This is a genomic window from Bacillus sp. 7884-1, from assembly GCF_002272245.1.
Taxonomy (GTDB): Bacteria; Bacillota; Bacilli; order Bacillales; family Cytobacillaceae; genus Neobacillus.
Window position 1 is genome coordinate 1 of record NZ_NPDD01000056.1, and the last position, 57,671, is coordinate 57,671.

At 38.0% G+C, this 57,671-nt stretch carries 57 protein-coding genes and 1 other annotated feature (1 of these 58 running past the window's edge); of the genes, 3 read left to right on the top strand and 54 right to left on the bottom strand.

Going from position 1 to position 57,671, the window contains the following annotated elements; all coding sequences use genetic code 11:
- Positions 1-65: 65 nt before the first annotated feature.
- From rpoZ to CHI06_RS07005, 5 genes are all read right to left on the bottom strand, one after another.
- A complete protein-coding gene (gene rpoZ / locus CHI06_RS06985) occupies positions 66-311 on the bottom strand; it encodes a DNA-directed RNA polymerase subunit omega (protein WP_090758072.1) in 246 nt (81 codons plus the stop codon).
- On the bottom strand, positions 312-926 hold the full coding sequence (gene gmk, locus CHI06_RS06990) for a guanylate kinase (RefSeq protein ID WP_095247705.1): 615 nt from the start codon (positions 924-926) through the stop codon (positions 312-314).
- Positions 927-937: 11 nt separating this feature from the next.
- Entirely contained in the window at positions 938-1,201 is a 264-nt protein-coding gene (remA, locus tag CHI06_RS06995) for an extracellular matrix/biofilm regulator RemA (protein ID WP_095247706.1), read from the bottom strand.
- Between the two features lie 59 nt (positions 1,202-1,260).
- Positions 1,261-2,136 (bottom strand): YicC/YloC family endoribonuclease, encoded by an 876-nt coding sequence (locus CHI06_RS07000; RefSeq protein WP_095247707.1) that lies wholly within the window; start codon positions 2,134-2,136, stop codon positions 1,261-1,263.
- Between the two features lie 120 nt (positions 2,137-2,256).
- Complete coding sequence (locus tag CHI06_RS07005; protein WP_095247708.1) at positions 2,257-4,935, bottom strand: calcium-translocating P-type ATPase, SERCA-type; 2,679 nt, start codon at positions 4,933-4,935, stop codon at positions 2,257-2,259.
- Between the two features lie 190 nt (positions 4,936-5,125).
- Between CHI06_RS07005 and CHI06_RS07010 the strand changes: the two genes are divergently transcribed.
- A complete protein-coding gene (locus CHI06_RS07010) occupies positions 5,126-6,838 on the top strand; it encodes an Rqc2 family fibronectin-binding protein (RefSeq protein WP_095247709.1) in 1,713 nt (570 codons plus the stop codon).
- A gap of 31 nt (positions 6,839-6,869) precedes the next feature.
- Here CHI06_RS07010 and pyrE read toward each other — a convergent pair whose 3' ends face one another.
- The 45 genes from pyrE to CHI06_RS07235 all read right to left on the bottom strand — a co-directional run bounded on the left by pyrE (position 6,870) and on the right by CHI06_RS07235 (position 53,568).
- The gene (pyrE, locus tag CHI06_RS07015) at positions 6,870-7,502 is read right to left on the bottom strand and encodes an orotate phosphoribosyltransferase (RefSeq protein ID WP_095247710.1); all 633 of its coding nucleotides are present in this window, start codon (positions 7,500-7,502) and stop codon (positions 6,870-6,872) included.
- On the bottom strand, positions 7,499-8,215 hold the full coding sequence (gene pyrF, locus CHI06_RS07020) for an orotidine-5'-phosphate decarboxylase (protein ID WP_095247711.1): 717 nt from the start codon (positions 8,213-8,215) through the stop codon (positions 7,499-7,501). Before pyrF ends, pyrE begins: the two co-directional genes overlap by 4 nt.
- Positions 8,187-9,128, bottom strand: coding sequence for a dihydroorotate dehydrogenase (locus CHI06_RS07025; protein WP_095247712.1), 942 nt, complete (start codon positions 9,126-9,128; stop codon positions 8,187-8,189). Before CHI06_RS07025 ends, pyrF begins: the two co-directional genes overlap by 29 nt.
- Positions 9,125-9,898, bottom strand: a complete 774-nt coding sequence (locus CHI06_RS07030) for a dihydroorotate dehydrogenase electron transfer subunit (protein WP_095247713.1) — start codon at positions 9,896-9,898, stop codon at positions 9,125-9,127. The genes CHI06_RS07025 and CHI06_RS07030 overlap by 4 nt, the downstream gene beginning before the upstream one ends.
- Positions 9,895-13,101 carry a carbamoyl-phosphate synthase large subunit gene (carB, locus tag CHI06_RS07035; protein ID WP_095247714.1) on the bottom strand — a complete coding sequence of 1,069 codons (3,207 nt, stop codon included), beginning with the start codon at positions 13,099-13,101 and terminating at the stop codon, positions 9,895-9,897. Before carB ends, CHI06_RS07030 begins: the two co-directional genes overlap by 4 nt.
- A complete protein-coding gene (locus tag CHI06_RS07040; protein WP_095247715.1) occupies positions 13,080-14,186 on the bottom strand; it encodes a carbamoyl phosphate synthase small subunit in 1,107 nt (368 codons plus the stop codon). The genes carB and CHI06_RS07040 overlap by 22 nt, the downstream gene beginning before the upstream one ends.
- Positions 14,183-15,472 (bottom strand): dihydroorotase, encoded by a 1,290-nt coding sequence (locus tag CHI06_RS07045; protein ID WP_095247716.1) that lies wholly within the window; start codon positions 15,470-15,472, stop codon positions 14,183-14,185. Before CHI06_RS07045 ends, CHI06_RS07040 begins: the two co-directional genes overlap by 4 nt.
- Positions 15,432-16,376 carry an aspartate carbamoyltransferase catalytic subunit gene (locus CHI06_RS07050; protein WP_095247717.1) on the bottom strand — a complete coding sequence of 315 codons (945 nt, stop codon included), beginning with the start codon at positions 16,374-16,376 and terminating at the stop codon, positions 15,432-15,434. The genes CHI06_RS07045 and CHI06_RS07050 overlap by 41 nt, the downstream gene beginning before the upstream one ends.
- A 163-nt stretch (positions 16,377-16,539) precedes the next feature.
- A complete protein-coding gene (locus tag CHI06_RS07055) occupies positions 16,540-17,850 on the bottom strand; it encodes a solute carrier family 23 protein (protein WP_142300933.1) in 1,311 nt (436 codons plus the stop codon).
- Between the two features lie 167 nt (positions 17,851-18,017).
- Positions 18,018-18,560: a bifunctional pyr operon transcriptional regulator/uracil phosphoribosyltransferase PyrR gene (gene pyrR / locus CHI06_RS07060; protein WP_095247719.1), complete on the bottom strand. Its 543-nt coding sequence runs from the start codon at positions 18,558-18,560 to the stop codon at positions 18,018-18,020.
- A 185-nt stretch (positions 18,561-18,745) separates the two neighbouring features.
- Positions 18,746-19,651, bottom strand: a complete 906-nt coding sequence (locus tag CHI06_RS07065; RefSeq protein WP_095247720.1) for an RluA family pseudouridine synthase — start codon at positions 19,649-19,651, stop codon at positions 18,746-18,748.
- Entirely contained in the window at positions 19,623-20,114 is a 492-nt protein-coding gene (gene lspA / locus CHI06_RS07070) for a signal peptidase II (RefSeq protein ID WP_095247721.1), read from the bottom strand. The genes CHI06_RS07065 and lspA overlap by 29 nt, the downstream gene beginning before the upstream one ends.
- Positions 20,115-20,191: 77 nt before the next feature.
- A complete protein-coding gene (locus tag CHI06_RS07075) occupies positions 20,192-20,488 on the bottom strand; it encodes a hypothetical protein (protein ID WP_095247722.1) in 297 nt (98 codons plus the stop codon).
- 145 nt (positions 20,489-20,633) lie between these two features.
- Positions 20,634-23,405 carry an isoleucine--tRNA ligase gene (gene ileS, locus CHI06_RS07080; protein WP_095247723.1) on the bottom strand — a complete coding sequence of 924 codons (2,772 nt, stop codon included), beginning with the start codon at positions 23,403-23,405 and terminating at the stop codon, positions 20,634-20,636.
- Between the two features lie 73 nt (positions 23,406-23,478).
- Positions 23,479-23,715 (bottom strand) — a binding site (T-box leader).
- 50 nt (positions 23,716-23,765) lie between these two features.
- Complete coding sequence (locus CHI06_RS07085) at positions 23,766-24,281, bottom strand: DivIVA domain-containing protein (RefSeq protein ID WP_095247724.1); 516 nt, start codon at positions 24,279-24,281, stop codon at positions 23,766-23,768.
- Between the two features lie 95 nt (positions 24,282-24,376).
- Complete coding sequence (locus tag CHI06_RS07090; protein ID WP_095247725.1) at positions 24,377-25,150, bottom strand: YlmH family RNA-binding protein; 774 nt, start codon at positions 25,148-25,150, stop codon at positions 24,377-24,379.
- 33 nt (positions 25,151-25,183) lie between these two features.
- Positions 25,184-25,447, bottom strand: coding sequence for a YggT family protein (locus tag CHI06_RS07095; protein ID WP_095247726.1), 264 nt, complete (start codon positions 25,445-25,447; stop codon positions 25,184-25,186).
- 5 nt (positions 25,448-25,452) lie between these two features.
- The gene (locus CHI06_RS07100; protein ID WP_095247727.1) at positions 25,453-25,887 is read right to left on the bottom strand and encodes a cell division protein SepF; all 435 of its coding nucleotides are present in this window, start codon (positions 25,885-25,887) and stop codon (positions 25,453-25,455) included.
- On the bottom strand, positions 25,884-26,576 hold the full coding sequence (locus tag CHI06_RS07105; RefSeq protein WP_095247728.1) for a YggS family pyridoxal phosphate-dependent enzyme: 693 nt from the start codon (positions 26,574-26,576) through the stop codon (positions 25,884-25,886). The genes CHI06_RS07100 and CHI06_RS07105 overlap by 4 nt, the downstream gene beginning before the upstream one ends.
- Positions 26,573-27,397, bottom strand: a complete 825-nt coding sequence (gene pgeF, locus CHI06_RS07110; RefSeq protein ID WP_095247729.1) for a peptidoglycan editing factor PgeF — start codon at positions 27,395-27,397, stop codon at positions 26,573-26,575. The genes CHI06_RS07105 and pgeF overlap by 4 nt, the downstream gene beginning before the upstream one ends.
- Before the next feature lie 73 nt (positions 27,398-27,470).
- Positions 27,471-27,740, bottom strand: coding sequence for a YlmC/YmxH family sporulation protein (locus CHI06_RS07115; protein WP_095247730.1), 270 nt, complete (start codon positions 27,738-27,740; stop codon positions 27,471-27,473).
- A gap of 197 nt (positions 27,741-27,937) precedes the next feature.
- Entirely contained in the window at positions 27,938-28,717 is a 780-nt protein-coding gene (sigG, locus tag CHI06_RS07120; protein WP_095247731.1) for an RNA polymerase sporulation sigma factor SigG, read from the bottom strand.
- A 170-nt stretch (positions 28,718-28,887) separates the two neighbouring features.
- Entirely contained in the window at positions 28,888-29,607 is a 720-nt protein-coding gene (sigE, locus tag CHI06_RS07125; RefSeq protein WP_095247732.1) for an RNA polymerase sporulation sigma factor SigE, read from the bottom strand.
- A 44-nt stretch (positions 29,608-29,651) separates the two neighbouring features.
- On the bottom strand, positions 29,652-30,590 hold the full coding sequence (gene spoIIGA / locus CHI06_RS07130) for a sigma-E processing peptidase SpoIIGA (protein WP_095247733.1): 939 nt from the start codon (positions 30,588-30,590) through the stop codon (positions 29,652-29,654).
- Positions 30,591-30,828: 238 nt separating this feature from the next.
- On the bottom strand, positions 30,829-31,962 hold the full coding sequence (ftsZ, locus tag CHI06_RS07135) for a cell division protein FtsZ (RefSeq protein WP_095247734.1): 1,134 nt from the start codon (positions 31,960-31,962) through the stop codon (positions 30,829-30,831).
- Positions 31,963-32,004: 42 nt separating this feature from the next.
- A complete protein-coding gene (gene ftsA / locus CHI06_RS07140; RefSeq protein WP_095247735.1) occupies positions 32,005-33,294 on the bottom strand; it encodes a cell division protein FtsA in 1,290 nt (429 codons plus the stop codon).
- Between the two features lie 138 nt (positions 33,295-33,432).
- Complete coding sequence (locus CHI06_RS07145) at positions 33,433-33,786, bottom strand: small basic family protein (RefSeq protein WP_095247736.1); 354 nt, start codon at positions 33,784-33,786, stop codon at positions 33,433-33,435.
- Positions 33,786-34,523 carry a DUF881 domain-containing protein gene (locus tag CHI06_RS07150; protein WP_095247737.1) on the bottom strand — a complete coding sequence of 246 codons (738 nt, stop codon included), beginning with the start codon at positions 34,521-34,523 and terminating at the stop codon, positions 33,786-33,788. Before CHI06_RS07150 ends, CHI06_RS07145 begins: the two co-directional genes overlap by 1 nt.
- Positions 34,524-34,574: 51 nt before the next feature.
- Entirely contained in the window at positions 34,575-35,282 is a 708-nt protein-coding gene (locus tag CHI06_RS07155) for a DUF881 domain-containing protein (RefSeq protein ID WP_095247794.1), read from the bottom strand.
- The gene (locus CHI06_RS07160) at positions 35,263-36,063 is read right to left on the bottom strand and encodes a cell division protein FtsQ/DivIB (RefSeq protein WP_095247738.1); all 801 of its coding nucleotides are present in this window, start codon (positions 36,061-36,063) and stop codon (positions 35,263-35,265) included. Before CHI06_RS07160 ends, CHI06_RS07155 begins: the two co-directional genes overlap by 20 nt.
- A gap of 192 nt (positions 36,064-36,255) precedes the next feature.
- On the bottom strand, positions 36,256-37,164 hold the full coding sequence (murB, locus tag CHI06_RS07165) for a UDP-N-acetylmuramate dehydrogenase (RefSeq protein ID WP_095247739.1): 909 nt from the start codon (positions 37,162-37,164) through the stop codon (positions 36,256-36,258).
- A 63-nt stretch (positions 37,165-37,227) separates the two neighbouring features.
- A complete protein-coding gene (murG, locus tag CHI06_RS07170) occupies positions 37,228-38,331 on the bottom strand; it encodes an undecaprenyldiphospho-muramoylpentapeptide beta-N-acetylglucosaminyltransferase (protein ID WP_095247740.1) in 1,104 nt (367 codons plus the stop codon).
- A gap of 154 nt (positions 38,332-38,485) precedes the next feature.
- Positions 38,486-39,586, bottom strand: coding sequence for a stage V sporulation protein E (gene spoVE / locus CHI06_RS07175; protein ID WP_095247741.1), 1,101 nt, complete (start codon positions 39,584-39,586; stop codon positions 38,486-38,488).
- A 228-nt stretch (positions 39,587-39,814) separates the two neighbouring features.
- Positions 39,815-41,167 (bottom strand): UDP-N-acetylmuramoyl-L-alanine--D-glutamate ligase, encoded by a 1,353-nt coding sequence (gene murD / locus CHI06_RS07180; RefSeq protein ID WP_095247742.1) that lies wholly within the window; start codon positions 41,165-41,167, stop codon positions 39,815-39,817.
- Positions 41,168-42,142 (bottom strand): phospho-N-acetylmuramoyl-pentapeptide-transferase, encoded by a 975-nt coding sequence (gene mraY / locus CHI06_RS07185; RefSeq protein ID WP_095247743.1) that lies wholly within the window; start codon positions 42,140-42,142, stop codon positions 41,168-41,170.
- A 2-nt stretch (positions 42,143-42,144) separates the two neighbouring features.
- Positions 42,145-42,600 carry a hypothetical protein gene (locus CHI06_RS07190; protein ID WP_095247744.1) on the bottom strand — a complete coding sequence of 152 codons (456 nt, stop codon included), beginning with the start codon at positions 42,598-42,600 and terminating at the stop codon, positions 42,145-42,147.
- A gap of 2 nt (positions 42,601-42,602) precedes the next feature.
- Complete coding sequence (locus tag CHI06_RS07195) at positions 42,603-44,063, bottom strand: UDP-N-acetylmuramoyl-L-alanyl-D-glutamate--2,6-diaminopimelate ligase (RefSeq protein ID WP_095247745.1); 1,461 nt, start codon at positions 44,061-44,063, stop codon at positions 42,603-42,605.
- 184 nt (positions 44,064-44,247) lie between these two features.
- On the bottom strand, positions 44,248-46,167 hold the full coding sequence (locus tag CHI06_RS07200) for a stage V sporulation protein D (protein WP_095247746.1): 1,920 nt from the start codon (positions 46,165-46,167) through the stop codon (positions 44,248-44,250).
- A 92-nt stretch (positions 46,168-46,259) separates the two neighbouring features.
- The gene (locus tag CHI06_RS07205; RefSeq protein ID WP_095247747.1) at positions 46,260-48,497 is read right to left on the bottom strand and encodes a penicillin-binding protein; all 2,238 of its coding nucleotides are present in this window, start codon (positions 48,495-48,497) and stop codon (positions 46,260-46,262) included.
- Complete coding sequence (ftsL, locus tag CHI06_RS07210; RefSeq protein ID WP_095247748.1) at positions 48,494-48,859, bottom strand: cell division protein FtsL; 366 nt, start codon at positions 48,857-48,859, stop codon at positions 48,494-48,496. The genes CHI06_RS07205 and ftsL overlap by 4 nt, the downstream gene beginning before the upstream one ends.
- A gap of 23 nt (positions 48,860-48,882) precedes the next feature.
- A complete protein-coding gene (gene rsmH, locus CHI06_RS07215; protein WP_095247749.1) occupies positions 48,883-49,815 on the bottom strand; it encodes a 16S rRNA (cytosine(1402)-N(4))-methyltransferase RsmH in 933 nt (310 codons plus the stop codon).
- Between the two features lie 60 nt (positions 49,816-49,875).
- A complete protein-coding gene (gene mraZ, locus CHI06_RS07220; protein ID WP_095247750.1) occupies positions 49,876-50,307 on the bottom strand; it encodes a division/cell wall cluster transcriptional repressor MraZ in 432 nt (143 codons plus the stop codon).
- Positions 50,308-50,556: 249 nt separating this feature from the next.
- Positions 50,557-52,191: a bacillithiol biosynthesis cysteine-adding enzyme BshC gene (gene bshC / locus CHI06_RS07225; RefSeq protein WP_095247751.1), complete on the bottom strand. Its 1,635-nt coding sequence runs from the start codon at positions 52,189-52,191 to the stop codon at positions 50,557-50,559.
- A 79-nt stretch (positions 52,192-52,270) separates the two neighbouring features.
- On the bottom strand, positions 52,271-52,663 hold the full coding sequence (locus CHI06_RS07230) for a DUF3397 domain-containing protein (RefSeq protein WP_095247752.1): 393 nt from the start codon (positions 52,661-52,663) through the stop codon (positions 52,271-52,273).
- On the bottom strand, positions 52,660-53,568 hold the full coding sequence (locus CHI06_RS07235) for a 2-dehydropantoate 2-reductase (protein ID WP_095247753.1): 909 nt from the start codon (positions 53,566-53,568) through the stop codon (positions 52,660-52,662). Before CHI06_RS07235 ends, CHI06_RS07230 begins: the two co-directional genes overlap by 4 nt.
- A gap of 350 nt (positions 53,569-53,918) precedes the next feature.
- On the opposite strand from CHI06_RS07235, the gene CHI06_RS07240 reads away from it, so the two are divergent.
- A complete protein-coding gene (locus CHI06_RS07240) occupies positions 53,919-54,395 on the top strand; it encodes an N-acetyltransferase (protein WP_095247754.1) in 477 nt (158 codons plus the stop codon).
- Positions 54,396-54,550: 155 nt separating this feature from the next.
- On the opposite strand, the gene CHI06_RS07245 is transcribed toward CHI06_RS07240, so the two are convergent.
- The 4 genes from CHI06_RS07245 to CHI06_RS07260 form a co-directional block, all read right to left on the bottom strand.
- Positions 54,551-55,174, bottom strand: a complete 624-nt coding sequence (locus tag CHI06_RS07245; RefSeq protein WP_095247755.1) for an RsfA family transcriptional regulator — start codon at positions 55,172-55,174, stop codon at positions 54,551-54,553.
- An 81-nt stretch (positions 55,175-55,255) separates the two neighbouring features.
- The gene (locus CHI06_RS07250; RefSeq protein WP_095247756.1) at positions 55,256-56,020 is read right to left on the bottom strand and encodes an enoyl-CoA hydratase/isomerase family protein; all 765 of its coding nucleotides are present in this window, start codon (positions 56,018-56,020) and stop codon (positions 55,256-55,258) included.
- Positions 56,021-56,120: 100 nt separating this feature from the next.
- Positions 56,121-56,294: a 50S ribosomal protein L32 gene (rpmF, locus tag CHI06_RS07255; protein ID WP_063251584.1), complete on the bottom strand. Its 174-nt coding sequence runs from the start codon at positions 56,292-56,294 to the stop codon at positions 56,121-56,123.
- Between the two features lie 81 nt (positions 56,295-56,375).
- A complete protein-coding gene (locus CHI06_RS07260) occupies positions 56,376-56,903 on the bottom strand; it encodes a YceD family protein (RefSeq protein ID WP_095247757.1) in 528 nt (175 codons plus the stop codon).
- A 259-nt stretch (positions 56,904-57,162) separates the two neighbouring features.
- Here CHI06_RS07260 and CHI06_RS07265 point away from each other — a divergent pair, with 259 nt between their 5' ends.
- On the top strand, positions 57,163-57,671 hold the 5' end (the start) of the coding sequence (locus CHI06_RS07265) for a nucleotidyltransferase (protein WP_095247758.1). 703 nt of this gene lie beyond the right edge of the window; only the first 509 of its 1,212 coding nucleotides appear in the window; its start codon is at positions 57,163-57,165; its stop codon lies off the right edge, out of view.

Here is a 57,671-nt window from a genome sequence, read left to right on the forward strand (position 1 = left end):
AACACAGCCATGCAATAAAAAATAAAAAAGGCTGACATTTTGCTGCTGTCAGACCTTCATGGTTGTTACTTGCCTATATTGCTATCTTTTCCGTAGATGGCACCTGTTTCTGATTTCTTAGGAACACGATAAGTAAGTTCACCGCTATATATTTCCTCGAGCGCTTTCCCTACATGCTTATAGGAAACATATTTAGGTAATCTTTCGTCATGTGTTTGCTGCATGGAACGAGCACGCTTTGCTGCAACAGATACAAGAGAGTATTTTGAATCAATTTTATTAAGTAATGAATCAATCGAAGGATATAACATTTATTCGACCTCCAGTAATTTTTTATATCGGTGTTCAACACGTTCTCTGCGACAATGTTCAGCGACAACAATTGCTTTCACACGTTCGCAAGCCAATTCTACTTGATCATTTTCTACGACATAATCGTATAATTCCATCATTTCAATTTCTTCACGGGCAGATAACATCCGATTGTTAATTAACTCTTCTGTTTCCGTACCTCTTGTTACAATCCTATTCTTTAACTCAGAAAGACTAGGAGGCATTAAGAAGATAAATAAACCTTCTGGGAACTTTTCCCTGACCTGACGTGCACCCTTCACTTCGATTTCTAAAAAGACATCTTTTCCAGTATCTAAGGTTTCACGTACATAATCTACAGGGGTGCCATAATAATTCCCTACGAACTGAGCATACTCTAAAAGTTTCCCTTGTTGAATCAATTCTTCAAATTCATCCCGTGACTTAAAAAAATAATCTACCCCATTTACTTCACCTGGACGGGGAGCGCGTGTTGTTGCAGATATAGAATACTCAAAAGCCGTGTCCGGATGGGAAAATATTTCTTTTCTAACCGTTCCTTTTCCGACACCAGATGGACCAGAAAATACGATAAGCAATCCTTTTTCCTGCATTTTCTATAATCCTACCCTTCATCAATAATTTCATCACGGTCTGCCAGACGATGGGCAACCGTTTCAGGCTGTACTGCTGATAAAATAACATGGTCACTATCCATGACAATTACGGCACGAGTACGTCTTCCATATGTAGCATCAATCAATGAACCCCGATCTCGGGCATCTTGAATAATCCTCTTAATCGGAGCAGATTCAGGGCTTACAATTGAAATTATCCGATTGGCAGATACGATATTTCCAAATCCAATATTAATCAATTTAATCGACATGATTATCATCCAATCATCAATAATATATTTTTGCCGTGTCAAACATATTCTAAACACTATTATTCAATATTTTGTACTTGTTCTTTCAGCTTTTCAAGCAAACTTTTTATCTCTACGACTTTTTTAGTAATCGTTGAATCATTTGCTTTTGATCCAATCGTATTTGCTTCCCTATTCATTTCTTGAACAAGAAAATCTAGTTTTCTCCCAATTGGCTCTATTTCATTTAAGGTTTGAGTAAATTGCTGAATATGACTTTTCAATCTTGTTAATTCTTCATTAATATCAATTTTATCAGCAAATATAGCCACCTCTGTTAATACGCGCGATTCATCAAATTGTCCCTGTACGAACTCTTCAATTCGTTTCATTAATCGTTCTTTATAAGCAGAGACAACTTGAGGCGCATATTCTTTCAGTTCATCTATATTTATATCTAAGAGTCCCAAAGAAGTGAGCAAATCCTTTCTTAGCTCTTCTCCTTCCGTTACACGCATCTGTTTACATAATAATACAGCTTCTTCTGCAGCTCTAAGTACTAAACTTTCCAATTCTTCATTTCCTGCATCATTTTCTTCAATATGTAAAAATTCAGTACGCGTTAATAAATCCTGAAGTAATACGTTTCCTTCAATTTTGAATTTATCTCGTGCTTGTTTAATAAATAGGTAGTATTCTTCAAGGAGCTTCCAATCAACCTGAATTTTTCGTGTTACTGCACCATCCCCTTCTATCATTATATAAACTTCTGCTCTGCCCCGACGTAGATGCTCATTCAATTTTTTCTTAATCTTATCTTCAACATTTAATAAGTGCCTAGGCATCCGAATATTCATTTCACTAAAACGATGGTTGACTGTTTTTACTTCTACATTCACAGAAAAAGAGGCTGAAGCAATCCTGCTTCTTCCAAAGCCCGTCATACTTATAACCATTAAGTACACTCCAATCAATTGAAGATGAGCGCTAACCTACTATGTAAAGTTTATTTATTATCTAGAAACTAACAAAAGGTAATAGAGTAACCTCTACTACCTTTTGGATTATAACACACTTTATTTTGTTTTTCTTAACAAAAATGTTCCGGCTAGTAAAAAAGTTGGAATGGAGGATAGTCCTATAATCAAAAGCCAGTCTTTTGCTAGAATTGGCAAGGTGTGAAATATCGGTTGGAATGGCGGGTAATAGATTACGGCAATCATCAGGGCAAGCGAAGAAATAACGGCCCAGACTAGATATTGATTCCCAAATGGATTTCTTGATAATACTGATTTTTCGCTCCTGCAATCAAATACATGAATGAGCTGTGCCATAACAAGAGTTGCAAAGGCAATTGTTTGTGCATATGGCAGATTTGCAGGATTCTGATTATAGACAATCATAAAGGCTAATAGGGTAACGATCCCAATAAGGAAACCCCTTGAAACAACTTTCCAGCCCAATCCTCGAGCAAACACTCCCTCATTCGGACTCCGTGGTTTGCGCTTCATCACATCTTCTTCTGGCCTGTCAAGTCCAAGCGCCATTGCAGGCAGCCCATCCGTCACTAAATTAACCCAGAGAATTTGAATCGGCACGAGTGGCAGCGGCAGTGCTAGAATCATGGCAAACAACATAACCAAAATTTCACCTACATTTGAAGCAAGTAAGTATCGAACAAATTTTCGAATGTTTTCATAGATGTTTCTGCCCTCTTCAATTGCTGATTTTATGGTTGCAAAGTTATCATCGAGCAATACAAGAGCAGAAGCTTCTTTAGCTACATCTGTACCCGTTATCCCCATTGCCACACCGATATCTGCAGCCTTTATTGCTGGGGCATCGTTCACTCCATCACCGGTCATCGCTACAATATGGCCTCTATTTTGTAAAGCTTTGACTATTTTCAATTTATGCTCTGGTGAAACGCGTGCAAATACGGATACATCATCTACCACATCCTCTAGCTCTTCAACCGACATGTTTGATAATGCATTTCCATCAAGGACCTTACTTTTCTTTGTTAAAATACCGAGCTGTGCAGCAATGGCTTTAGCTGTGATGATATGATCACCTGTTATCATTACAGTTTTTATTCCTGCTTCCTTACATTCTTTAACTGCATCTTTTACTTCTGGTCTTGGCGGATCAATCATGCCCTGCACACCAATAAAGGTTAATTTATTTTCTGCTTCCTGTTCGCTTAAGATAACGGTATTGGCCGAAATAGGTTTAAAGGCAATCGCAATGGTTCTTAGTGCTTTGGAAGCAAGATTATTGATAGCCTCTTGCACTTGACTCTGGACATTCTGGGCAAGATATTGTGTTTTGCCATCCCAGAGAATAGACTCACTTTTACCTATAATTACATCTGGTGCACCTTTGGTTACAATAAAATTCCTGCCCTGCTTATCTTTAACATGCATACTCATCATTTTTCTTACAGAGTCAAATGGAAATTCTTTGATGATTGTAAATTCATCTAATAGATTTGTGCGGTCAAATCCTGCTTTCATAGCACTTACGAGCAATGCACCCTCAGTAGGGTCTCCGTCAAGAATGTAATCTTCATCTTTTATCACTAATTCTGAATGATTGCAGATCATCCCAAAAATTAGCATTTGCTGTAAAGCCTTCTCATCCTTTGGGTGGACCCGCGTATTATCACGATAAAAATCTCCACGAGGCTGGTATCCAACCCCGTCAACTGTCCAAGTGTGACCACCGCTCCATAAATGAGTAACCGTCATTTTGTTTTGCGTCATGGTTCCCGTTTTATCAGAACAAATAACCGATGCACAGCCTAGTGTTTCTACTGCCGGAAGCTTTCTGACTATCGCATTTTTCTTAATCATTTTTTGGACTCCTAGCGACAATGCAACCGTTACAATTGCTGGTAATCCCTCAGGAATAGCCGCAACTGCCAGGGAAACACCTGCTAAGAACATGGTATAAAGTTCATGTCCCTGTAAGACTCCAATTGCAACCACGAGAACGGTTAACACTAAAGCAACGCTTATTAATATTTTCCCCAGCTGCTCTAAACGACGCTGCAGGGGTGTTTCTTGTGTTTCGGCATTTTGGAGTAAATCAGCAATTTGCCCCATGGCTGTTTTCATCCCTGTAGCGATGACAACTCCAACACCACTTCCCCTAGTGATCATCGTACCCATGAAGGCGATGTTTTCCATATCACCAATCCCAGGGTTTATTGTTTTTAAACGATCTATGTGTTTGGACACAGGTACGGACTCCCCTGTTAGGGCGGACTCTTCGATTTCTAAACTTCTGGATTCGATAATCCGTATATCTGCACCAATTCTATCTCCGCTTGAAAATTTAATGATATCTCCAGGGACAATTTCTTTAGAAGGAATTTTCACCCATTGTCCTTCCCGTAATACGGACACTTGAGGTGCGGATAATTCCTTTAGTGCCTGCAAGGATTTCTCAGCTCTTCTTTCTTGATAGAAGCCTAGGATACCGTTAATAATGACGATAGCAATAATCGCTACTGCATCAATATATTCACCAAGTAATCCTGATAAAAGCGTGGCCGCAAGCAGCACTAACACCATAAAATCTTTAAACTGACTAAAAAATAAGAGTAAAGCAGATTGCTTTTCCCCTTCCTCCAATTCATTAAGCCCATGTTGGGCTATTCGTTTCTTTACAGCTTCCGGTGATAACCCAGACGAAAAGTCGGTATCTAAGACCTTTTCTACTTGATTTATCTCCATCTCATGGAATTTCATCCGACCATCTCACTTCCCCCTTAATTATATAGACATACTCTAAAGAAAGCTTATTCAGCCTCGTCCCAAAAAATGCTATGATAATTTAGACAAGTTATCATGACTGAATGAACAAGTTAAAATGAGACATACTCTAACCTTGTAAGCTATACTAAAGAAAAGAAATAGTTTGTAGTAAAGGATGTTTTCCATGTCATTTGATGGTTTATTTACAAAAGCAATGGTCGATGAACTCACGCGCACCTTAAAGGGCGGAAGAATTAATAAAGTACATCAGCCTTATAAAAATGAAGTAATCCTTACAATCCGTGCAAATGGAGTGAACCAAAAATTATTATTTTCAGCACACCCAAGCTATGCACGAGTTCAGCTCACTAATGAAGCATACGAAAATCCCAGCGAACCGCCTATGTTCTGTATGCTGTTAAGAAAGCATATTGAGGGCTATATTTTAGAGGATGTCTATCAGGTTGAAAATGATCGAATGATTATTTTTGAAATTAAAGGACGAAATGAAATCGGAGATGTAAGCTACAAGCAGTTAATTATTGAAATAATGGGCAGGCACAGTAATATTGTACTTGTGGATAAAACCCGAAATATTATTCTGGATAGTGTGAAGCATGTTTCGTTTGCCGTAAACAGTCACAGAGCCATTTTACCTGGACAGCCCTATATTTATCCGCCGGAACAAAATAAACAAAATCCATTCTTGGCAGTTGAAGATGACGTATTGAGAAAGATTGATTTTAATAGCGGCAAGCTTGATCGGCAGCTTGTTGAACATTTTGCTGGAACCTCACCACTTTTCGCAAAAGAAGTTATTTTCCAAAGCGGGATTGCCAATCGTACAACAGTCCCTAAAACATTTATAAAACTGATAGATAAAATTAAGCGTGGGGCAATAGAGCCTTCCATCTTATCAACAGGGAATAAGGAAGTGTTCTACCTCTTTCCACTTGAACATGTACAAGGAGGAGTAAAAAGCTTCTCAACCTTAAGCGAAATGCTTGACCGCTTTTATTTTGGAAAAGCTGAGCGTGACCGTGTAAAACAGCAAGGAAATGATATCGAGCGGTTAATCATCAATGAAAAAGAAAAGAATGAGAAAAAAATTGAGAAATTAGAGAATACATTAAGAGAGGCTGAGAAAGCCGAACAGCTCCAGCGATTTGGTGAACTATTAACAGCCAATCTCTATGCTGCCAAAAAAGGGATGAAAGAAATCGAAGTGATTGATTATTATGATGAAATGGGCGGTACGGTAGCGATTCTCTTGGACCCGCGGAAGACACCTTCCGAAAATGCGCAAAAATATTTTTCTAAATACCAGAAAGCAAAAAATTCTGTTTCCATCGTAATCGAACAAATTGAAAAGGCACGTGAGGAAGTCTTTTATTTTGAAAATTTACTTCAACAGGTGCAGTCAGCATCCCCAAAAGATATTCAAGAAATTCGCGAAGAATTAATTGAAGGCGGTTATATTCGCGACCGTAAAAAACGAAATGCGAAAAAGATATCTAATGCCAAGCCAATTCTTGACCATTATCTTTCTTCTGATGGCACTGAATTGATTGTTGGAAAAAACAATAAGCAAAATGATTATCTGACCAATAAATTAGCAGCTAGAGATGAAATTTGGCTGCACACGAAAGACATTCCTGGCTCGCATGTTGTCATTCGAAGTAAAGATCCCTCTGAAGGAACTATACATGAAGCAGCGAACTTGGCTGCCTATTTTAGTAAAGCCCGAAACTCTAGCTCTGTACCAGTAGATTATACAAAGGTGCGATATGTTAAAAAGCCTAATGGTGCGAAGCCTGGTTTTGTCATTTATGATAATCAACAGACTGTCTATGTTACACCTGAAGAGGAAATGGTCCTCAAACTTAAGAAAAAATAAAATGGCCCCGGATTTTTCCGGGGCTTTTGATTTATTCGAACTTCTTACTCCACTCTGAAGGGGATTTACTCCAAGAAAGTAAACTCTCTTGATCATCTTTACTGATGTAGCCCTTTTCAATGGCTACCTCCACTAGATTAGCAAAATCAGTCAGTGATTCACTTTGAATCTCTTCTTGTGCGAATGCTTCCCTCCCCTTATCCAGACCATATGTAAATATTGAAACCACGCCAAGCACTTCACACCCAGCTTCTCGCAGCGCTTGAACCGCAGTAATGACACTGCCTCCCGTAGAAATTAGATCTTCTACAACCACAACCTTTTGTCCTGCTTCCACTTTGCCTTCTATCTGGTTTCCTTTGCCATGACCTTTAGCTTTTGAACGAACATAACACATTGGCAAGTTTAATAACTCACTAACCCATGCAGCATGTGGTATCCCCGCTGTTGCAGTACCAGCAATTACATCTGCATCTGAAAATTTCTCTAGAATAATAGATTGAAGTCCTTGTGCAATCTCTTTTCTTACTTCCGGATAGGACAGTGTCAGGCGGTTGTCACAATAGATAGGTGAACGTAATCCTGAAGTCCAAGTAAATGGTTCGTTTGGCTTTAATGCCACTGCATTAATCGTTAATAATTTTTCTGCTATTCGTTTTTTCATACTTGAACACTCCTCCATGCTTCCATCCATTTTTCATAGCTTTTCACTGGATCATTTGATCTTGTGATGGAACGTCCCACGACAATCGAGGTAACACCCGCATTTCTTGCGAATTCAGGGGTGGCCACCCGTTTTTGGTCACCAGAACTATCATCGGCCATCCGTATCCCTGGGGTAACTGTATAAAATTTCTCACCTAGCTTTTCCCGAATAGGTAATGCCTCCCAAGCAGAGCAAACGACTCCATCTAAACCAGCTTCTTTTGCTAATGAGGCATAATGAAGAACGGATTGTTCAAGAGAACCAGAAATGAGTTGTTCTTTGTTCATTTGTTCTTCTGATGTACTTGTAAGCTGCGTAACTGCTATACACGCTGGGCGCTTATGTCCTGCAGATGTACCTTCATCTAAGCCTTCTATTGCAGCAGACATCATTTCTTTACCGCCTGTAGCGTGTACATTTACAAGGTCACAGTCCAGCCTTGCAAGGCCCTTCATAGCACTCTTCACTGTATTCGGTATGTCATGAAGCTTTAAATCAAGAAAAATACGATGTCCATTCTCTTTTAAATAATAAATAATACCGGGACCTTCCTGATAAAATAGCTCCATTCCAACTTTTACAAAAAGCTCCTTACCATTAAAGGGCAGTAAAAATTGCTCGACCTCTTTACGATTTGCAAAGTCAAGCGCGATGATGAGCGAGTTGTCCATGTTCCTGCCAGCTCCTTCCCCTGCATTCACTGATGTGTTCATAGCCTAATTTATCTAACAGCAACGGTAATTCTTCAATAATCGTTGGACATACAAACGGATCCACAAAATTTGCTGTACCGACAGCAACAGCACTGGCACCTGCATAAAAGAATTCAATAACATCTTCAGCAGACTCAATACCGCCCATTCCAATAATCGGAATATTTACTGCTTGACTTACTTCATAAATCATTCTAATGGCAACCGGTTTGATCGCAGGTCCTGAAAGTCCGCCAGTGCGGTTGGCTAAAATAGGCCTACCTGTTTTTAAATCCATTCTCATTCCCACAAGCGTGTTAATCATCGTCAATCCATCTGCACCGCCTGCTTCAACTGCTTTTGCCATATCCACAATATTGGTTACATTCGGTGAAAGCTTGACATAAACCGGGACGTCCGAGACTTCCTTTACCTTTCGTGTTAACTGTTTTGCAACCTCGGGAATCGTACCAAAAGCAATTCCCCCTGTTTTAACATTTGGGCAGGAAATATTCAGTTCTAACGCATGTACATTTGAAGCTTTAGAAATGGTTCGAGCAACCTCAACATAATCCTCTTCCAGGGATCCTGCAACATTTGCAATAATCGGGACATCATACTGGGAAAGCCATGGCAATTCTTCCCTTACCACTTTTTCTAAACCGGGATTTTGCAGACCAATTGCATTCAGCATCCCTGCAGATGTTTCTGCAACCCTTGGGGTTGGATTGCCGAATCTAGGCTCCACCGTTGTTGCTTTAATCATAATCGCACCGAGTTTACTTAAATCATAAAACTGGCTATACTCTTTACCAAATCCGAAGCATCCAGATGCAGGCATAATTGGATTTTTTAGTTTCAATCCCGGTAACTCTATGTTTAATCGGCTCATATTAGTACCTCCCCTGCACGGAAAACTGGTCCATCACTGCATACTTTTTTATATGAAATTCCGTCAGGGTCATGGCTGCTTTTACATACACAAGCAAAGCAAGCACCTACGCCACAGCCCATTCGTTCTTCTAATGATAAAAACAGTTTCTTATCTGAATACTCTTCTTCGATTGCTTTCAGCATTGGGGTTGGTCCGCAAGTATATAGGCAATCAAACGCTAAATCTTTAATAATATCCGTCACAAAACCTTTGCTACCGTATGAACCATCTACGGTTGCGATGTAGGTCTCTCCATTTTCAAGAAATTCTCTTTCATAAAATACTGCTGATTGTGTTTGAAAGCCTAGTACATGGATAACCTTTACCCCTTTAGCAATTAACTGATTTGAGAGCTCATATAGAGGAGGGACACCGATCCCTCCGCCAACAAGTAGAGCCGTTTCCCCTGTATTTACTTCATTAACAGGGAACCCATTTCCTAAGGGACCGAGAATATCCAGCAGCATTCCCGGACCTTTTTCAGCAAGTAGTGTAGTCCCTTTCCCTTCTTTTCGATAAATCATCGTAAATTGCGAGTTCAACCTATCAAAAGAAGAAATACTAATAGGTCTACGTAAGAGTGGATCTAGTGCCTTCGCCACTTGAATATGAACGAATTGTCCAGGTTCTTTTATTTCATGAACAAAATTTGCTTCTACTGTAAGTTCAAAAATGTTACTGGCTATTTCTTTTTGGGAGATGATTTTGCATAACTCTTTTTTAATCATGCAAAAACTGCCTCCTTTTCTTCTACAGCCATTGCTTCAGCCGAAAAATTCATCGACTCAATTACTTTAAGAATCGCGTCTGCAGTATCTAATGAGGTTAAGCATGGAACACCATTTTCAACGGCTTCACGGCGAATTCTAAAGCCATCTCGTTCCGGCTGTTTTCCTTTTGTCAGTGTGTTGATAATAAACTGGGCTTCTCCATGATGAATGACATCTAGCAATGTTTTGCCTTCTGATCCAATTTTTCCAATCACTTTTACTGGAAGACCTGCAGACTTAAGGACGGCAGCTGTTCCACTCGTTGCCATAAGACGATAGCCGTTATTTGCAAATCGTTTAGCAAGTTTTAATGATTCTTGTTTATCTTTATCAGCAACTGTAAACAATACTGTGCCAAATTTTTGAATCGTCATTCCTGAAGCAACTAACCCTTTATAAAGTGCCTTTTCAAGTGTAATATCTTTCCCCATTACTTCACCAGTTGATTTCATTTCAGGCCCGAGTGTAATATCAACGTTTCTTAACTTTGCAAAGGAGAAGACAGGAACCTTTACATATACGCCATTTTTTTCAGGTACAATTCCTGGTGTATAGCCTTGTTCGACAATTGATACACCTAAGATTGCTTTTGTAGCAATTTTAGCCATTGGAACATTTGTAATTTTGCTTAGAAATGGAACTGTACGACTTGAGCGCGGATTGACTTCAAGTACATATACTTGGTCCTCAGCTATTACATACTGAATATTTAACAATCCGATGATGTTTAGACCTTTAGCCATTTTTTCTGTGTACTCGACGAGCTTTTGTTTGATTCTATCCGATAGTGTCTGCGGAGGATAAACAGCAATGGAATCGCCTGAGTGTACTCCAGCACGTTCGATATGCTCCATAATTCCAGGTATCAACACATTTTCACCGTCACAAATCGCATCGACTTCGATTTCTTTCCCTGTTAAGTAACGGTCAATCAAGACAGGATGTTCCGGATTGATTTTTACTGCATTTTCCATATAATGAAGCAGTTCCTCTTGACGATAAACGATTTCCATTGCCCGTCCGCCAAGAACGTATGAAGGTCGAACAAGAACCGGATAGCCAATTTCATTCGCAATTACGATTGCTTCTTCCACAGATAAAGCCGTTTTTCCAAGAGGCATTGGAATATCGAGCTGTACAAGGGCTTGTTCAAATTTATCCCGGTTCTCCGCACGGTCTAAATCCTCTAAGCTTGTTCCAAGAATTTTTACCCCATTCTCCTCTAAACCTGCAGCAAGATTAATAGCTGTTTGCCCGCCGAATTGTACTATTACACCCAGTGGTTTTTCTAAATCAATAATACTCATTACATCCTCAATCGTAAGAGGCTCAAAGTAAAGCTTATCCGAGATACTGAAATCAGTCGAAACCGTCTCAGGATTATTATTAATAATAATCGCTTCATAGCCTGCTTCTTTAATCGCTTTAACAGAATGGACTGTTGCATAATCAAACTCAATGCCCTGGCCAATTCGAATTGGACCTGATCCTAGAACAATTACACTTTTTCTATCTGTAACAAGTGATTCATTTTCCTCTTCATACGTTCCATAGTAATAAGGTGTTTCTGACTCGAATTCAGCCGCACATGTATCAACCATTTTATAAACCGGAATCAATTGATTTACTTTACGCAGCTGGTAAATATCCTCTTCCTTTTGATCCCAAAGTTCTGCGATTTTTTTATCAGAAAATCCTCTTTGTTTTGCTTCCTTTAGGATTACAAGATCAAATGGACTAGAAGCGAGCTTTGTTTCTAATTCAATGATTCCCTCAAATTTCTTCAAGAAAAATAAATCGATTTGGCTCCATAGATGAATGGTTTCAACCGTTATACCTCTTTTTATCGCTTCTGCGATGTAAAAGAGCCTCTCATCTCCAGCCTTGCAAATACGCTTTTCAAGTAATTCATTACTGATTTCAGCTGCTCCATTCAATTCAAAATGATAGACACCAGCTTCCAGTGAGCGGATCGCTTTTAATAATGATTCCTCGAACGTACGGCCAATCGCCATTACTTCACCCGTTGCTTTCATTTGTGTTCCAAGTGAACGATTCCCTGATTCAAATTTATCAAATGGCCATCTAGGAATTTTCGTTACGATGTAATCAAGAGCAGGTTCAAAGCTTGCATAAGTTTTTCCTGTTACCGGGTTAAGCATCTCATCTAGAGTTAAGCCTACTGCAATTTTCGCTGCAAGTTTCGCAATAGGATAACCTGTTGCTTTTGAGGCAAGTGCTGAAGACCGGCTTACCCTTGGATTTACTTCGATAATATAGTAATTAAAGCTGTATGGGTCTAGGGCAAGCTGAACATTACAGCCGCCTTCGATTCCAAGTGCACGAATGATTTTAAGGGAAACATTTCTTAATAGCTGATATTCTCTATCACTTAATGTTTGGCTTGGTGCCACAACAATCGAGTCACCCGTGTGAACACCGACTGGATCAATGTTTTCCATGTTACACACTACAATTGCATTGTCATTTCCATCACGCATTACCTCATATTCGATTTCTTTATAACCGGCAATACTTTTCTCTAGCAAGCATTGATTTACAGGGCTATGTTTTAAGCCGCTTGTTATGATTTCTTCAAGTTCTTCTGAATTATGGCAAATTCCCCCACCTGTTCCGCCGAGTGTATAGGCTGGACGTACAATAACCGGGAATCCAATTTTCTCAACAAAGGCATGAGCTTCTGCTAATTCATGAATTATTTCACTATCTGGTACAGGTTCACACAGTTCATTCATTAAGCTGCGGAATAAGTCACGATCCTCGGCTTGTTCAATGGCTGATAACTTGGTTCCCAATATTTCAACTTCACATTCTTCTAAAACTCCTGATTTTGACAATTCAACGGCCAGATTAAGACCTGTTTGCCCTCCGAGAGTGGGTAGAAGTGCATCAGGACGTTCCTTGCGAATAATTCGGCTTACAAATTCCTCTGTCAATGGTTCAATATAGACGGCATCCGCAATCTCTGTATCCGTCATAATTGTGGCTGGATTTGAATTCACCAAAATAACACGGTAACCTTCTTCTTTAAGTGCAATACAAGCCTGGGTTCCTGCATAATCAAATTCTGCTGCCTGGCCAATCACAATTGGTCCTGAACCAATCACTAAAATGGAGTTTATATCAGTACGTTTTGGCATGTTGTTGAAACCTCCTGTTTTTCAGATTCAATCATTGTGAGAAACTGATCGAATAAATAGTTTGCGTCCTCAGGTCCTGGTGAAGCCTCTGGATGGTATTGAACGGTAAAGGCAGGATAATCTAAATGCCTTAAGCCTTCTACAGTCCCATCGTTTAAGGCAATGTGAGTAACTGCCAGTCTAGTATTGTGTAATGATTTATCTTCAACTGTAAATCCATGATTTTGTGCCGTAATTGCGATTTTCCCTGTCGCTAAATCTTTTACAGGGTGGTTAGAACCTCGATGACCGAATTTCATTTTAACGGTATCGCCACCGCATGCTAGTGCAAATAATTGGTGCCCAAGACATATTCCAAATATCGGTACTAAGCCCAGTAACTGCTTAATCATATGGATAGCTTCTGGGACATCCTTTGGATCCCCAGGGCCATTCGAAAGCATAATCCCATCCGGGCGTAATTGGATGATTTCCTCAGCAGTAGTATGATAAGGTACCACCACAACATCGCAATTTCGTTTATTTAATTCTCGTAAAATTCCATGCTTCATCCCGAAATCAACGAGTACAATTCTTTTCCCCCTGCCTGGACTTGGGTAAGAATTCTTTGTAGAGACTCTTCTAACTTGGTCAATCGGCAGCTTCGTCTGTTTTAGTTTACTAATTACTTCATTAGGATCACTTTCAATCGAGCAGATTGCTCCTTTTAATGTACCTGACTTCCGAATAATTTTTGTTAATTTGCGTGTATCGATTCCTGCAATTCCAGGGATATTTTTCATTTTAAAGAACTCATCAATCGTAAATTCACTTCTCCAATTGGAAGGGAATTCGACTGCTTCTTTCACAATAAAGCCTTTCACAGCTGGGTTAATTGTTTCAAAATCATCTCGGTTAATGCCGTAATTTCCAATCAAAGGGTAGGTCAGCATAACAATTTGTCCGCAATAGGATGGATCGGAAAGGATTTCTTGGTAGCCAGTCATTCCTGTATTAAAGACGACTTCCCCGATTGTATCCATATGACTTCCGAAACCTTCACCAATAAAAATTGTTCCATCTTCTAAAATTAGCTGTGCTTTCATACTGTTACACGTCCTTTCTCCCAAACTACTTTGCCGCTCGCGATTGTCATTTGCGGCCAGCCCTTACAAGTCCAGCCAGCAAATGGAGTGTTTTTCCCTTTAGATAAAAATTCTTGTGGATCAATTGCTTTTTCTTCATCAAGATTTAAAAGAACAAAGTCTGCAGGGGCTCCTATTTCAATCTTTCCATAAGGCAGTGAAAAGCTTTCTGCTGGCTTCAATGTTAAATACCCAATTAACTGTTCAAGTGTCATGATGTTCTTTAATACGAAGTGTGTATAAAGCAGAGGAAACGCTGTTTCTAAACCAACTATTCCAAATGGAGCAAGCTCAATTCCCTCATTTTTTTCTTCAGTTGTATGTGGTGCATGATCAGTTGCAATAAAGTCAATCGTTCCGTCCAGCAGACCTCCAATTAACGCATCCCGATCAGTAGTATCGCGAAGCGGTGGATTCATTTTATAATTCGGGTCTAAACTATCTGGAATATCGTCTTGAGTTAATAATAAATGGTGTGGCGTAACTTCCGCTGTGACTTTAATCCCTGCCTTTTTCGCATCCCTAATCACGCGAACCGATTCTTTTGTACTAACGTGACATACGTGATAATGGCAACCAGCGGCTTCAGCAAGGAGGACATCTCTTGCTATTTGAACAGACTCACAAACCGAAGGAATACCGTTTAAACCATTCCTTTTCGAAAAAGAACCTTCATGGACGCAGCCTTTATTGATTAGTGTATTTTCTTCACAATGTGCAACAATGGCCATATTCACGCTTGCTGCTTTCTGCATAGCCTCAAGCATCTTGCTCGCATCTTGAACCCCTACACCGTCATCGGTAAAGGCAAATGCTCCTGCATTTTTTAACGCTTCAAAGTCTGTTAATTCTTTTCCTATTTGCCTTACTGTAATGGAAGCATAAGGTAAAACTCGTACATTTGCTGTATCCTGAATTCGTGTTTGCAGCCAATCCATTTGTTCTTTCGAATCTGGAACAGGTCTCGTATTCGGCATAGCAGCTAGTGTAGTGTATCCACCTCTAGCCGCAGCAAGTGTACCTGTTGCAATGGTTTCCTTTTTTTCTCCGCCAGGTTCGCGGAGATGAACGTGTAAATCGATAAATCCTGGTGAAACTAACATCCCTGCTGCATTTATTTTACGATCTACACTTGTTTCAATTTGATTCTCTATTTTTGTGATAATCCCATCTTGAATTAATATATCAGCCAGCTTATTTTCACCGTTAGATGCTATGTAGCTGGCGTTCTGAATAAGTAGTTTCATTCCCATACACTCCTTCAATACTTTCTAATGATCTCTTTAAGACAGCCATTCTTACAAATACACCATTCTCCATTTGCTTAAAGATTCTTGAACGTTTGCATTCGACTAAGCTATCAGATATCTCAACATTACGATTTACTGGTGCTGGGTGCATAATAATACTTTGGGGCTTCATATTCTTTTCTCTTTCTAAGGTGAGCCCAAATTGTTTATGATAGTCCGCTGCTGTATAGCTTCCCTTCTTTTGGTGTCTTTCATGCTGAACCCGAAGGAGCATGACAACATCCGCGTCAGCTATGGCCTCATCAATTGGTCTATATCTTGCTGCACTAAGACTATGATGATCAAACCATTCCATTGGTCCTGAATAGATAACTTCTGCTCCTAATCTTGTCAGGGTATCTCCATTAGAACGTGCTACTCTGCTGTGCCTGATATCTCCGATAATGGCTATTTTCAAACCTGCAAAAGTTCCAAACTCCTGATAGATGGTTAAAAGGTCTAGAAGAGATTGCGTAGGATGATGCCCACACCCATCGCCTCCATTTATAATTGGAATATTTATTTTTCCAACGAGCTCATCAAAGTAACGGTCTTGCCCATGGCGAATGACAACCGTATTCACGCCAATGGATTCGAGTGTTTTTACCGTGTCGTAAAGGGTTTCCCCCTTTTGTACACTCGAAGTCTGGACTTCAAATGGTATGATGTTTAATCCTAATTTTCTTTCTGCCATTTCAAAACTGGATTTTGTTCTAGTACTCACTTCAAAAAATAAGTTAGCAGAAAACATTTGACCTTCTGGACGCCATTTCATTCCGTCCGCAAAACGCTGTGCATCTGTTAAAATTTGATTTATCTCTTCCACTTTTAACTCATTTGTGGTTAGCAAGTGATTTAACATGCTATTCCCCCATCTCCATTTTTGGTAAATAAAGACCCTGATCAAGCAGACCTGGGTGCAATTGAATCTTACCAAGTCCATAAATGTGTTGGCACATTACGATGGCACTCAGTATTACACCCTTATAGCCTCTCTGGACTACTGTTAAAAGGTTAATTTTTCTTTATGCAGTTTTTTGCTTATCTTTTTCTACTGTTTGTTCAAACATATCTTCACTTACTGGTTCTTTACCTGGAAGTAATAGGTGTAAAAGAACACCAGCAATTGCGGCAAAGGCCATTCCTTGTATCTGGAAGGATTCTGAAACTTTTATAAAGGCACCGCCAATTCCGATGACAAGAATAACGGAAGATATCACCAAGTTGCGCTTGTTTCCAAAATCAATTTTACTGTCAACCAGCATGCGTAATCCAGATGAAGCAATTATTCCAAAGAGCAGGATGGAAACACCGCCCATTACAGGCGTTGGGATTGTACTGATTAATGCTGTTATTTTCCCGATAAATCCAAAGATTGTAGCAAGAACGGCTGCACCTGCAATGACATACACACTGTATACTCGTGTTATCGCAAGGACACCAATATTCTCACCATAAGTTGTTTTCGGAGGTCCGCCAATCAATGCAGAGATTATGGTTGCTGTTCCATCCCCCAAAATCGAACGGTGTAAACCAGGTTCTTTAATGTAATCACGGGCAACTACTTTACTTAGGACAAGCTGGTGACCAATATGTTCAGATAAGGTTACGATTGCTACTGGGACCATTAGAAGAGCTAAGTCCCATGTTACTTTTACCTCATAGCTTACAAACGGGATGATGAATTCAGGCATTTCAAACCAATTTGCTTCCAATACTGGCTTAAAATCAACAATGCCAATTGCAAAGGAGTAAAGGTATCCAATCACTATACCTGTAAGAATTGGTATAATGCTCAACATGCCGCGCATGTAAATGGTACAAATAATGGTTGCTGCTAAAGTTACAAGTGCTGCCGAGAAATGAATCAAGCTATATTCACCTGCAGGATTGTTCATTGCCATACTAACAGCTGTACCAGACAGTGCTAAACCGATTACGATAATAACTGGACCAACAACAATCGGCGGCAGCAGATTCATAATCCAGCGATGACCTGCTTTACTAATTATAAGTGCGACAATTCCGTATACAAGCCCTGCAAGGAACGAACCTATCATGGCTCCTCCTGGACCAGCTGTTGCTTTTGCGGCTATTACCGGAACGATAAAGGCAAATGAAGAACCAAGGTATGCAGGCACTTGCCATTTTGTAATCATTAAGAATGCAAGTGTTCCTAAACCACTTGAAATCAATGCAATCGCTGGGCTTAACCCAACAAGATAGGGAACAAGAATCGTGGCTCCAAACATTGCGAATAAGTGCTGTAAGCTTAAAGTGAGCCATTGGACTGGATTGGGAATCTCTTTTACGTCTAAGATGGGTTTATTATTCAATTGTTTCTCCTCCACAATCTCTCTATTTTTTAGTTTGTGTTTTTGCTCAAAAAAAAACCCTCTTTGTCCATGAGTGTACAAAGAGGGTATGGAAATGCCATTAAAGCTTTGATGATGGCATTTTCCCCTTTGTCAGCCTCACAGGACTGCAATTAAAGGGTTACTATTTACTTTTCAAAAATACTTACTTGGTCAACATTATCGACATCTTGTAATTCTACAACTACTTTTTCACTACTTGAAGTTGGGATGTTTTTACCAACATAATCTGCTCTTATAGGAAGTTCACGGTGTCCACGGTCAACTAGAACTGCAAGTTGTATAGAAGAAGGGCGGCCAAGATCCATAATCGCGTCTAGTCCTGCTCTAACAGTTCGACCTGTATATAAAACATCATCAACAAGAATAACTTTTTTATCTTTTAATTCGACCGGAATAACTGATCCCTTAACAAGTGGTTCTTGATCATCTGTTTTCTTAGTTAAATCATCACGATATAAGGTAATGTCCAATTCGCCAACAGGTATAGGTTTCCCTTCAATTTCTTCGATCTTGGCAGCGAGTCTCTCCGCAATGAATATTCCTCTTGTACGAATTCCTACGAGGACACAATCTTCAATCCCTTTATTTTTCTCTATGATTTGGTGAGCAATTCTTGTTAAGGCTCTTCCGATTGCTTGTGCATCTAGTACTACGGCTTTTTGGTTCATTCTCAACACCTGCCTAATTTAATAAAAAAACCTCTCACGCTTCGAGGTGAGAGGTAAAAGAGTTTATCAGTATGGGCATAGGTATCCCAACCAATTTATCCGTTTCCTTCTCAGCCTCACAGGACTGATTTAAAGGCATATTCAACTGTTGTTATCGTACAATAATTCGACAAGTGTGTCAACGATTATTTTCTTAACTGTTCTAAAACCTCTTCGAATTCTACTGGCAGCGGTGCTTCGAATTCAATGTATTCATTGGTTCTTGGGTGGTTAAAACCAAGAATTCCTGCATGTAATGCCTGGCCATTGATATCAAGTGTTTTCTTTGGACCATATTTAGGGTCACCTGCAAGCGGATATCCAATGTATTTCATATGGACCCGTATTTGGTGTGTTCTTCCGGTCTCCAATTGACACTCCACAAATGTAAAATCCTTAAACCGTTCAATCACCTGGAAATGAGTTACAGCATGCTTACCATTATCCACAACGGTCATACTTTGCCGATCTCTCGTATCTCTCCCCAGGGGTGCATCAATCGTTCCAAAATCGTGAGGAATAACTCCATGCACAATAGCTTTATACTTCCGAGTAACGGTCTTTTCGACTAATTGGTTAACAAGCTTTTCATGGGCCATGTCATTTTTAGCCACCATTAAAAGTCCAGAAGTGTCTTTATCGATACGATGAACGATTCCAGGACGAAGAACACCATTTATCCCTGATAAATCTTTACAATGAGCCATTAACCCATTAACAAGCGTTCCTGTTAAATGTCCAGGGGCTGGATGAACCACCATGCCGCTAGGTTTATTTACCACTAAAACATCTTTATCTTCAAAATAAATCTCTAAATCCATCTCTTCTGGGATAACATCGAGTAATTCTGGGTCGGGAATACTAATTTCGATTTCATCATTTAAACTGCATTTGTAATTTGTTTTTATCTTTTGTCCATTTACAAGGACATTGCCATCTTTGATCCATTGCTGAACTTGAGTTCTTGACCATTCCTCATCTAAAGTTGAAATAACTTTATCAATTCGATCGCCTTTTTGTTGTTCAAGAATGGTGTGCTCCATTTTCTCCATATGATTTCTCCTTTGTTTCACGCTCATCACGCAGCATTTGAATCATTAATAATACTACGCCAATGACTAAAGCCGAATCCGCAATATTAAATACTGGGAAGTTATAATTGAAAATATACGTATGAATAAAATCAACAACTTCTTTTCGAAGCAGGCGGTCAATGAAGTTACCTATCGCTCCACCTAGCATAAATGCCAGAGAGACACCTAGCAGCCACTTACCCTTTGCTTCTTTTTGAATGTAATAAATGATCGCAATGATTACTATAGCAGTTATGACATAAAAGAACCACATTTGTCCTTGTAGGATTCCCCATGCTGCACCGCGATTTCGGTGAGAAGTAATATACAAAAAGTCCTCAATAACTGGGATACTTTCACCAAGATGCATTTTTGTGACGATAAGCCATTTCGTCACTTGGTCTAATGAAATAATAAAAATTGCGATTAAATAATAAAACACTAAGGAATACCCCCATCTACGAAGACTTTACTTCCTTAGCATTTTAGCATAATCTTTAGCGAAACAACAATGGAAGGTTAGAAAAAGCCGGAATTAATTGGTTTCTTGTAAAAATGCTCTAAGTTGTCAGAATCCTTAGATGACTTTATTGTCGGCATATTCTTTAATAGTTGTTCGGGGAGAGGTTCACCTGACGCTTCACACTGGCCAAAATTACCTTCTTCTAACTTTTGAATGGCAGTTGAAATATCCGCTAATTCATCTTCTAATATAGGGATCATCCATTCATTTTTCTGCTTATTTTTCAATGATTTTAAAATTTCTAATTGTGTTTTACGGAGTTCCCAAAACAGCTGTTCCTGCATTGCATTCATAGTTGTAACCTCCGTTAAGTCATTTCTACTATTATCTCCCCTTAATTTGACCTGACTCGGGAAAACATTTGACATCTGGAACAACAATTAACGGAATAGGATAAAAAATGAAAAAACCCCATGAAATTATCATGGGGCATTCATTTTAAGCTAAGTGTGTGTAGTTTTCTTTAACTACTTCTGCACAGCGTAGGCAAAGTGTAGGGTGCTCTGAATCTTTACCAACTTCTGGTGTCACAACCCAACAGCGTTCGCAAGTTTCGCCTTCTGCTTTCGTGACAACAATAGCAGCAGTATCTAATTTAATTGCATTTTCAGGTGCTTGGTCATAGCTTCCTGCGACTTCAAATCCTGAGATGATAAATAATTGCTGCATATTCTCATGAATAGAGTCTAACAGTGTTTTCGTATTCTCATTTACATATAAGGAAACCTTTGCAGTTAATGATTTACCAATAACCTTTTGGTTTCTAGCTTCTTCAAGCGCTTTTAAAACATCATCACGCAGCTTCATAAATGAAGTCCATTTTTCTTCTAATGCAGCTGCATTTTTTTGTTCCTGATATTCTGGCATATCCGTTAACTGCACACTTTCTTCTGTAACTGCAGGAATGAATTTCCATACCTCGTCAGCAGTATGAGAAAGAATTGGTGAAACTAACTTTGTTAACGCAATTAATGAGTCATATAAAACCGTTTGGATTGCACGTCTTTCATGATTGTTAACTGACTCAATATATAGAACATCCTTAGCGAAATCAAGGTAAAATGCACTTAAGTCAAGGGTACAGAAATTATTAATACTATGATAAATACCTGCAAACTCATAATTTCCATATGCATTGCGAACATTTTTAATCAACTTATTTAATTTTACGAGCATAAATTGATCAACTTCACGAAGGTTTTCGTATGAAACCCTATCTGTTGCAGGGTTAAAGTCGGATAAGTTACCAAGCAAGAAACGGAAAGTGTTACGGATTTTTCTATAAACCTCTGCAACCTGCTTCAAAATTGCATCGGATACACGAACATCGGCTTGATAATCAACTGATGCAACCCATAGGCGGAGGATATCTGCTCCTAATTGCTTCATTACCTTTTCAGGTACCATGACATTCCCTAATGATTTACTCATCTTTCTGCCTTCTCCATCTAAAGCAAACCCATGACTTAAAACACCTTTGTATGGAGCTTTGCCTGTTACTGCCACCGCAGTCGATAAGGAAGAGTTAAACCAGCCTCGATATTGATCCGAACCTTCTAAATATAAATCAGCCGGGCGAACCAAGTCATCTCTTTCTAAGAGAACCGCTTGATGTGATGAGCCTGAATCAAACCAAACATCCATGATATCTGTTTCTTTTGTAAACAATCCATTAGGACTTCCTGAATGTGTAAAGCCTTCAGGCAATAGTTCTTTCGCTTCACGCTCAAACCAGATATTTGAACCGAATTCCCGGAACAAACTAGAAACATGTTCAATTGTTTCATCTGTAATGATTTCCTCTCCATTTTCAGCATAAAACACCGGAATTGGAACTCCCCAGACACGTTGGCGTGAAATACACCAATCGCCACGGTCTCGGACCATATTAAATAGTCGTGTTTCGCCCCATGCAGGTACCCATTTTGTTTCTTTTACTGCTTCAAGAAGGTCATTTCGGAAATCCTTAATGGAAGCGAACCATTGTGCAGTAGCTCTGAAAATAACAGGTTTTTTCGTTCTCCAATCATGTGGATAGGAGTGAGTAATAAATGAAAGCTTTAAGAGCGCCCCTCTTTCTTCTAATGCTTGAGAAATCGGCTTATTTGCACTATCGTAAAATAATCCTTCAAAACCTGGTGCTTCGCTTGTCATTACACCTTTATCATCTACAGGGCAAAGTACTTCAAGTCCATACTTTTGACCGACATGGAAGTCATCCTCCCCGTGTCCTGGTGCGGTATGAACACAGCCTGTTCCAGCATCAGTTGTAACATGATCTCCTAGCATTACTAAAGAGTCACGGTCATATAATGGGTGTGCTGCAAGGATATTCTCTAATTCATTTCCTTTTACCTTCTGAATAACCTCAAGTTCTTCCCAGCCTATTTCATTCGTTACTGCTTCAAGAAGAGCTTCAGCTACTAAGTATTTATTTCCGTTCACTGCAACTACCACATACGTTAAGTCTGGATGAACCGAAATTCCTAAGTTAGCCGGAATCGTCCAAGGTGTAGTCGTCCAAATGACAATTTGAACATCTGTATCAAGAACCCCTTTTCCATCCTTAACTTTAAATCCCACATAAATGGAAGGTGACTTCTTATCCTGATATTCAATTTCTGCTTCAGCAAGAGCTGATTCACTTGAAGGGGACCAATATACAGGTTTAAGACCTTTATAAATATAGCCTTTTTTCGCCATTTCTCCGAAGACTTTAATCTGCTGCGCTTCGTATTCGGGCTTAAGAGTAATATATGGATTTTCCCAATCACCACGAACTCCAACGCGTTTAAATTGTTCCCGCTGATTACTTACTTGTTCGAGTGCATATTTTGTACAAAGCTGACGGAATTCTGCTACCGTCATCTCTTTTCGTTTTACGCCCTTATTTGTTAATGCCTGTTCAATTGGCAAACCATGTGTATCCCAGCCTGGAACATATGGTGCATTGAAGCCGCTCATTGATTTAAAGCGAACAATAAAGTCTTTTAAGACTTTGTTAAGAGCGTGGCCCATATGAATATCACCATTTGCATAGGGAGGTCCATCGTGGAGCACAAACATTGGACGTCCAGCAGTCCGCTCCTGAACTTTTTTATAAATATTCATTTCTTCCCACTTTGCCTGAATTTCAGGTTCTCTTTGTGGAAGATTGCCACGCATTGGAAATTCAGTTTTTGGCATTAATAACGTATCTTTATATTCCATTTCTTATTCCTCCTGTAACACTCATCATAAACAGAATAGCCAATAGACAAATAAAAAAACCCTCTCATCCCATAAAAGGGACGAGAAGGTTTTATTCCCGCGGTACCACCCTGATAGATAGCACGAAAAAGTACTATCCTCTTTAAGATTCGTAACGTGAATAACCCGCCATAGCTTACTTTCTTTAAAATAAAGTTTCAGCCTGGGACTCAAGGGTGATTTTCCAATTTCTCACTTTTCCCAGGCTTCCACCATCCCCGGCTCGCTATCAAAAGTTTATGAAATGTACTGTCCCTCTCATTGTCATTTCCATTCTTTATTTACTTATTAGAAAATTATATGCGAAATAATACCAATTCGTCAAGCTAAGGAATCTTCTTCTTGATGGATTTTAAGTTCCGTTGCATCCACCTCATACTCTAATAAATGATCCCAGTCATCCGTATTTATCATATCCAGCTGGGCTTCTATCAACATTTTAAAACGAGTACGGAATACTTTTGACTGCTTTTTCAAATCCTCGATTTCAAGAGCAATCTTTCTCGCTTTTGAAAGTGACTCATTTACAATACGGTCAGCATTCTTTTCTGCTTCCTTAATGATGAGCTTAGCTTCCTTTTGTGCATTTCGTTTTACATCTTCACCAGCCTCTTGTGCAATAATAATAGACTTGTTTAATGTTTCTTCAATATTTACAAAATGACCTAAACGGTCCTTCATTTCATTTAAACGTTCTTCTATTTCTTTCTTTTCACGAAGGACTAATTCATAATCCTTTATGACTTGATCTAAAAATTCATTAACCTCGTCCTCATCGTAACCACGAAAACCTTTATTAAATTCTTTATTGTGAATATCTAACGGCGTTAACGGCATGATGCCACCTCCAAGAATCTTTCTTCTGTATGTATAAAGTGTATAAAAGCATAAATTCGACAAAGTTATTGATAATCCTGCAAAAATCAAAAAAATTATTTTTGCTTTCCGACAACAATTCGCCATTTATCCTTTTTGGTTCTTCCTTCAATTGACAAAATCTTAACTCTTCCGTAGCCTCTAACTGACAACAAGTCACCCACTGCACATTCAAAGGAATGATTTTCAATAGAGGTCCAGTTCACCTTCACCAATCCTTGTTGAATGAAAAGTTGAGATTTTTGCCTCGATATATGATGAATACCAGAAATAATTGTATCGAGCCGTAAGGAGGAAACAGTGATATCCTGTTCCATCCATAAATCATCAACTTTAATTGCCTCTTCAAGATCTACCTCTTTTAATCGTATTGATGCTCTTCCAATTGATTCTAAATTACTTTTAATATAGTCGCCGATTTCAGTACTTGAGAAAAATTGAACACGTCCATCTTTCATAAGAATGTCGCCAAATTTCCCTCGTTTTAATCCTAACGACATAAGAGACCCGAGAACTTGGGGATGTTCTATGGAAACAAATTTAATGGGATAATCAATTTCAAAAAGGGTAATTTGAAAATCCTTCTCATCAGGTATGATATAATCCGGCATAATCAATGCCCGCTTTCTTTCACCTTCTGAACTGCCTCCAAATAGTTGATACTTAATACTTCCATTCTCACCAATTATGGTCTTTAAAATATGCTGCTCTCTTGGGTCAAGAAAATCAGTAAGTTTAGATGTATAGCTGGAATCAACAAAATCCTTCCAATGTAATACTTGATCAATAAACTCCCGTTCCTCTGGGCGAAAATGCTGATAAATATTCATGTTTAACTCCTTAGGCCGTTTAGGCTGGCTAAATTAAGAAATTAAGTTCTGCAAAACTCTTAAGCCTTGAGGGGCGAAGGATAAGATAAGAAATGCCGCTAAAGGGGATAAGTCCATCATACCTATTGGTGGAATGATTCTTCTAAACGGTTCCAGAAACGGTTCACATAACTTACCAAGAATTGTCCCAATCTGTGAGTCTCTCATATTTGGGAACCATGATAAAAGGATATAAATGATAAGCATCCATTTATATATTCCAATAATTTGGATCAAAAAGTTAAAAATCATATCCATTTCTACTACCACCTCGTATCATGAAATTCTTGTTCCCTCACTAGTTCAGAAATATTGCCAGAAATCTCAACATTATCTGGTGTACACAAAAATATACTGGAGCCGATTTTTTGAATGTCCCCGTTTAATGCATAGACTGCTCCACTTAAAAAATCGACGATTTGTCTTCCTTCCTCGTGACCGATGCGTTGAAGATTGACAACAACTGCACGACGGTTTTTCAAATGATCCGTTATATCCTGAGCTTCAGCATATACTCTAGGTTCTACTAAAATTACTTTAGCACCCTTTTGTACACTCTGCAGACTTACAACGTTTTGAGGCTTCGAAGGCTGTTTTAGGGGCTTTATAGGTTCAACCTTCTCATATTCATCCTGATTATTATCATCAAAATCATCATCTAAAAAGAAAAAAGTTTTTAACTTAGATTTTATCGTCATCTTTTATCCTCCTCACCAGCCTCACCGACAAGTGCCGTTCCTATTCTAATCATCGTCGCGCCCTCTTCAATGGCAATTCCAAAGTCATTAGACATCCCCATAGAAAGCTCAGTACATGGTGCGAAATCAAGGTTACAATTCTTTACTTCTTCACGGAGCTCTTTTAACCTTTGAAAACAGTTTCGAAGCTGCGCTTCATCATCTGTAAATGGGGCCATAGTCATTAAACCTTCAATACTAATATTCTCGTACGGTTGAAGATTTTTAATAAAGTCAATTACATCCTCGGGAGCAAGTCCATGTTTTGATTGTTCTTGAGAAACATTCACTTGAACCAGGCATTTCACCTTTTTTTGTGCACGTTTATTAATTTCTTCTGCTAATGAAATACGGTCCAAAGAGTGTATATATTCTACTTTATCAATAATATTTTTAACTTTGCGAGTCTGCAGTGTCCCGATATAATGCCATAGAGGCTTGTCCTCTAATACTTCCCACTTTGCTAACAGCCCATCATCTCGATTTTCACCTAGATTTATTATACCAGCTTCCAAAGCTTCCTTGGCTCTTTCTATGCTGACATATTTGGTTACGGCAATCAGTTTCACTTCATCAGGAGCCCGATTTACCCTTTGGCATGCATCACTTATTTGCTGTTTAATATGTATGAGATTTTCTGCAACCTTCATTCGGTGGTCTCCTTCCATCCTATATAACTTAGCATCCTTCCTGTTTTACCTTGGTCACGGCGATGAGAGAAAAATTCAAATTGGTCACAACTAGAGCAAAGTTTAGTCATTTGAATATTTTCTTCCGGAACGCAAGCTTTAAGAAGAATTATTTTATTTAGTTTTCGTAAGTCCAACGTATACTGTCCCTCTTTAATTAAATTATAGGGTTTTTCTTCGACATCTACTAGTGATTTTTCTACAAAGTTAATGACATAATCATTAACAATATAACATTTTTCACAAATAGATGGACCTATAGTGACAAAAATTTGATTAGGAAGTATTCCTTCTTCTCCCCATTTCTCTACCATTTTCTGTGCAATTTCGTTTACAGTGCCTTTCCAGCCAGCATGTGCAGCACCAATCATCCTATATTCAGGAGCAATAAAAAAAAGAGGGACACAATCGGCATAGCAAAGAGTTAATAAAATTCCCTCTTCATCCGTATAAAAACCATCTGTCCCCTTAAAGGCATTTTCATAAGAATCTGCCCCAAACCCACGGTCAGCGCTTGTAATTTTTCTAATTAGGGTTTCATGGGTCTGTTCTGCCCCTACCCAATGCTTCACTGGAAATTGAATGAGATTAGCTAACTTATTCCGATTAGAACAAACAGCTTCCTTTAGGTCTCCAACATGATAGCCCATGTTAAGATTTTCAAAAAAACCTGTACTGCTGCCGCCTTTTTTGGTTGTTATTCCAGTAACTAGCCCCGGATACTTTTCCATCCAATTTTCAATTAAAAAATATGATTCATTTTCATATACAAAAGGTTCCATACTTAACCTCATTTGTTTTTTTTCTAGTTTACCATGAATATGTTAAATGGTCACCGTCAGATGCTGTTAATAACTATACTTCCATTTCCTCTGTAGTCCTTTCTTCAATATTCTTATATCTAACCAATATTACATCTTGACCTATTTTAATAATATTTTTCCATGGAATAACAATATCTTCTTCCCTTCCAAAAAAGCCTAGGACTTTACCATTACCGGTAACGATAACCGCTTCTATTTTACCTGTGGAAAGATTAATTTCAATATCACCAATGTTTCCAAGTTTTTTACCATCAGACACATTCACTACATCTTTAATTTGAAATTCAGAAATTTTGACCATTTCTCTCACTCCCGCCATTTTTATCCTAATGTAAATATATGATTAGATTGGTCAATTTATCTGTAAATAAAAGAAAAAATAAAGCTGACCAAAGGAGGAAACTGCAGGCACCGAAATAAAAAGGGTGACCCGCTACTTTATGTAGCGTTTCACCCTTTGAACGTTCCCGCATATTTGCAGTTTCCTCTTGGACAGCTTTAGCTTTGAATATTTTTATTCATTTGCTTGATGGCAGCTTTTTCTAAACGAGAAACCTGTGCTTGTGAGATTCCAATTTCATCGGCTACTTCCATTTGCGTTTTTCCCTGGAAGAATCGCTTTCTTAAGATTAGCTTTTCACGCTCATTTAAGCGCCGCATGCCTTCTTTTAAGGCAATTTCTTCAATCCAGTGAATATCTTTATTTCGTTCATCGCTTAATTGGTCCAACACAAAAATTGGGTCGCCGCCATCGTTATAGATTGGTTCGAACAAGGATACTGGGTCTTGGATAGCGTCAAGTGCAAAGACTATTTCTTCGTGAGGGACTTCTAATACTTTAGCAATCTCCTCCGCAGTTGGTTCCCGTGAAGTTTCACTCATTAATCGTTCCCTTACTTGCAAGGCCTTATAGGCGATATCTCTTAAGGACCTTGAAACGCGAATAGGATTATTATCGCGCAGGTACCTGCGTATTTCGCCAATAATCATTGGTACGGCATAAGTGGAAAACTTTACGTTTTGACTTAAATCAAAGTTATCAATCGATTTCATAAGCCCAATACAGCCAACCTGAAACAGATCATCAACAAACTCGCCACGGTTGTTAAACCTTTGAATAACACTAAGAACGAGTCGTAAATTTCCGTTGACGAGTTTTTCTCGTGCTGTAATATCGCCCTCTTGCATTTGCCTGAAGAGTAATCTCATTTCTTCATTTTTTAATACAGGAAGTTTTGATGTATCTACGCCACAAATTTCAACTTTATTTCGAGTCAATCCCTTTTCCCTCCTCATAGGAGTTGCTGTACAAAAAACAGTATTTCCTTGAGGAGGAAAAATATGCACTTGTAGTTTTTAAGGAATTGCCAAGGATTAGTCGAAAAATACGATGATTACTTTGGTTTCAATGGTCTTTCCATAAGTAAAAAAAATCTTTTTTTGTAACCTTATACCATCTTATTAAATTCTTTTCTTAATCTTTTGATTATTCTTTTTTCCAGACGGGATATATATGATTGAGAAATACCAAGCATATCGGCTACGTCCTTCTGTGTTTTTTCTTCTCCATTGGTAAGTCCGAAGCGAAGCTCCATGATTTGCTTTTCCCTATCACTTAGTTGGTGCAGAGCTTTGGTTAATAGTTTTCTATCCACATTCGCTTCTAAATCCTTCGTAATGATATCATCATCTGTCCCCAAAACATCTGATAGTAATAATTCATTACCGTCCCAATCAATATTTAATGGTTCATCAAATGAAACTTCAGATCTAATTTTATTATTTCTGCGCAAGTACATGAGAATTTCATTTTCAATGCATCTGGACGCATATGTAGCCAGCTTAATCTTTTTCTCAGGATTAAACGTGTTAACTGCTTTAATTAAGCCAATGGTACCAATACTAATTAAGTCCTCAATATTAATTCCGGTATTTTCAAATTTTCTAGCGATATACACGACAAGCCGAAGGTTACGTTCGATTAATATCGATCTTGCGGCCTTATCACCGCCTGGAAGCTTATTTAAAAGCACCTCTTCTTCATCTTTACTTAAAGGAGGCGGTAAGGCTTCGCTGCCGCCAATATAATAAACTTCATCACTTTTAATTCCTAATTTGATTAGTATCTTATACCAGTAGTAGGATAAGCGAAGTCTCCATTTTTTCACGCAAGTTCCTCCTTCTAAAATCTGTTTTTACGAGTATAGTATTATTAGCTTACTTTCGCCGAATCATCATGCTGTTTTGGCCCGGTGAGCATTTTCGGATGGACAATGCATTGAAAGGCATCATCGGCAGATAATTGCTGCATAGTAAACGATACAAGGCCTTTTTCACATAAATAACTTTCACCCTTAGCGTCAATCAATATTGAGTCAGGCTTAACAGCAACGATAAGTTGATGCTCTTGTCCTACCACCCGGCAAGGTACAATCCTCAGCTTATTTTGCCATTCAACCGGAAATTCCACATTTCCGAGAATCAGAGATTCAGGATCGGCTGCCATTTTTTTTACCGGTTCGGCCACATTTTCAAAGATATTCTTGATAGAAACAAACATAACAGGAAGTTTGGTTAATGGATCATAAAGCTGATTTCCACTGTCGACTAGACCTTTAAAAGTAAAAGATTCTGCATTAATTCTTAGAGTGACATTTACAATCTGATCAAATTGAATTTTGGTCATTTCCATACCTTCAATATTCCTCTTTGAGAAATGCCAAGCAATAGGAAAACCTAATAAAACAAAAAGCCAGCTGATTGGATCACCAAACCCCGTAACATTGGAAATCATTACCTTTGTGGACATCTCTGCATCAAATTGAACAAAATAATGAGCTCCAATTAATGCTCCTCCGATAAGAAAGGTTGTTAAATAAAGAGTCATTAACGCCTTTATGAAAAAAGATAATCTTTTATAACCGAATACAATTAAAACCATTACAACCGAAAATAGAAGCTTTGATATTGGATGATTGGAATAGTTGTGTAATGGTGTAAACGACAATAATATGATTAATGAACCAATAAAACCACCTGCTAATAACCTCCATATTCGAATTCGTCTTTTTAGAAAAATGGCTGATAGATATAGGAGAAGGCTATCAAATAACAGATTAAGAGCCCAAATAACATCTAAATATACCGACAACAAGCCTTCCCCCTTTTAATGTCTCCAGTAAATTAGTAGCTTTATGGATTATACATAAGGGTGTATTAACATCATTTCTATTATTCTGTTTAGGAAAAAGTATAACCTACTTTATGGGCTAAAGTGTGTCACTTTCTGTAATCAAAAAAACAGAAATTTCCACTATAAACAACGTATTTTGTCTAATTTCATTTAGACAAAAAAAGCATGGTCCTTTTGGACCATGCTTTTCGTCAAATTATCTTCTGCGGTTTCTGTTACGTAAGAATGTTGGGATATCTAGAGTTTCCTCTTGAGGTGCGTTATTATTACGCACAGGTTCTTGTGGAACTTCTTCACGCTTTTGTTCTCTCTTCATTGTATTCAACTGTGGTTTTGCTTGACCAAATGCTGGACGAGCTGTCTTTGGCTGGACAACTTCTTCATTAAATCCGGTTGCAATAACTGTAACAATGATTTCATCTTTATGATTTTCATTAATGACTGATCCAAAAATCATATTTACTTCCTGATCAGATGCTGTCGCTACAATATCAGCTGCTTCTTGTACTTCATACAGGCTTAAGTTGCTGCCGCCAGTAATATTCATTAGAACTCCTTGTGCACCATCAATAGATGTTTCTAACAAAGGAGAACTAATAGCCTTTTTCGCCGCTTCCGTTGCACGATTTTCACCCGTTGCCATACCAATTCCCATTAATGCAGATCCTTTGTTTGACATAATGGTTTTCACATCAGCAAAGTCCAAGTTAATGAGACCAGGAACTGCGATTAAGTCTGAAATACCCTGAACCCCTTGACGGAGTACATTGTCCGCTTCACGGAACGCTTCAAGCATTGGAGTACTTTTATCTACAATTTCAAGAAGGCGGTCATTCGGGATTACAATCAAAGTATCTACTGCCTCTTTCATTGCGCCGATTCCACCTGCAGCCTGATTAGACCGCTTTTTCCCTTCAAACGTAAACGGACGAGTTACAACGCCGACCGTTAAAGCACCTAAATCACGGGCAATTTGTGCAATTACAGGCGCCGCACCTGTACCTGTTCCGCCACCCATACCAGCAGTTACAAACACCATATCCGCACCACGCAGAGCGTCTTCTAATTGCTCTTTACTTTCTTCTGCAGCTTTCTTACCAACCTCAGGATTTGCACCTGCACCAAGTCCTCTAGTTAATTTTGAGCCAATTTGCATTTTCACTTCTGCTTTTGAAAGGTTTAAAGCTTGTGCATCGGTATTAACTGCGATAAATTCTACTCCTTGAACACCATGTTCAATCATTCGGTTTACTGCATTGTTTCCTCCGCCGCCAACCCCAATAACTTTTATAGTAGCAAGAGAATCTAAATTTGTATCAAACTCTAACATGACAAATCCTCCTAATTCGTCGATATTCCTTTTCGTGTTAGCTTATTCGAAAAAGAGACCAAGGAATTTTTTTACTTTTGATGACATCTTATCTTCCGGATGTTTTTCTGGCTTTGCTTTTGGTTGTTGTTGTTGTTGTTTTTGAACTTTCTTCTCGATTGGTTCAGAAACAGGTGCTGAAGCGACGAAGGTTCCACCTGGTAATCTAGCATTCTTGTATGCATATTTGATTAAACCAACCGCAGTTGTATATTGAGGTTCTCTTACTCCAATATAGTTGGGAACGGCTTTGCGAACTGGACTTTGGAATATAGATTGAGCAAGTTCTAATACACCTTGCATATTTGCAGTACCACCTGTAAAAACGAATCCTCCAGGTAAATCATTTATTCCTAATCGTTTCAATTCATGAGCAATCAATTCGAAAATTTCTTCCATTCTAGCTTCTATGATTTCAGATACATATAATTGATTAAATTGCTGATGCTGATCACTTCCTATAATAGGAACACTGAAGAATTCATCCTCTGAAGCATCATCGTAAAAAGCATGTCCATATTTAACTTTAATTTTTTCAGCATCCTCAGTAGAAGTGTGTAATACCTTTGAAAGGTCATTTGTAATTAAATCTCCTCCAACTGGAATTACACTAGTTGCAGCCAAGTATCCTTGTTCGAAATAAGCAATGGTTGTAGATCCGCCGCCTAAATCAATTAATGCAACACCTAAATTCTTCTCATCCTTTGACAATGCATAATCACCAGCTGCAAGCGGCTGTAAAATAATATCTGTAATTTCTAAACCAGCACGTTCTACACAACGCAGTGTATTTGTAATAATAGCATTTGATCCAGTGATAAGTGTTCCTTCAACTTCCAAACGAACGCCAATCATGCCACATGGATTATTAATTTCATCCTTACCATCAAGGATAAATTGTTTTCGTATTACTCCGATAATCTCTCTATCTTGAGGAATAGAAACTACTTGAGCTTCTTCAATAACACGTCTAACATCATCATTGGTAATTTCACGATTTTGACTAGAAACCCCTACAATTCCACGGCATGGTTCAAGAGCAACCTGATTACCAGAAATACCCACAATCACTTGGCGTATTTCCATTCCAATCATTCTTTCTGCTTCTTCAATAGCACGTTTAATAGAATGAACGGTATCATTAATGTCAATGATAGATCCTTTACGCAGACCTTCTGAATTTACATTTCCAACACCAATTATATTGATAGAGTCATTGACAATTTCACCGATGATTACTTTTACACTGGATGTACCGATGTCAAGACTTACATATATTTCATTGCTGTTCATTCTTTGGCACCTCCTTAGCATTACTTCAGTCGAACAACATTTATATTTCACAAGATATAATAATAAAAAAGTACACACCTATATCTTATAAAATTATTCGTCACAACTAAATAATTCCCTTTAAAAAAATCAATTTTTTTATATTTTTTCTTTGTTTTTTGACCATTTTGTCAATAATATTCGTCTTATTACAGCTATATTTTGAAATAAGCGTACACCAAAGGCAAAAACAGCTGCTAAATACAAGTCTACACCAAGATGAACGCCTAGAAAAGCTAAACTTGCAGCAAGTATTATATTAAAAAAGAAACCAGAAACAAAAACTTTTTCATCATAAATATTTTGCAGATGCGCCCTTATTCCACCAAATAATGTGTCAAGAGCTGCGAGAACTGCAATAGATAAATAATTAGAATATTCTTCAGGAATCCTAATATCTGTTAATAGACCAAGAAGTACTCCAAGGATTAATCCTAATAACGGCAGCCACATTATGTATTCCCTCCTTCATTCACCTTCAATGACTCTAAAAATCGAATCCGGATAGGGTTATCATATGCGGGGATGGTAACCTCATGGGTTGGTTCTGAAATAACCAGCTTAAGGTTTTCAGTGAAAAATTCCTCTGTAGCTTTAGATGCTTTTATCCGATTGTATAGTTTTTCGGCTATTTCAATATTATCTACACCGACCTTAACTTCTATCGGTAAACTTGATATTGCATGACCATCAACTTTTGTTTCATTATTGATATCTCTTATAACCGTAGTATTGATAATTCTTTGACCATCTACTGATACGTACTTTGCGTCATACATATTTAATTCATTCAATAATCTTTTTAGCAGTTCAGGTGAAACATCCTTTGATACTGGTGTTCCTAATTGGATATCCTCCAAAATAGGTTGAATTTTCAACGTTAGACCTGGAACTTGTACTTCCGTCAATCCGGCCTCATTTTTCAATTCCTTTATCGTATCTCTTAAAGCCTGTTCCTTACTCTGCTTTTGCTTTGATTCATAGGCCAGTAATTTTTCTTCATTGGATCTAATTTCACTTACTAACTCCGATTGCAATTCTTTTTCTTGGAGCAAAGCCTCCCGCAGCTGCCACAAATCACGAGTATCGCGTTCGACAGGTTCCTTTACAGTTTGAAACTGAATGGCAATCATAAAACCAATTACTGTGGATATTGCAATAAAACTAATATTATTTTTATGCTTGTCCACTTTTTTCACCTTACCTTTTAAAATTTATCTTTTCGTGGACATATTCAATATCTATGAGTTTCCTAAAATGGGATTTAGGATAACTTCGTTCTGTTTTTCTAAAGTAAAGACAATATTATCGTTAACGAGTTGATCTTTCACACCACCGGTAAGGTTTAATGCAGATGTCAATACATCAGGGTCACCAATAGCTGTAATGACAAACGGTGCTGGATGTTGAATTCCATCAACCGTAATAACAGGTCCGTCACATAGTATATAAGACTGGCTTGTTAATCTTTGGCCATTTATGGCAATGGCAGCAGCACCTGAGATGTAAAGTTCATTGATTACTTTAAAAACATGGTGTTCATGGACAAGATAGTTATTAATATTTTCTTCCTCTGGGTCATAGGCTCCATCTGATAACTGTACCATTACACCTTGTCCCTTAACCTTAACTTTCCCTAAGAACATTCGGTATTTCTCTGCATCTTCGGCAAGATTCAGATAGGCTTCCGCTTCTTTTGAAAGGTCTTTTTCGTTTTCTAGTACTTTCTCTTGCTTTTGGTTTAATTCCTTTTGTAATTTCCGATTCAATTCTTCAATTTCAATTAATTGATTTCTCAGGTCTAAGGTTTTTTCCCATTGTTTACTTGTTAAATTTGTATTTTTTTGATTTATTTCTTTTTGAGTAAAGTGATAAGAAAATGCAATCATAAACCCAAGAACAAGGCATACAAGGGATAAAATTACATGCTTACCCTTCACCTTTATCATTCTCAATTTCTGATTCCTCCGATTCGTCCGCTTTCAATTCATAGGCTTTAAAATATGAACCTACCTCTAAATCGATAATACCCTTTTTGTTAGGATCTAACTGGCTAATGATTGAAGGATAATGAATCATTTTTTCCGAAAAACTTCGTAATGTGGCACTTACTTCAAAACCATCATTCATAAATAAAGAAATATGATATTGATCCGTTTTTTTCGGGGTATAGTGTACTTCAGAGATTGCGTTTAGAACTTCATCCGGAAGCTCTTCAAGAGCAGAGACCATTTCTTTAAGGATAGCTCCCTCTTTAAATTTAAAAAGTATGGGTGCACTGACAGGTATTTCAGACACTTCCCTATCCTTAAGGATTTTTCCGTTTTCCATAACAGGGTAATAGGAGTTATCCGACTCGAGATAAGCAATTTTTTTTCGTTCCTCAATCTCAATCATTACTGTATTTGGCCATACAATTTTAACCTTTGCCTCTTTAATAACATTCACCTTTTGGAGATTTAATGCAATTGAATCTTTCTTTACACTCCAAATATTTGTTTTTTTTGATAAATGACTGGTACTGATTATTTCATTTGTTGACAGTAAATCATTTCCCTTAATGGTTATCTTTTTAACATGACTTAATGGCGACTGTACATATGCAACGACGGCAATCATGGTAAAGAACAAAAATAGAAGAATAATGAGCCTTCTGTTGGCTTTACGACGTCTTTGCTCTTTAAGCTTAGGAATTCGGTCCTCAAGAGCGACAATCTTACCTTTATCCATACACTTCCCTCCATTAAGAATAACGCTTAGCATGTCCTAAAAGAAAACCTATGATTTCTACCCGCTTTTCCTGCCTAAAAAGCGAAAACAACGGCACGAAAAATCATGCCGTCATTCATTTTCTCAGTTTTTTCCCATATTTATAATGAGTAATTATAACACAAAATTTGTAATAAGTACGATTAATTCTTATTACTTACGGCCAATAATTTCCACCTCAGTTTCCATTTTAATTCCATATAAATGTAGAATTTTATCCTTAATATACTGAATTAAATCTAATACATCCTTGGCAGTTGCATTACCGGCATTTACAATGAAATTTCCGTGCATTTCTGAGATTTTTGCACCGCCAATTTGGAAACCTTTTAAGCCGGCTTCCTCAATTAATTTACCGGCATAATTTGGCAGAGGGTTACGAAAAATACTTCCTGCACACGGGAAATTCCACGGCTGTGTTTCTTTGCGATAATCTTTGTTTTTTTGCATTTTGGAAACAATAGCAGTCCTATCACCCATTGTCAGCTTAAATTCCGCTTCAAGTACGACACCAGGGCGTTTCTTTTGGAGGACAGAGGTCCTGTAGGTGAACTCCATTTTATCATTTGAAAGCCATTCAATGGACCCGTCTTCAAACAATATATGCGCCCTTGTTAAAATCTTACTAATATCAGAGCCATGTGCTCCTGCGTTCATGTATACTGCTCCACCAACAGATCCTGGAATGCCGCTGGCAAATTCAAGTCCAGACAAGCCCCTCTTCGAAATTAATGTCGATAAGCTGACTAAAGAATGTCCTCCTCCAACTGTAATAGTGGACTCATTAATGGAAAGATGGTTTAATCCAGAACCTAATCTTATTACCACACCTTCAATCCCTTTATCAGAAACAAGAAGATTTGATCCTCTGCCAATAGCTCTCCAAGGAAGTTGACGCTCCTTAATGAGGTTCATTACTTTTTGAATATTTTCCAATGATGATGGTTCAATAAAGAGATCAGCCGGACCTCCAATTTTCATTGTTGTATGCTGGGATAGCGGTTCATTTCTCTTCACTTTGCCAATATTTAATTCTTGAACTTCTGTAAATAATCCGTCCATTCCTATCACCCTATCTTTCAAAACAAACGTATAGTTTAAGTTTATGCTAAAAACTGTATTGGGCTACTTTTGTTTTCCTTGGACTAGCTGTTTCATAAGTTTATATAGCCTTTCAGCAGAGTCCGGTACCCCTAAATTTTTTGCTTTTATTTTCATCATTTTTAGATTCTCTTGGTCTAACAGAATTTTATCTATATGTTGAATTAGACTTTTGCTATTTAAGTCTTTCTCGATAAGTAATTCTGCTGCTCCATGATCACTAAGTGACCTTGCATTTTTTTCTTGATGATTATTCGTAACATAAGGACTTGGCACGAGAATACTCGGAATTCCTAATGAAGTGATTTCAGCAAGTGTCGTTGCACCGGCTCTTGAGACAACTAAGTCAATCCCTGCCAGAACCTCAGGCATGTTATGAATAAAAGGCTTTATCACTACGTTTTTAGGATTCCCAACAAGTTCAGCTTCTTTTTGCACGTCGGCAAAATGCACATCCCCCGTAATATACAGTACTTGATAGGGCTTTTCACCAAATTCAGAGAGCGCCTTAACAACAGCATCATTTATGGGTCTTGCACCACGGCTGCCCCCGAAAATTAATACTGCTGGCATTGTCGTACTTAAGCCTGTCGAAAGTCTTCCTTTAATGCCATCTTGCCCAATGACTTCGGATGCCCGCGGGTTACCAGTAAAAACCACTTTTTCTTTTGGGAAATATTCTCGTGCTTCTTCAAAACAAATAGCAATCTTGTTAACATATCTGCTTAAAAATTTATTTGTTAACCCAGGAACACTATTCTGCTCGTGGACAATGGTTGGAATTTTTAATTTAGCAGCTGCATATACAACGGGCCCACAGACATAACCACCTGTTCCAATTACAATATCAGGCTGGAATTCTTTTAGCATTTTTTTACTGTCCCTAGCACCTTTTAAGAATCTTAAAATCGTTTTGACATTATCTAAGGATAATTTTCTTTTGAATCCGGTAATATGGATAGATTTAAAAGGAATCTTTTCCCGAGGAACAATTGTACTTTCCAACCCGCTCTTTGTCCCTATGTATAAAACTTGCGCATCCTTATTTTCTTTTTGTATTTCCCTTATGAATGCAAGAGCCGGATAAATATGTCCTCCAGTTCCACCGCCGCTTACTACTATTTTCATATGCCCACCTCAAATTAAAAAATGCTTTACGCTCATTTCTTATCCTATCTTACTATAAAATTAACAGAAGGTAAGGATTGAAAAAAGAATGTTATCTAATTGTAAACTAACAAAAGAAATAAATAAAAAGACCCTGCCTCAAGAACAGGGTAAATTAATATCTAGAATAACGGCTTATGTTTAATAAAACACCTATAGCCATCAACATTAAGGTTAGAGAAGATCCGCCATAACTCAGGAACGGAAGAGTGATTCCAGTAACAGGCATTAAACCAGTTACTACACCGACGTTTATCATAACTTGAATGGCGACCATTGAAATGATTCCAACTGCCAGAAAGCTTCCATACAAATCGGGTGCCCCTAAGGCAATACGAATTCCCCTCCATAACAACAGTGCAAATAAAAGCAGAATAAAGGAACCGCCAATAAAACCTAGTTCTTCTGCTAATATTGCAAAAATGAAGTCAGTTTGTGGTTCAGGTAAGTAAAAAAACTTCTGTCTGCTTTCACCTAGCCCAAGACCGAATAAGCCGCCTGGACCAATTGCATAGAGCGATTGGATAATTTGAAAACCACTCCCTAGCGGGTCTTGCCAAGGGTCTAAGAAAGAGGTGATCCTTTTTATCCTATAGGGAGCAGAAGCAATCAAACCGACAAATCCTGCTAATCCTATTAAACCTAATAATGCAAAGTGTCCAACTCTAGCACCAGCAATAAATATCATAATTACACAGGTGCCAATCATTACAGTTCCAGTACCTAAATCTGGTTGGAGCATAATCAAGGCAAAGGCAACAAATACAAGACCTAAAGATGGCACCAGCCCTTTTTTAAAGGAGGTGATCAATTTCTGTCTCTCAGAAAGAAACTTCGCTAAAAAGGCAATCATAGCAAGCTTCATAAACTCTGATGGCTGAATGGAGAAGGCACCTACGCCAATCCAGCTCCGCGAGCCATTTCGAACATTTCCAACCCCTGGAATGAGTACGAGTATTAGTAACACAAAGCAGGTTATCAAAATGACCTTTGACCACTCTCTCCATGTCCAATAATTAATATTCATGATAAAAAACATGGCTGCAATCCCAACACCCGCAAATAGCGTTTGTCTCTTTGCAAAGAAGAACGAGTCATCGAATTTATATTCCGCCCATACCGCACTCGCACTATAAACCATAATAAGCCCTACTGCCAATAACGTAAATGTACAAATTAATAATATAAAATCAGGAGTTGTTCTCTTTGTCGGCACACCTAACACCTCGAATAGCAAGTTTTAAGGCTTCGATAGATGTCCAGCTCCAGCGACTAGGAGCTCGGTGGAAAAAGAAAAATCGCTTTTTCCTCGGTCATAAGCCAATCCAACGAGAAGGTTAAAGAACAACCTTCCCGTCGGCTCGTCTTATGCCTGTCGCTCCTGGGAAAAAATGAACTGCTTTTTTCCTTGACAAGTCGCTTCCGCTTTTCGTTGGACAAGCCCTTACTTAAGCTTATGCACCGCTTCGATAAAAATGTCTCCCCTGACTTCAAAACTTTTATATTGATCCCAGCTTGCACATGCAGGAGATAACAAAATAACGTCACCTGGTTCTGAATATTCATAAGCAACAGGCACGGCCTTTTCAACATTATCGACAGTGTTAATTTGTTTTATTCCTGCTTCTACCCCCACCCGCTGAATTTTCCCTGCAGTTTGACCAAAAGTAATTAATGCTTTTACATTTTTCAAATATGGTATTAGTTCATCAAATTCATTTCCACGGTCAAGCCCGCCGGCAAGCAGAATTATCGGATTCTTAAAAGCCTCTAACGCCGGGATAGTGGCAAGTATATTTGTTGCCTTTGAGTCATTATAAAACTTTCTATCAGCAATTTCTGTAACGTACTGAAGACGGTGTTTAACCCCTGTGAACGTTCTAAGAACACTTATAATGGCATCATTCTTAACACCTGTTAACTTTGCAGCTGCCATTGCAGATAAGATATTTTCAAGGTTATGAACACCAGGAAGAGCTATTTCTTCTACTAACATTACTTTTTCGCCTTTAAAGCAAATCCAGCCCTCATTAATGTAAGCACCTTCCGTAATCACGCGCTTTGTCGAAAATGGAATAGCAGCAGCCCGGGATTTTGCAGCAATTTCCACCACTTCCTGCTGATCTGCATTATAAATAAAGTAATCTTCATCCGTCTGATTTTTGGTAATATTCGCTTTTGCTTTATAATACTCTTCTCTGTTTCCATGATAATCTATATGAGCATTATACAAATTCGTAATAATGGCTATCTTAGGCTTGAATGTTTCTATTCCCATTAATTGAAAGGATGATAATTCGATAACGATATTATTTTCTGCCGTCGCTTCTTCCGCTACACCAGAAGCTACTGTTCCAATATTACCGGCAATTAAAGGCTTCTTATTACCCGCATTCAACATTTCAAAAATTAATGTTGTCGTGGTCGTTTTTCCATTTGTCCCGGTTATACCAATGAAAGGTGCTTCAGATATTTGGTAAGCAAGCTCCACCTCTGTTAAAACAGGTATCCCCTTCTCAATAGCGCCTTCAATGATAGGGTTTTGATACGGAATGCCGGGATTTTTAACGATAAGTTCGAATCCTTCATCGAGTAGTTCCACAGGGTGTTCACCACATATGACTTTAATACCTTGCTCTAATAACCCTCGCGCCTCTGGATTTTCTGATAATGGTTTTTTATCATTTACTGTCACGAACGCTCCAAGTTTATGTAAAAGAGCAGCAGCCGTTACCCCGCTTTTTGCAAGTCCAAGGACGAGTATTTTTTTATGAATATACGTATTAATCTGCTTCACTTATAACCACACCTCAATATAGATACCTAGTATCGCTAATATTAAACCAACACTCCAAAAAGTTACAACAACCTTCCATTCAGACCAACCAAGCAGCTCGTAGTGGTGATGGAGTGGACTCATCCGAAAAATCCTTTTCCCTGTTGTTTTAAAAGAGATAACCTGCAAAATAACCGACAAGGTTTCAATTACAAATACGCCGCCTATAATAACTAACAATAATTCCAACTTTGTTAAAATAGCTATGGTAGCAATCGCACCACCAAGGGCGAGTGACCCGGTATCACCCATAAACACCTTTGCAGGGTGAGCATTAAAAACTAGGAACCCTAAAACAGCCCCAGCTACAGCAACTGAAAAGATTGCCACTTCCATCTGCGATTGATTCCAAGCTAAGACAGCATAGGCACCAAAAGCTATCGCGGCCGTCCCTGAAAGTAATCCATCTAGTCCATCTGTCAAATTGACTGCATTTGAAAAGCCTACCAGCCAAAAAACAATGAAAAACACAAAAAACCAGCCTAATTCAATGGAGTAATCACTACCTGGGATCGTAATTTCCGTAGGAAAACCATTTTCTTTATAAACAAGATAAAAAATAACTGAAATAATAATTTGCCCTAAAAGCTTTTGTCTAGAGGTTAAACCTAAATTACGCTTTAATGCGACTTTGATAAAATCATCCAAAAATCCTAATAAACCAAATCCAAATGTTACTAGAATAAGTAAATAGGTTTTAACAGTTGGTTCAGAAAACTTTCCAGTCATGACAAGAGTAGTAATAATAATGGAAAATAAAATCATGATACCGCCCATCGTCGGTGTACCCGTTTTTACTTGATGGGATTTGGGACCTTCTTCCCTAATGCTTTGTCCAAATTTCAACCTTCTTAAGAAGGGAATAAAAATTGGAGAAAGCAATACGGTAATCAGGAAGCCCATTAAAATTGTGAAAAAAATAACTTGCTCCAGCATTTTTACCCCCTCCTCTCTACATCATTATTCGAATTCTTCATAGCTATCTTTTCCAACATTACAGCTATATCATATGTTTCTTTGTTTTCTTTGAGAAGTTTTTTATTTAAAAATGCGAAATCGGTCATATTCATTTTCTCTACTTTATCTCCGTCTATTTTATCAAAATAAAATCGCAACAAATCTCGGACTCCTGAGGTTGGATTTTCAGTAAAAAAGATGGGAAAGTGATTGGGAGTATATCTCGGTATCTGTCTCTTTTTATCCCAAACTGCTGCAATGGCCCCATTTGCGATTGCATCTAAAAGTTCCCCTGAATCATCATTTAACGGTATAAATAAACCTCGTGTCTGCTCTCTGCCTGCATTGTCAGTGACCGTAAAATATAAATGATCCGCCTCTTTTATACCCTTAAACTCCGGGAATATTGCTACTAAATCATCAAAAGCTAAGTACATTTCTATCTCTCCTCGATAGCTTCCCGAGCAATGACTCGGTCATCAAAATCATAAACTTTACTGCCAATTATCTGGTATGTTTCGTGGCCTTTACCAGCGATTAAGATTACATCTCCATCAGCAGCCTGGTTAATTGCCTTAACAATAGCCTCTTTTCTATCAGGAATGGTAATGTAGCTTTCCCCTGATACACCATTCTCCATATCTCTTAATATTGCTAAAGGGTCTTCACTTCTTGGGTTATCCGAGGTGAAAATAGGATCTGTACCATACCGACATGCAATTTCAGCCATCAATGGCCGCTTTGTTTTATCACGGTCTCCTCCACATCCTACTACTACAAAAACCCTTTTATTGGCAAAGCTTTGTATTGTTTTCAAGACATTTTCTAAGCTATCTGGTGTATGTGCATAATCCACTATAACTGTAAATTCTTGACCTGCATTTACGAGCTCGAATCTTCCGTCTACCCCTTTAACACTTTCGATAGAATCAATAATTTCCACCATCGGAATATTTGAAACAAAGGCTGCAGCGATACTAGCCAAAACATTATAAACACTAAACTTCCCAATTAGCTGTATATTGATTGGATAACTCTTCTCTTTTATTACTATTTCAAAAGTAGTCCCACTAGAAGTCATCTTAATATTTCTAGCATGGAAATCTGCCTCATTATCAATTCCATACGTAACAACATGGGCTGCTGTTGATTTGCGATATATTTCAGAAGCAGAGTCATCTGCATTTAAGATTGCATATTTGGGTTTATTAGGGTCAAAAGTATTTCCTAGCTGAGAAAATAATAAACTCTTAGCGTGCTTATAGTCGTCCATTGTTTTATGGTAGTCTAAATGATCTTGGCTGAGGTTTGTAAATACGGCTATATCATAGTCACAACCATGTACTCTCCCCATATGTAAGGCATGTGATGAAACCTCCATTATTGCTGTATCTACACCAGCATCAAGCATTTGTTGGAAACCCTTTTGAAGGATTAAACTTTCTGGTGTTGTATTTTTCGTTTCAATCTTCTGGCTGCCTATTTTTGTATACATGGTTCCTATTAATCCCGTACTCCGATTTACATCAGAAAATATTTTTTCGATTAGATGACTGGTGGTTGTTTTCCCGTTAGTCCCTGTGATTCCGATTAAATGTAGTTTTTTTGTTGGATGGTTATAAAAAGCATCAGCTAATACTGCCATCGCCCTAGTTGTATCATTAACGATTATGACGGGTACAGAAAGGGGAAGTGCGCGCTCAGCTAGCACTGCGGCAGCTCCATTATTCACTGCGGATTCCGCATAATCATGTCCATCGACGGTATATCCTTTAATACAAATAAATAAACTTCCCTTTTGCACCTTGCGATTGTCGTTTTCAATCGACGAAATCTCAGCATCAGTTCCTTGATAAGGAACAAGGAGGTGCAAATGTTGAAGTAAATCATGTAATTTCATAATCTCAATTCCTCTCTTGCCTTTTGCAAAATCAACAATTTTTTACATAAAAATTTCTCTTAAAAAGATTCACCTTATTTTACAGCAAAACAAAGTAGAATGCCATTTATCCTTTAGTTTTTCAAAAAAAACAGGCGGCGGAAATCATTCCGGCCGCCTAACAAAGAAATTTTTTACACTATCTTTATTCCTCTTTACCAAAATAAAGTCTAATTGTTGAACCTTCTTTTACTTTTGTACCGGCTTCAGGGGATTGTCTTACAACAATGTCACCTTCACCACTTGCATCAATCTTAAGATTTAGCAGCTGTTCGGTAATTTCCAATTTTGTTAGACCTGTTAAGTCTGGAAGGGTTATTGGCGCCGTGTCCGGCCATCTTAATTCTTTTTCAATTTGATCTTTCCTAGGTTTTACTCCCATTGCCATAAGACCATCCTTCATGATACTGCCAACGATTGGAGCACTTATGGTTCCCCCAAAGATAAGCCCGCCTTTGGGGTTATCTACGGCCACATATACAACGATTTCTGGATCATCTGCAGGGGCAAAACCCATAAAAGAAACGATAAAATTGTTTTCCAAATATCTTCCGTTTTGCGCTTTTTGTGCGGTTCCTGTTTTGCCACCAATTCGATAGGAGTCAACAAAGGCCCTGAAACCAGTACCTTGTGCCACAACACTTTCTAGGGCATGGCGAATTTCCTTGGACGTTGCTTCAGAGATAACTCTTCGTTTCTCCACAGGAGTATTTCTCATCACTACTTCTTTTGTAACAGGATCAATTAACTCTTCTGCGATATATGGCTTATAAAGAATACCGCCGTTTACAGCTGCGGCAACAGCTGCGACCTGTTGAATGGGCGTTACAGATACGCCTTGACCAAAAGCCGTTGTTGCTAGTTCAACAGGACCCACTCGTTCTAAATTAAATAATATCCCTGAACCTTCACCCGCTAAGTCAATCCCTGTTTTCTGCCCAAAACCAAAATCTTTTATATATTTAAACAATGTATCTTTTCCTAATCTTTGACCGAGTTCCACAAATCCTGGGTTACATGAATTTTGGACTACTTCTAAAAAAGTCTGGCTTCCATGGCCACCGCGTTTCCAGCATTTTAACCTTGCACCCGCAACTTCTACTGAACCTGGATCATGGAAATGTTCCTTTTCCAAATCCACTTTCCCTTCCTCGAGAGCAGCAGCAAGCGTGATGATTTTAAATGTTGAACCTGGCTCATAGCTTGACCACACAGGAAGATTCCGGTTATATACTTCCTGAGGAACATTCCTAAAATTTGCTGGGTCGAATGTCGGCCGACTAGACATCCCTAAAATTTTTCCATTATTCGGATTCATGGCAATCGCAATAATTCCATCTGGATTATAGGTTGCTTCCGCAATATCAAGCTCTCGCTCAATAATGGTTTGAATTTTGGTATCGATTGTAAGCTTTAAATCAAGACCATCAACGGGATGCTCGTAATCGTCAGCCATGTCATTCATTCTTTCACCCTTTGCATTGGCATAAAACTTAACAGAGCCTTTCTCACCGCTAAGTTCTTTGTCGTAATATAGCTCTAATCCCATTAACCCCTGGTTGTCCACCCCAGCAAATCCTAAAACATGAGAAAGATAACTCCCAAACGGGTAATGCCTTTTTGAGTCTTCACCTATATAAACACCTTCAAGTCCTAAAGCCCTGATTTCTTTTGCTTTTTCATGAGAAATCTTTCTACCCTCTTTTATCCTTACAATAGATTCACCCTGGGTGATTTGCCGATATGCATTTTCCTTTGGAATATTTAACACAGCGGCAAGTTTTTCAGAAGTTGCAGCAGGGTCTTTGACCTGTCTCGGTACTACATATACAGTTGGAGCACTAACATTTGTGGCTAATGGAACACCATTACGGTCTATAATCTCGCCGCGCTCTGGTTCAAATGGAATATTTCTACTCCAAGAACCTTTAGCTTGACCGGTCAACATATCACCTAGAACAAACTGTACATAACCAAGTCGGACATCAATGATTAAAAAGATAAGAATTCCAACGAACAATGCAATCATTAACCTCTTACGGACAGTTACATTTGAAACACGCATAAAATGAACGAGCCTCCTTTATCCTACTCGTTCATTTATATGCTTGTACTTATTTGGATAGAACGATTACTGACACCGTTCTAAGCCTATTATCAATCTAGCGGGACCTCTTCTGCCACTTCATCAGATAACTCACTATTTTCATCAGCTTCTTTGTTTTCTTCCTCTGACTTCAAGATTTCTTCTGGAGTTTTTAAATCAACGATTAAAAAATCTCCTTTGCGTAAAAGCGCACCCTCTTTGAGACTTTGCTTAACCACATAACCGCTGCCTGTAGAATTTAGTTTAACTCCAGATATTTTTGCAACCTTCATCACGTCTCTGAGTGACCACCCTGAAAAATCAGGTACATTCAACTCTCCATCAGTTTGAAGAATAATTTTCTCACCTTCTAGAACATTTGTACCGGCAGCTGGAAGCTGTCCCGTTACTTTTGTTCCCTTTCCTAAAACAACTACCTCTAGTTCCTGTTCCTCAAGTTTTTTTATTGTTTCTGTTACAACTTGACCTTCGAACTCTCCTAGTTTTGTCGTAGAGGCTTTTTCTTGTTGTGAAGGTTGAATATTTAAGTATTGTAAACTATTTTTCATAACAGGATTAAAAACCATTGAAACTGGGATAGAGCCCATGGAATAGTGCTCAATTTCCGGTTGTTGAACTGCAACGTATACAATTAATTTTGGATTATCAGCAGGAGCCATGCCTAAAAATGAAAAAATATAATCTTCTTGTCCTCCTAAATAACCGCCCTTAGGATCAGGAATACTTGCAGTTCCTGTTTTTCCTGCTACACTATAGCCATCAATCTGATATCGATTTCCCGTACCCGTTTCTTCATTTGTTACTACTGTTTCAAGAATATCAAGTACTTCTTTTGCGGTTTTAGCAGAAATGGGTGTGCCAACAACTTCTGGCGTAGTATCACGAATTACTTTTCCTGTGTCGTGATTGACGATTTTGTCTACCACGTGAGGCTTCATCATTTTCCCCTTATTCGCAATCGCTGTTGCCGCCTGGATTTGCTGGATTGGCGTAATCGCGGTCCCTTGTCCATATGCAGTGGTTGCTTTTTCAATTGGCCAGGTAAATTGAATTTTTCCAGACGTTTCATTTGGAAGGTCGATACCGGTTGGTCGGTCCAATCCAAATTTAGTTAAGTACTCACGGAATTTTTCAAAACCTAATTTTTCATTTGCCAGCTTTGCAAAAGCAACATTCGAAGAGCGCTGAACTCCCTCAAGATAGGAAATGGTTCCCCATCCAGATCTATTATGGTCATGTATTGGCTTATCTTTTGATGTTACTCTATAAGACCCAGACTGGAAAAATTCATTAGGATTAAATTTATTTTCTTCAATAGCCGCAGCAAGTGTGAAAATCTTCATCGTTGAACCTGGCTCAAAAGAAGATTCAATGGCTTCGTTATGCCAGCTGTTTTCAATCCCTTCCTTCGTTTTAGGGTGAAAGGAAGGTCTCTGTCCCATCGCTAAGATTTCACCTGTTTTTGGATCAGCTACAATGGCGATGATTTTCTTTGGATTATATTCCTCAACTACCTTGTTCATAGCATCTTCTAGAAATGTTTGAATCTTCTTGTCAATCGTTAAGTAGACATCATTTCCGTTCTCAGCAGGGGTAACCTTCTGTTCACCGTTTGGAAGCAAATATCCCCATAAATCACTTTCGTAATTAATTTTCCCATCCTTGCCAGTTAACTCTTTATTTAATGTTTGTTCAATCCCCATTTTCCCGACGTAATTGTAGGTTCCATCCTTTTCATCAATTCTGTCAGCGTATCCAACTAGGTGAGAAGCAAAAATTCCATTCGGATAAAACCTTTTTGAGTCTCGTTTAAATGTAATCCCTGGAAGTTTTAAAGCTTCAATTTCTTTTTTTGTTTGGTGAGAAATGTCTCTTCCCGCTTTCCCAAATTCAACCTGAAACTGATCTTTAGTTAAAATACTATAAATCTTAGATTCTTCCATTTCGATAAACTTTGCCAATTCCCTTGCTGTTTTTTCTGGGTCCGTAACATGGTTCGGCTTTTTTGAATTCGTAGTCATCTTTTTATCTAAAATGGCAATCAATGTATAAGAAGTTGTATCCTCAGAGACCACTTCCCCATTTTTGTCATAAATCACACCTCTTACCGCTTCCAAATTCCCTGTTCTGCTGTATTTTTGCTGTGCTTTTGCTGCAAGCGGCTGGGAACCGACCTCGCCAGTAAATTGAATGGAAAAATACCTCAATAGCAATATAAAAAAGAGCAGGCCGAATAGTACAAACAAACCGGCTGCTCCGAAATTCATATATGGTTGTTTCTTGTTCATTTCTCGTGCACAACCTTGACGTTATTTTCGTTTAAAACAAGTCCCATTTGTTTTGCTTTTTCCCAAATCCGCTCATACGTACTAAGCTCACTTACTTGTACCTGCAGGTCATTGTTTACCTTTTCTAGTTCATTTATCGAAGTTTGAACTTCCTGAATATCCTTATTTACCTGGTAAATTTCTGCTTGATTCGAGATGAGGTTGACGGCACCAAAACAAACCAACCCTGTAAATACGATTCCGATTATTTTCTCCCCAGGTGTTAGCCAGTGCTTTTTTGTTTTTACAATAGTACGTTCCGGTACCTCTACTGTCCGTTCTACATGCTGCTGTTGCTGAAATTTCCTGGCAAGACTACTCATTCTTTCCCCTCCACATAATTTTTTTATAATTTTTCTGCAATACGAAGCTTTGCAGATCGGGCGCGATTATTATGTTCTAATTCTTCCTCTGATGGAAGAATTGGTTTTCTAGTAATTAACTTCATAATAGGTTTGAATTCCTCGGGAATCACAGGTAAGCCATGCGGTAAATCTGGAATTTCACTTGCTTTCTTAAAAGCAGCTTTACAAATCCGATCTTCTAATGAGTGAAAGGTAATAACACTTATCCTTCCTCCTGGATTAAGAATATCAATTGCTTTTTGCAAAGACTTCTCGAAAACAGCCAATTCATCATTCACGGCGATTCTTACTGCCTGAAAAATCCTCTTAGCTGGATGTCCGCCCTTCCTTCTTGCAGGGGCAGGAATCCCTTCCTTAATCAGGTCAACCAGCTCAAATGTGGTTTCAATTGGCTGTATCTCTCTTCTAGCCTCGATTTTTCGGGCAATTTGCTTAGAGAATTTCTCTTCACCATAGCGAAAAAAGATCCTGACCAAATCCTCGTAAGACCAATGATTAATAACATCGTATGCTGAAATTTGTGCTTCATTATCCATTCTCATGTCAAGCGGTGCATCATGATGATAACTGAAGCCTCTTTCCGGAGTATCTAATTGAGGAGAGGACACACCAAGGTCATATAAAACCCCGTCAACTTTCTCAATCCCTAGCTTTTCAAGTTCTTCCTTTAGGTATAAGAAATTGCTTTTGATTATTGTTAGTTGCTCACCATAGAGTGACAATTTCTCTTTTGCATGTGCAATAGCTATTTCGTCTTGATCGAAGGCAAACAATTTTCCGTTATCAGTAAGTTGTGAAAGTATCTGGGAACTGTGGCCTGCTCCACCTAAAGTACAATCAACATAAATGCCGTTTGGTTTAATATTCAATCCATTAACAGCTTCATCTAGTAACACAGTTGTATGTTCAAACATCATTATCACCTTTTCCAATCGAACGATATAAAACGGAGTTATAATAGAATAACTTGTCCATTATATATCAAAACCAATCATATTTTCTGCAATTTCGGCAAAAGAATCTTCGGACTGCGAGAAATAGTCTTCCCAAATCTGTTTGCTCCAAATTTCGATTCGATTGGAAACTCCTAAAACTACACATTCTTTTTCTAATTTTGCATACTGAAGCAATGGTGCCGGAATGTTAATTCTTCCTTGTTTATCCAGTTCGCTTTCTGTTGCACCAGAAAAGAAGAATCGGGTAAATGCACGGGCATCTTTTTTCGTCAGAGGCAGGCCTTTAAGTTTTTCTTCAATCAGTGCCCACTCTGATAATGGGTAACCAAACAAACATTGATCCAAACCGCGGGTGATGATAAACATCTCTCCAAGGTCTTCGCGGAATTTGGATGGCACAATCATACGGCCTTTAATATCAATGCTATGATGGTATTCACCCATAAACATACCCGGTACCCCCACTTTCTATATAAAATGTACCACATTCCCCCACTTTCCTCCACTTATTTTTTAATAATTCTTGGTTACTTGCGTAAATCCTTTTTTATCCAGAAATTTTTCATAAAAAAAAAGAAACTTCACCCTGGTGAAGTTCCTCAGAAAAAAAACTTCACCCTGGTGAAGTTCCTCAGAAAAAGAAACTTCACCGTTGGTGAAGTTCCTCAGAAAAAGAAACTTCACCGTTGGTAAAGTTTCTTAAAGTTTAATTACTTTATGCCGACCATCAAATTCAAATTCAAGTTCCATTAATTCTTTAATAAAATTATTTCCATACTGATTTAAATAATAGAATATATTCCACACTCGCTCTTGAGGGAAACCATCCGGACGCAAGGATAAATCAATACGGTTAAACTTACTAAGAATCACATCAAACTTTGACTTTACTGATTCTTCCAGCTTTGTTTCCATGTATCCAATTTGCTTTAAAAGATAGTTTTCATTTTTCTTTAATAACGGCAGCAAGCTTCTATCAAGCTCATGCGTTTTTGCTTCAATAAACTCATATTGCTTTAATAACTGTGATTTTAGTGAAGAGAATAGTTCTGAAACTTCTTTATCCTTTATGGACTCGAGAAATCGATTTCTTTCTTCAACACTTCCCTTGCTTAAAACCTCGGATAGTTCTAATTGCAGCTCATTTATATCACTTTCCACAGCTCTTTCCAACAGGGTAATGTTTAATCTTGGCACAATAGGCGGCATTTTTATATTAAAATGTTCAAAGACAAGCTTCAATTCAGCCCAATAAGCAATTTCGCCCGGTCCAGCAATAAAAGCTAGTGTCGGGAATAGCCACTCTTGCATTAATGGTCGTGTCACCACATTATTACTAAGTTTTGCAGGATCTTGGCAGGCAATTTCAATTAATTCGTCTTTTGTAAAGGAAACTGCACCACTTTTCCCCACAAAACGATTACTATCTTGATCAAATTCAAGTAAAATTCGTTCATTTGTTTTTGGATAGCAGTAAAAGATATTCGCCGCTCTTTCAGTTGAATCAATTGTGATTGGAAACCCATTTTTGCCGATTACACTTTGCTGTTCGAGTAAATAATTTGTAACTTCCCTATGGTGTTGAATTTGTTTAGAGAAGTTTTCTTTTTGCAAGAGACGGAAATTACTATCACCTGAATCGACTATTAATAAGCCAAAATCTTTAAAAAGTTCCATAACAATATTGGCAAAAAAGTCAACAAAGGTAGTTGAATTCAATAACGCTTCTTCAGCAAAACTAATTAATTGTTTTGTATGGTTCGTCTCCCCAAAATTTTCAATAAGATTACTTACCCATTCCCTACAAATTTCTTTATTCAGGTTAATATCCGAGACCATCTTCTTTTGTTTAACCTTTTCTGGGTAAGACCATTTGTCAACTCTTTGCTCTACCGGCATGAACACATGATTAACTTCATGAAAATCATGATCTTCTCCTGCTATCCAGAATACAGGCACAACGGGAGTTCCAAGCTGTTTCTCTTTTTCCTCAGCCAATTTAATAATTGAGATGATTTTATGTATTGAATAAAGAGGGCCGGTAAGTATTCCTGCTTGTTGACCACCAATGACAACTACACTATTCAATTGTTTTAGTTTTGCAAGCGAATTATTTACTGCCTCTGATGATGGAAAACGCTCCATAAATTTCTCAATGTGATCAGCTACTTCTTCACGTGGAAAGCTTCGATTACTTAATTCATCCAATCTTTTCTGATCTTCGGCAATGTCATTAAACCGATAATGAAAAAAAGACAAAATATCAGGAGATTGCTCTAGATAATTAGAAGCAAACCGGTTAGTTGCTGATAATGAGAGATTTAAAATCTCCATTTAAGTACTTCCTTTCTAATCAACCGTATTCATTCCATATGAGTATAACATCATCTATCCTAATAAAAAAAATCTTTGCTTAGGAAAATGTAAAAGTTACCGCACTCCGCAATATACCGAATAAAGTTAAGGATATATAAGCTAAAAAGAAGATAAGAAAATTAAATCTCCAAAAGCCTTTAAACACCTTCGTAAAGATAATTTCACCCTTTATTCTCCAATGTATTACCACAAAAACCATTGCAATGATAATTAATATTAGCAGAATCCACCAGAAAAATGATTTCCCCCAGATGGTAATTAATAAAAAATGAACGGCCAAGATAAATAAAACATTTGAGTAGTCCAAGGCTTTATGAAAAGACTTTCGAGCGTTTTTGGTAATTAGCTTATTTATTACAAAGATGATGAAAAACCCAAGTAGAGGTACTGTTAAAAATATAGTGATGATTGATGAGATAAATGAATTCAATTAACTCCCTCCCTAGCCTTTTCTTTCCCTTTTAATAAATAATAGTAATTCTCAATATTTATTGCCGGCTTTTGTTGTTTATTTGCTTCATTTAACAAAAAGCCAAGAATCGCGTCTACCTCAGTCCTTCTTCCTGCCTCCAAATCTTTTAGCATTGAAGACTGATTTTCACCTGTTTTTTTACAAATTCTAATCATATCTCTAAACTTCCTAATAGGATCTTCTAAATTTAATATAGAAGAGATTTCAAGGAATAGTTTTTTTACGGCAGCAAAATAGAAAGTGTTTGTAATTAATTCCCCGTTTTTGACCTGAAGAATTGCTGTTAAGGGATTTATTACTGCATTGGCAATTAATTTATTTACCATCATTTGATAATAATTGTCTTTTATCGTAATAGGAAAATCTATATGTACGCACGCTTCCGCAAACTCCAATAAGATTTCTGGTTTACCTTTATATAGAGCTGCATTGACTGCTCCTTCACCATTGTGCCGTACCGTATTTGAATTCACCTTGCTTGCTCCCTGCTCAACGGACCCCACAAGAATGGCAGCGGCATCAATTTTTTCAATTAATGTTAAATGACTCATACCGTTTTGTAAAAATAATAGATTTTTAGGGCTGCAATCGAAATTCCTGAAATGGTCAATAATAGATTGAAGTTGATATTGTTTTACCGCAATAATCGTTAATTCTTCAGTACCCTTCCACATTGAAATTGGCAAAGCCTTAACGCTGACTCTCCTTTGAGTCCTTCCCTTTTGAAGGATTATTCCCTTTTGATTGATTACTTCTGCTTGTTCACATGTCCTTGTATAAAGTGTTACAGAAAAAGCCTTAGCCAAGTAAGAAGCGAATAATAATCCTATCGAACCAGCGCCAATAATGCCAATATTATTCATAATACCCACCCATTTTTATCTATTTTATTAATATTTTAGCAGATACTAGTTTGTAAGTCTGTCCTAAAAAAGAAAAAAAACCATTTCAATTATTAGTGAAATGGGGCTTTTAGATTATAATGAAAATATCCATTTTTTTATTTTTCCCCTTATGTTTACACGTTTTACTACCCGAAAGTTTAGAAAACGCTTACCTTCAAGCAATTATTTAAAGAATTTTTCGTGTATTTGTTATATAATATATATTAATTCATTCTGAATAATCTCTTTAATCCCATTCCATATTATTCAGCAAGCAAGAAATGAATATATACAGTTAATATACAAATTAATTCTTAGGGGGCTTAATTATGGTAATGAAGGTTGAAAAATTAAAGGTAAATTTTAAAACACTAGAGGAATTTAAAAAATTTAAAGAATATGGAATCCAGGAGCTTTCTATGCTCGAGGATTTAGAAGCAAATATGGTTGATAATGATAGCGACTCCCCTTTTTACGGGATATATTTCGGAGACAAACTAGTAGCCCGTATGAGTCTATATCAAATAGACTCAAAGTTTGATCGATACTTCTATCCTCCACAAAATTATTTAGAATTATGGAAGCTTGAGGTCTTACCAGAATATCAGGGCAAGGGGTATGGGAAAACACTAGTAGAGTTTGCTAAAGGCTTGGGCCTCCCAATTAAAACGAACCCAAGAGTACAATCAAGAAACTTTTGGGAGCATATGAACTTTACAAATGTTGAATACGACATGGAACGCGACCGTGGTGAAAATCCACTTGTCTGGTATCCAGAAGGTGTAGAAGCACAACATCATGAATAAGTAAGCGAAAGCGCCTTGCCCAGAGGCGACAGGCATAAGACGAGCCGGCGAGAAGGTTGGTCTTTACCTTCTTGGCGGATTGGCTTATGACCCCGAGCCTCTAGGCGCAGCAGCTAGACAGATAAAGTAAAAAGCGGACATATTGTCCGCTTTTGCTATTTTTCAACTCTTTCAAGGTTTCCGTTTTTATCCATTTGGAATTTTACTTTTTGTTGTCTATCTTCTTCTTGCAAGACAACCATTTTTCTTGCTCTTTCCATAATTTCAATTAAAGAGCGGTAGTCCTCCTCGATTGCTTTTAGGTTTTTTGATAATCTTTCATTTTCCGCTGCAAGCGAATAAGATTTTTTTTCAAGATCTTTTATTTTTTGAATAGACTTCTCTTTCGCCTCCTCGATGATTGACGCAGCAGAAGCTTTCTTATGAAGGTCTTCTAAGAAGTGCAGCACGGATTGGAATGTAACTCCTTCACTTCTAGCTGAAATATGTGATGTTGTCTCTTCATTGGTAAACTCTTTTTGATAATCTTTTTCTGCAGGCACGACCTGTTTTTTTAATTCTTTCCGCTGTTTTTTTGCCAGTTCAATTCCTGATTTATATTGCTTCCTTACAAACGAGTTCCAGCGGAATCCGCAGGCAGCGGATGTCCGAGACAGCTGTTTTCCAACTTCTTCAAATGCTTGGAGCTGTGTCCCGCCTTCTCGAATATGTCTTAACACAACTTCAGCAAGCAATAAATCTTCATCTTGGGACCATGCATCTTGGCGAGTAGGTGACATCAGTAAATCCCTCCTAGTGTTTTTATTGATACATATGCATCTACTAGAAAAGATAGACTGATAAACAGATTGTCTTTATTCTTATTTCTGTGTTTTTTTACTAATAAAGTTTTGGACATATCTATGATGGTTCTCGCTTTCCCATAAAACACTACAATTACTGACCTCTTCTTCTATTCTTTCTCGAAGCTTACTTTCCTTCCATTTTCGAATCCACATCATTTTATACGATTCTAAAACACTTAATTCAACAGCTAACAGTTTCTCCAAATAAGCTTCGCAGGATGATATTGGGTCACTTGAATAAATCAGGTCTATAAAACCGACTTCTTTTAAATATTCAGCAGTTTGAATATCTGCTTCCATTAAAAGCTTCATACTGCCTGCAGCTGGTAGTTTTTCTGCTAAAATCGTGCCCCCGCCCCAACCAGTGGTAATAGCTTGTTTACCTTGAACAAATCCAGCTTTTACCCCTTTTCTTGCTAAACGGAAATCACATGCAGCAGCCAACTCACATCCTCCACCGATGGCCGTACCATTTATAAGAGCAATTGTTGGTTTCGTCATTGTCAATATCGAAATAAGAATATTGGACATTTTTGAAAGCATTACATAGGCCTCTTCTTTTGTTTTAAGCTGATGGAATACAGATAAGTCACCGCCTGAACAAAAAGCTCGGTCACCTTCCCCTGTAATGACAAGCGCTTTAATCGATGGGTCTTCAGCTAATGAAATTGCTTCTGTTAATCCATGCATGACATCATAATTAATCGCATTTCTTTTATCACTTCTTGTGATTGTAAATATTAAATAACCACTATCTCTTTTCTCAATGAAATAGGACAAGCAGCTTCCACCTTTCTCTCCTGTTTGTATGTATAAAAATTCTCAGGTAACGACAAAAGCACAAGGGCATTTTGCGCCTTGTGCTTTATCCTAATGGAAATTAGTCGTTAACAACGTCTTTTCCCTTGTATGTTCCGCAAGCTTTACATACGCGGTGTGAAAGTTTCATTTCACCACAGTTTGGGCAGCTTACCATACCAGGTACGTTTAATTTAAAATGTGTACGACGTTTTCTTTTTACAGTTTTAGAAGTCCTTCTAAAAGGTACAGCCATTCTTCCCACCTCCTTAAAGAGTATTAAGAAAGTAATGAAGGCCAGGAATGCTGGTTCTTCACTTTGCTTCTTGTTTTGCGATTATGATTCGGAAGAAGAATTGTTTTTGTCAAAAAACTTTGCAAGACCTGCTAGTCTTGGATCAATCTTCTTGGATTGATCTTGATCATGAACAACTTCCCAGTCCTTACCGGATTGTGGTGCAGCATCTTCATGATTAACATCCTCACAGAACACCTGCATTGGAACTTCTAGTAAAAGGATTTCTCTAATGACTGGCATTAGATCAATTACTTCCCCTTTTACTTGATATACTTCCTCTTCAGTTTCATATTCTGAACCTTGTAAGAGGAAAGTTTCAGTTGTGTCGACATTAATCGGAAGTTTTACATCCACTAAAGTACGAGAACAAGGCAAGATTAAATAACCTTCTATTTTCAAATGAAATGTTACTTTTGTTGAATCAATGTCACCCCGACCTGTAATATGCATCGGAGAAACTTCACGAATCGATGGATCCGTTTCAATAATTTCATCAACTCTAATCGTATCATCAATCAGAAAATCCTTGTTTCGATATTTTTGTAATTGGCTTAATGTCCATTTCAATTGAATCACCCCAAGGCAACAAAGGTAATTATAGCCTTCGATTAAATTTTTGTCAATGTTTTTTCTTTACACCTAAAACGTAATATTTCATTTTACTTTTTTCCAAAACACTTTCTTCATACTAGCTTACCCAGTTCGATCATATTACAATCCCTGCTTACCATTATTATGAACTAATATCTTATTATGGTAATTTTTGCTATAATACGATTACTGTAAAAAATACCATGATATTCTAATAATAAGGAGATATCTAATCATGAAAGCTGTTGGTGTAATTGTTGAATATAACCCTTTTCATAATGGACATGCCTATCATCTACAAGCAGCAAAGGAAACAGCTCATGCTGATCTTGCTGTAGCTGTTATGAGTGGGAATTTTCTTCAACGCGGTGAACCTGCTCTTGTTTCTAAATGGTATCGAACAAAAATGGCACTTCTTAGCGGTGTTGATATCGTCCTAGAACTTCCTTATCAATTTGCAACTCAAAAGGCCGAAACCTTTGCAAATGGTGCAGTCTCGGTTCTAGATGCCATTGGGTGTCATTCACTTTGCTTCGGCAGTGAAAGCGGTGATATCTCTACCTTCCAACAAACAGTCGATTATATGGATTTGCATAAAGATTGTTTAGATGAAAAAATAAAAATGAATATCAAAACAGGTGTAAGTTTCCCTAAAGCATTATCGTTGTCTTTTCAGTCAATGTCAAGTACTGAAACCCTATTAAGTTTAGATAAACCAAATAATATCCTTGGTTTTCATTATGT

What these genes read in the sequence shown, in the direction of transcription:
- rpoZ (WP_090758072.1), bottom strand. Translation starts at nt 311, where the DNA reads ATGTTATATCCTTCGATTGATTCATTACTTAATAAAATTGATTCAAAA.
- gmk (WP_095247705.1), bottom strand. Translation starts at nt 926, where the DNA reads ATGCAGGAAAAAGGATTGCTTATCGTATTTTCTGGTCCATCTGGTGTC.
- remA (WP_095247706.1), bottom strand. Translation starts at nt 1,201, where the DNA reads ATGTCGATTAAATTGATTAATATTGGATTTGGAAATATCGTATCTGCC.
- CHI06_RS07000 (WP_095247707.1), bottom strand. Translation starts at nt 2,136, where the DNA reads ATGGTTATAAGTATGACGGGCTTTGGAAGAAGCAGGATTGCTTCAGCC.
- CHI06_RS07005 (WP_095247708.1), bottom strand. Translation starts at nt 4,935, where the DNA reads ATGAAATTCCATGAGATGGAGATAAATCAAGTAGAAAAGGTCTTAGAT.
- CHI06_RS07010 (WP_095247709.1), top strand. Translation starts at nt 5,126, where the DNA reads ATGTCATTTGATGGTTTATTTACAAAAGCAATGGTCGATGAACTCACG.
- pyrE (WP_095247710.1), bottom strand. Translation starts at nt 7,502, where the DNA reads ATGAAAAAACGAATAGCAGAAAAATTATTAACGATTAATGCAGTGGCA.
- pyrF (WP_095247711.1), bottom strand. Translation starts at nt 8,215, where the DNA reads ATGGACAACTCGCTCATCATCGCGCTTGACTTTGCAAATCGTAAAGAG.
- CHI06_RS07025 (WP_095247712.1), bottom strand. Translation starts at nt 9,128, where the DNA reads ATGAGCCGATTAAACATAGAGTTACCGGGATTGAAACTAAAAAATCCA.
- CHI06_RS07030 (WP_095247713.1), bottom strand. Translation starts at nt 9,898, where the DNA reads ATGATTAAAAAAGAGTTATGCAAAATCATCTCCCAAAAAGAAATAGCC.
- carB (WP_095247714.1), bottom strand. Translation starts at nt 13,101, where the DNA reads ATGCCAAAACGTACTGATATAAACTCCATTTTAGTGATTGGTTCAGGA.
- CHI06_RS07040 (WP_095247715.1), bottom strand. Translation starts at nt 14,186, where the DNA reads ATGAAAGCACAGCTAATTTTAGAAGATGGAACAATTTTTATTGGTGAA.
- CHI06_RS07045 (WP_095247716.1), bottom strand. Translation starts at nt 15,472, where the DNA reads ATGAAACTACTTATTCAGAACGCCAGCTACATAGCATCTAACGGTGAA.
- CHI06_RS07050 (WP_095247717.1), bottom strand. Translation starts at nt 16,376, where the DNA reads ATGTTAAATCACTTGCTAACCACAAATGAGTTAAAAGTGGAAGAGATA.
- pyrR (WP_095247719.1), bottom strand. Translation starts at nt 18,560, where the DNA reads ATGAACCAAAAAGCCGTAGTACTAGATGCACAAGCAATCGGAAGAGCC.
- CHI06_RS07065 (WP_095247720.1), bottom strand. Translation starts at nt 19,651, where the DNA reads ATGGAGAAAATGGAGCACACCATTCTTGAACAACAAAAAGGCGATCGA.
- CHI06_RS07075 (WP_095247722.1), bottom strand. Translation starts at nt 20,488, where the DNA reads ATGAATGCAATGCAGGAACAGCTGTTTTGGGAACTCCGTAAAACACAA.
- ileS (WP_095247723.1), bottom strand. Translation starts at nt 23,405, where the DNA reads ATGGAATATAAAGATACGTTATTAATGCCAAAAACTGAATTTCCAATG.
- CHI06_RS07085 (WP_095247724.1), bottom strand. Translation starts at nt 24,281, where the DNA reads ATGCCGTTAACGCCGTTAGATATTCACAATAAAGAATTTAATAAAGGT.
- CHI06_RS07090 (WP_095247725.1), bottom strand. Translation starts at nt 25,150, where the DNA reads ATGAATATTTATCAGCATTTTCGCCCAGAGGAACGGGAGTTTATTGAT.
- CHI06_RS07095 (WP_095247726.1), bottom strand. Translation starts at nt 25,447, where the DNA reads ATGGATATGATTTTTAACTTTTTGATCCAAATTATTGGAATATATAAA.
- CHI06_RS07100 (WP_095247727.1), bottom strand. Translation starts at nt 25,887, where the DNA reads ATGACGATAAAATCTAAGTTAAAAACTTTTTTCTTTTTAGATGATGAT.
- CHI06_RS07105 (WP_095247728.1), bottom strand. Translation starts at nt 26,576, where the DNA reads ATGAAGGTTGCAGAAAATCTCATACATATTAAACAGCAAATAAGTGAT.
- pgeF (WP_095247729.1), bottom strand. Translation starts at nt 27,397, where the DNA reads ATGGAACCTTTTGTATATGAAAATGAATCATATTTTTTAATTGAAAAT.
- CHI06_RS07115 (WP_095247730.1), bottom strand. Translation starts at nt 27,740, where the DNA reads ATGGTCAAAATTTCTGAATTTCAAATTAAAGATGTAGTGAATGTGTCT.
- ftsZ (WP_095247734.1), bottom strand. Translation starts at nt 31,962, where the DNA reads ATGTTAGAGTTTGATACAAATTTAGATTCTCTTGCTACTATAAAAGTT.
- ftsA (WP_095247735.1), bottom strand. Translation starts at nt 33,294, where the DNA reads ATGAACAGCAATGAAATATATGTAAGTCTTGACATCGGTACATCCAGT.
- CHI06_RS07145 (WP_095247736.1), bottom strand. Translation starts at nt 33,786, where the DNA reads ATGTGGCTGCCGTTATTAGGATTAATCCTTGGAGTACTTCTTGGTCTA.
- CHI06_RS07155 (WP_095247794.1), bottom strand. Translation starts at nt 35,282, where the DNA reads ATGATAAAGGTGAAGGGTAAGCATGTAATTTTATCCCTTGTATGCCTT.
- CHI06_RS07160 (WP_095247738.1), bottom strand. Translation starts at nt 36,063, where the DNA reads ATGGATAAAGGTAAGATTGTCGCTCTTGAGGACCGAATTCCTAAGCTT.
- murB (WP_095247739.1), bottom strand. Translation starts at nt 37,164, where the DNA reads ATGGACGGATTATTTACAGAAGTTCAAGAATTAAATATTGGCAAAGTG.
- murG (WP_095247740.1), bottom strand. Translation starts at nt 38,331, where the DNA reads ATGAAAATAGTAGTAAGCGGCGGTGGAACTGGAGGACATATTTATCCG.
- mraY (WP_095247743.1), bottom strand. Translation starts at nt 42,142, where the DNA reads ATGCTGGAGCAAGTTATTTTTTTCACAATTTTAATGGGCTTCCTGATT.
- CHI06_RS07190 (WP_095247744.1), bottom strand. Translation starts at nt 42,600, where the DNA reads ATGTACTTAGCTTTTGATGATTTAGTAGCAATATTCCCGGAGTTTAAG.
- CHI06_RS07195 (WP_095247745.1), bottom strand. Translation starts at nt 44,063, where the DNA reads ATGAAATTACATGATTTACTTCAACATTTGCACCTCCTTGTTCCTTAT.
- CHI06_RS07200 (WP_095247746.1), bottom strand. Translation starts at nt 46,167, where the DNA reads ATGCGTGTTTCAAATGTAACTGTCCGTAAGAGGTTAATGATTGCATTG.
- CHI06_RS07205 (WP_095247747.1), bottom strand. Translation starts at nt 48,497, where the DNA reads ATGAACAAGAAACAACCATATATGAATTTCGGAGCAGCCGGTTTGTTT.
- ftsL (WP_095247748.1), bottom strand. Translation starts at nt 48,859, where the DNA reads ATGAGTAGTCTTGCCAGGAAATTTCAGCAACAGCAGCATGTAGAACGG.
- rsmH (WP_095247749.1), bottom strand. Translation starts at nt 49,815, where the DNA reads ATGTTTGAACATACAACTGTGTTACTAGATGAAGCTGTTAATGGATTG.
- mraZ (WP_095247750.1), bottom strand. Translation starts at nt 50,307, where the DNA reads ATGTTTATGGGTGAATACCATCATAGCATTGATATTAAAGGCCGTATG.
- bshC (WP_095247751.1), bottom strand. Translation starts at nt 52,191, where the DNA reads ATGGAGATTTTAAATCTCTCATTATCAGCAACTAACCGGTTTGCTTCT.
- CHI06_RS07235 (WP_095247753.1), bottom strand. Translation starts at nt 53,568, where the DNA reads ATGAATAATATTGGCATTATTGGCGCTGGTTCGATAGGATTATTATTC.
- CHI06_RS07240 (WP_095247754.1), top strand. Translation starts at nt 53,919, where the DNA reads ATGGTAATGAAGGTTGAAAAATTAAAGGTAAATTTTAAAACACTAGAG.
- CHI06_RS07245 (WP_095247755.1), bottom strand. Translation starts at nt 55,174, where the DNA reads ATGTCACCTACTCGCCAAGATGCATGGTCCCAAGATGAAGATTTATTG.
- rpmF (WP_063251584.1), bottom strand. Translation starts at nt 56,294, where the DNA reads ATGGCTGTACCTTTTAGAAGGACTTCTAAAACTGTAAAAAGAAAACGT.